Origin of the sequence: Paraburkholderia sp. GAS448, from assembly GCF_050435685.1 — a bacterium.
GTDB lineage: Bacteria > Pseudomonadota > Gammaproteobacteria > Burkholderiales > Burkholderiaceae > Paraburkholderia.
The window spans coordinates 1-57,671 of the sequence record NZ_JBNDKT010000027.1 but is presented as its reverse complement, the minus strand read 5'-3'; the positions used below and the strand labels follow the sequence as shown (position 1 = coordinate 57,671).

Annotated in this window: 46 protein-coding genes and 4 pseudogenes (1 of these 50 running past the window's edge); 16 read left to right on the top strand and 34 right to left on the bottom strand. The window is 60.4% G+C overall.

The window, feature by feature from the left end; translation table 11 throughout:
- The 6 genes from P3T23_RS34270 to P3T23_RS34245 form a co-directional block, all read right to left on the bottom strand.
- On the bottom strand, window positions 1–2,109 hold the 5' portion of the coding sequence (locus P3T23_RS34270) for an efflux RND transporter permease subunit (RefSeq protein WP_429320506.1). It extends 354 nt beyond the left edge of the window; 2,109 of the gene's 2,463 nt are visible here — the first part of the coding sequence; its start codon is at window positions 2,107–2,109; the stop codon falls past the left edge of the window.
- Complete coding sequence (locus P3T23_RS34265; RefSeq protein WP_429320505.1) at window positions 2,106–3,221, bottom strand: WD40/YVTN/BNR-like repeat-containing protein; 1,116 nt, start codon at window positions 3,219–3,221, stop codon at window positions 2,106–2,108. Before P3T23_RS34265 ends, P3T23_RS34270 begins: the two co-directional genes overlap by 4 nt.
- A gap of 80 nt (window positions 3,222–3,301) precedes the next feature.
- Window positions 3,302–4,675 (bottom strand): DUF1329 domain-containing protein, encoded by a 1,374-nt coding sequence (locus P3T23_RS34260; protein ID WP_429320504.1) that lies wholly within the window; start codon window positions 4,673–4,675, stop codon window positions 3,302–3,304.
- Window positions 4,676–4,987: 312 nt separating this feature from the next.
- Entirely contained in the window at window positions 4,988–5,785 is a 798-nt protein-coding gene (locus P3T23_RS34255; RefSeq protein WP_429320503.1) for a crotonase/enoyl-CoA hydratase family protein, read from the bottom strand.
- A gap of 44 nt (window positions 5,786–5,829) precedes the next feature.
- A complete protein-coding gene (folE, locus tag P3T23_RS34250) occupies window positions 5,830–6,423 on the bottom strand; it encodes a GTP cyclohydrolase I FolE (RefSeq protein WP_429320554.1) in 594 nt (197 codons plus the stop codon).
- Between the two features lie 104 nt (window positions 6,424–6,527).
- Window positions 6,528–8,231, bottom strand: a complete 1,704-nt coding sequence (locus P3T23_RS34245) for a DUF1302 domain-containing protein (protein ID WP_429320502.1) — start codon at window positions 8,229–8,231, stop codon at window positions 6,528–6,530.
- A 770-nt stretch (window positions 8,232–9,001) separates the two neighbouring features.
- Here P3T23_RS34245 and P3T23_RS34240 point away from each other — a divergent pair.
- Together P3T23_RS34240 and P3T23_RS34235 are read left to right on the top strand one after the other, a co-directional pair.
- Entirely contained in the window at window positions 9,002–9,751 is a 750-nt protein-coding gene (locus tag P3T23_RS34240; RefSeq protein WP_429320501.1) for an electron transfer flavoprotein subunit beta/FixA family protein, read from the top strand.
- A 111-nt stretch (window positions 9,752–9,862) separates the two neighbouring features.
- Entirely contained in the window at window positions 9,863–10,798 is a 936-nt protein-coding gene (locus tag P3T23_RS34235) for an electron transfer flavoprotein subunit alpha/FixB family protein (RefSeq protein ID WP_429320500.1), read from the top strand.
- A gap of 690 nt (window positions 10,799–11,488) precedes the next feature.
- On the opposite strand, the gene P3T23_RS34230 is transcribed toward P3T23_RS34235, so the two are convergent.
- From P3T23_RS34230 to P3T23_RS34195, 8 genes and pseudogenes are all read right to left on the bottom strand, one after another.
- Window positions 11,489–12,688 carry a cytochrome P450 gene (locus tag P3T23_RS34230; RefSeq protein WP_429320499.1) on the bottom strand — a complete coding sequence of 400 codons (1,200 nt, stop codon included), beginning with the start codon at window positions 12,686–12,688 and terminating at the stop codon, window positions 11,489–11,491.
- Window positions 12,689–12,923: 235 nt separating this feature from the next.
- Window positions 12,924–13,694 carry an SDR family NAD(P)-dependent oxidoreductase gene (locus tag P3T23_RS34225; protein ID WP_429320498.1) on the bottom strand — a complete coding sequence of 257 codons (771 nt, stop codon included), beginning with the start codon at window positions 13,692–13,694 and terminating at the stop codon, window positions 12,924–12,926.
- Window positions 13,695–13,718: 24 nt separating this feature from the next.
- Window positions 13,719–14,570: an SDR family NAD(P)-dependent oxidoreductase gene (locus P3T23_RS34220; protein WP_429320497.1), complete on the bottom strand. Its 852-nt coding sequence runs from the start codon at window positions 14,568–14,570 to the stop codon at window positions 13,719–13,721.
- Window positions 14,571–14,586: 16 nt separating this feature from the next.
- Window positions 14,587–16,107: an aldehyde dehydrogenase gene (locus tag P3T23_RS34215; protein ID WP_429320496.1), complete on the bottom strand. Its 1,521-nt coding sequence runs from the start codon at window positions 16,105–16,107 to the stop codon at window positions 14,587–14,589.
- A 125-nt stretch (window positions 16,108–16,232) separates the two neighbouring features.
- The gene (locus P3T23_RS34210) at window positions 16,233–17,486 is read right to left on the bottom strand and encodes a cytochrome P450 (RefSeq protein ID WP_429320495.1); all 1,254 of its coding nucleotides are present in this window, start codon (window positions 17,484–17,486) and stop codon (window positions 16,233–16,235) included.
- 517 nt (window positions 17,487–18,003) lie between these two features.
- Window positions 18,004–18,339 (bottom strand): hypothetical protein, encoded by a 336-nt coding sequence (locus tag P3T23_RS34205; RefSeq protein ID WP_429320494.1) that lies wholly within the window; start codon window positions 18,337–18,339, stop codon window positions 18,004–18,006.
- Window positions 18,336–18,644, bottom strand: a complete 309-nt coding sequence (locus P3T23_RS34200) for a hypothetical protein (protein WP_429320558.1) — start codon at window positions 18,642–18,644, stop codon at window positions 18,336–18,338. The genes P3T23_RS34205 and P3T23_RS34200 overlap by 4 nt, the downstream gene beginning before the upstream one ends.
- Before the next feature lie 291 nt (window positions 18,645–18,935).
- A pseudogene (locus P3T23_RS34195) lies at window positions 18,936–19,167 on the bottom strand (IS110 family transposase); the annotation flags it as partial.
- Between the two features lie 75 nt (window positions 19,168–19,242).
- Here P3T23_RS34195 and P3T23_RS34190 point away from each other — a divergent pair.
- A pseudogene (locus P3T23_RS34190) lies at window positions 19,243–19,503 on the top strand (DDE-type integrase/transposase/recombinase); the annotation flags it as partial.
- An 84-nt stretch (window positions 19,504–19,587) separates the two neighbouring features.
- On the opposite strand, the gene P3T23_RS34185 reads toward P3T23_RS34190, so the two are convergent.
- The 3 genes from P3T23_RS34185 to P3T23_RS34175 are packed head-to-tail and all read right to left on the bottom strand — an operon-like array spanning window position 19,588 to window position 24,285.
- Window positions 19,588–20,547, bottom strand: coding sequence for a dimethyl sulfoxide reductase anchor subunit family protein (locus P3T23_RS34185; RefSeq protein WP_429320493.1), 960 nt, complete (start codon window positions 20,545–20,547; stop codon window positions 19,588–19,590).
- Window positions 20,544–21,350, bottom strand: coding sequence for a 4Fe-4S dicluster domain-containing protein (locus P3T23_RS34180; RefSeq protein ID WP_429320492.1), 807 nt, complete (start codon window positions 21,348–21,350; stop codon window positions 20,544–20,546). Before P3T23_RS34180 ends, P3T23_RS34185 begins: the two co-directional genes overlap by 4 nt.
- 10 nt (window positions 21,351–21,360) lie before the next feature.
- Window positions 21,361–24,285 carry a molybdopterin oxidoreductase family protein gene (locus tag P3T23_RS34175; protein WP_429320491.1) on the bottom strand — a complete coding sequence of 975 codons (2,925 nt, stop codon included), beginning with the start codon at window positions 24,283–24,285 and terminating at the stop codon, window positions 21,361–21,363.
- Between the two features lie 238 nt (window positions 24,286–24,523).
- On the opposite strand from P3T23_RS34175, the gene P3T23_RS34170 reads away from it, so the two are divergent.
- Window positions 24,524–25,441, top strand: a complete 918-nt coding sequence (locus tag P3T23_RS34170) for an NAD(P)-dependent oxidoreductase (protein WP_429320490.1) — start codon at window positions 24,524–24,526, stop codon at window positions 25,439–25,441.
- Between the two features lie 41 nt (window positions 25,442–25,482).
- On the opposite strand, the gene P3T23_RS34165 is transcribed toward P3T23_RS34170, so the two are convergent.
- The 3 genes from P3T23_RS34165 to sauS form a co-directional block, all read right to left on the bottom strand.
- Window positions 25,483–26,865, bottom strand: a complete 1,383-nt coding sequence (locus P3T23_RS34165) for an MFS transporter (protein WP_429320489.1) — start codon at window positions 26,863–26,865, stop codon at window positions 25,483–25,485.
- 167 nt (window positions 26,866–27,032) lie between these two features.
- Window positions 27,033–28,694, bottom strand: a complete 1,662-nt coding sequence (locus P3T23_RS34160; RefSeq protein ID WP_429320488.1) for an AMP-binding protein — start codon at window positions 28,692–28,694, stop codon at window positions 27,033–27,035.
- The gene (gene sauS, locus P3T23_RS34155) at window positions 28,691–30,136 is read right to left on the bottom strand and encodes an acylating sulfoacetaldehyde dehydrogenase (protein WP_429320487.1); all 1,446 of its coding nucleotides are present in this window, start codon (window positions 30,134–30,136) and stop codon (window positions 28,691–28,693) included. The genes P3T23_RS34160 and sauS overlap by 4 nt, the downstream gene beginning before the upstream one ends.
- Before the next feature lie 201 nt (window positions 30,137–30,337).
- On the opposite strand from sauS, the gene P3T23_RS34150 reads away from it, so the two are divergent.
- On the top strand, window positions 30,338–31,102 hold the full coding sequence (locus P3T23_RS34150; protein WP_429320486.1) for an IclR family transcriptional regulator: 765 nt from the start codon (window positions 30,338–30,340) through the stop codon (window positions 31,100–31,102).
- A gap of 179 nt (window positions 31,103–31,281) precedes the next feature.
- Window positions 31,282–32,034: an IclR family transcriptional regulator gene (locus P3T23_RS34145; RefSeq protein WP_429320485.1), complete on the top strand. Its 753-nt coding sequence runs from the start codon at window positions 31,282–31,284 to the stop codon at window positions 32,032–32,034.
- Window positions 32,035–32,038: 4 nt separating this feature from the next.
- On the opposite strand, the gene P3T23_RS34140 is transcribed toward P3T23_RS34145, so the two are convergent.
- On the bottom strand, window positions 32,039–33,565 hold the full coding sequence (locus P3T23_RS34140) for a PLP-dependent aminotransferase family protein (RefSeq protein WP_429320484.1): 1,527 nt from the start codon (window positions 33,563–33,565) through the stop codon (window positions 32,039–32,041).
- 294 nt (window positions 33,566–33,859) lie between these two features.
- On the opposite strand from P3T23_RS34140, the gene tauA reads away from it, so the two are divergent.
- The 8 genes and pseudogenes from tauA (at window position 33,860) to P3T23_RS34100 (ending at window position 42,705) form a co-directional block, all read left to right on the top strand.
- Window positions 33,860–34,918, top strand: a complete 1,059-nt coding sequence (gene tauA, locus P3T23_RS34135) for a taurine ABC transporter substrate-binding protein (RefSeq protein WP_429320483.1) — start codon at window positions 33,860–33,862, stop codon at window positions 34,916–34,918.
- Between the two features lie 32 nt (window positions 34,919–34,950).
- Window positions 34,951–35,766, top strand: coding sequence for a taurine ABC transporter ATP-binding protein (locus P3T23_RS34130; RefSeq protein ID WP_429320482.1), 816 nt, complete (start codon window positions 34,951–34,953; stop codon window positions 35,764–35,766).
- A gap of 55 nt (window positions 35,767–35,821) precedes the next feature.
- Entirely contained in the window at window positions 35,822–36,679 is an 858-nt protein-coding gene (locus tag P3T23_RS34125; RefSeq protein WP_429320481.1) for an ABC transporter permease subunit, read from the top strand.
- A 52-nt stretch (window positions 36,680–36,731) separates the two neighbouring features.
- Window positions 36,732–37,067, top strand: coding sequence for a GNAT family N-acetyltransferase (locus P3T23_RS34120; RefSeq protein WP_429320480.1), 336 nt, complete (start codon window positions 36,732–36,734; stop codon window positions 37,065–37,067).
- A 296-nt stretch (window positions 37,068–37,363) separates the two neighbouring features.
- Window positions 37,364–38,821, top strand: a pseudogene (gene phnY / locus P3T23_RS34115) (phosphonoacetaldehyde dehydrogenase).
- 151 nt (window positions 38,822–38,972) lie between these two features.
- Window positions 38,973–40,775: a sulfoacetaldehyde acetyltransferase gene (xsc, locus tag P3T23_RS34110; protein WP_429320479.1), complete on the top strand. Its 1,803-nt coding sequence runs from the start codon at window positions 38,973–38,975 to the stop codon at window positions 40,773–40,775.
- Between the two features lie 134 nt (window positions 40,776–40,909).
- Window positions 40,910–41,944, top strand: a complete 1,035-nt coding sequence (pta, locus tag P3T23_RS34105) for a phosphate acetyltransferase (protein WP_429320478.1) — start codon at window positions 40,910–40,912, stop codon at window positions 41,942–41,944.
- Entirely contained in the window at window positions 41,944–42,705 is a 762-nt protein-coding gene (locus P3T23_RS34100; RefSeq protein WP_429320477.1) for a TSUP family transporter, read from the top strand. Before pta ends, P3T23_RS34100 begins: the two co-directional genes overlap by 1 nt.
- Here P3T23_RS34100 and P3T23_RS34095 read toward each other — a convergent pair.
- The 4 genes from P3T23_RS34095 to P3T23_RS34080 all read right to left on the bottom strand — a co-directional run bounded on the left by P3T23_RS34095 (window position 42,697) and on the right by P3T23_RS34080 (window position 48,677).
- A complete protein-coding gene (locus tag P3T23_RS34095; protein ID WP_429320476.1) occupies window positions 42,697–44,463 on the bottom strand; it encodes a cobaltochelatase CobT-related protein in 1,767 nt (588 codons plus the stop codon). The genes P3T23_RS34100 and P3T23_RS34095 overlap by 9 nt on opposite strands.
- Window positions 44,460–45,452, bottom strand: coding sequence for an AAA family ATPase (locus tag P3T23_RS34090; protein WP_429320475.1), 993 nt, complete (start codon window positions 45,450–45,452; stop codon window positions 44,460–44,462). Before P3T23_RS34090 ends, P3T23_RS34095 begins: the two co-directional genes overlap by 4 nt.
- A 62-nt stretch (window positions 45,453–45,514) precedes the next feature.
- Window positions 45,515–46,819, bottom strand: coding sequence for an MFS transporter (locus tag P3T23_RS34085; protein WP_429320474.1), 1,305 nt, complete (start codon window positions 46,817–46,819; stop codon window positions 45,515–45,517).
- Window positions 46,820–47,015: 196 nt separating this feature from the next.
- Window positions 47,016–48,677 (bottom strand): GMC family oxidoreductase, encoded by a 1,662-nt coding sequence (locus tag P3T23_RS34080; RefSeq protein ID WP_429320473.1) that lies wholly within the window; start codon window positions 48,675–48,677, stop codon window positions 47,016–47,018.
- Between the two features lie 222 nt (window positions 48,678–48,899).
- Between P3T23_RS34080 and P3T23_RS34075 the strand changes: the two genes are divergently transcribed.
- The gene (locus P3T23_RS34075) at window positions 48,900–49,727 is read left to right on the top strand and encodes an IclR family transcriptional regulator (RefSeq protein WP_429320472.1); all 828 of its coding nucleotides are present in this window, start codon (window positions 48,900–48,902) and stop codon (window positions 49,725–49,727) included.
- A gap of 100 nt (window positions 49,728–49,827) precedes the next feature.
- Here P3T23_RS34075 and P3T23_RS34070 read toward each other — a convergent pair whose 3' ends face one another.
- The 4 genes from P3T23_RS34070 to P3T23_RS34055 form a co-directional block, all read right to left on the bottom strand.
- A complete protein-coding gene (locus P3T23_RS34070; RefSeq protein WP_429320471.1) occupies window positions 49,828–51,258 on the bottom strand; it encodes an amino acid permease in 1,431 nt (476 codons plus the stop codon).
- A gap of 232 nt (window positions 51,259–51,490) precedes the next feature.
- The gene (locus P3T23_RS34065) at window positions 51,491–52,906 is read right to left on the bottom strand and encodes an NAD(P)/FAD-dependent oxidoreductase (RefSeq protein ID WP_429320470.1); all 1,416 of its coding nucleotides are present in this window, start codon (window positions 52,904–52,906) and stop codon (window positions 51,491–51,493) included.
- Window positions 52,907–52,925: 19 nt separating this feature from the next.
- Entirely contained in the window at window positions 52,926–53,330 is a 405-nt protein-coding gene (locus P3T23_RS34060) for a nuclear transport factor 2 family protein (RefSeq protein ID WP_429320469.1), read from the bottom strand.
- Between the two features lie 186 nt (window positions 53,331–53,516).
- A complete protein-coding gene (locus tag P3T23_RS34055) occupies window positions 53,517–53,873 on the bottom strand; it encodes a GTP-binding protein (protein ID WP_429320468.1) in 357 nt (118 codons plus the stop codon).
- A gap of 2 nt (window positions 53,874–53,875) precedes the next feature.
- On the opposite strand from P3T23_RS34055, the pseudogene P3T23_RS34050 reads away from it, so the two are divergent.
- Window positions 53,876–53,992, top strand: a pseudogene (locus P3T23_RS34050) (IS66 family transposase); the annotation flags it as partial.
- 24 nt (window positions 53,993–54,016) lie between these two features.
- Here P3T23_RS34050 and P3T23_RS34045 read toward each other — a convergent pair.
- The 5 genes from P3T23_RS34045 to P3T23_RS34025 form a co-directional block, all read right to left on the bottom strand.
- Window positions 54,017–54,607, bottom strand: a complete 591-nt coding sequence (locus P3T23_RS34045; protein WP_429320467.1) for a DUF3050 domain-containing protein — start codon at window positions 54,605–54,607, stop codon at window positions 54,017–54,019.
- Between the two features lie 71 nt (window positions 54,608–54,678).
- Window positions 54,679–55,185: a hypothetical protein gene (locus P3T23_RS34040; protein WP_429320466.1), complete on the bottom strand. Its 507-nt coding sequence runs from the start codon at window positions 55,183–55,185 to the stop codon at window positions 54,679–54,681.
- 406 nt (window positions 55,186–55,591) lie between these two features.
- Entirely contained in the window at window positions 55,592–55,732 is a 141-nt protein-coding gene (locus tag P3T23_RS34035; protein WP_172163275.1) for a hypothetical protein, read from the bottom strand.
- 476 nt (window positions 55,733–56,208) lie between these two features.
- Window positions 56,209–56,526, bottom strand: coding sequence for a DUF4148 domain-containing protein (locus P3T23_RS34030; RefSeq protein ID WP_429320465.1), 318 nt, complete (start codon window positions 56,524–56,526; stop codon window positions 56,209–56,211).
- A 180-nt stretch (window positions 56,527–56,706) separates the two neighbouring features.
- Window positions 56,707–57,318 carry a putative quinol monooxygenase gene (locus P3T23_RS34025; protein ID WP_429320464.1) on the bottom strand — a complete coding sequence of 204 codons (612 nt, stop codon included), beginning with the start codon at window positions 57,316–57,318 and terminating at the stop codon, window positions 56,707–56,709.
- Between the last annotated feature and the right edge of the window lie 353 nt (window positions 57,319–57,671).

Genomic DNA, 57,671 nt, shown 5'->3' with positions numbered 1-57,671 from the left:
CAGCGCGACGACTGGCAATGTGGCAACCTTGACGCCAATCCCAAGTATTACCATCAGTGCCTGACACAGAACCGACGTCACGACAAGGGGTATGACCGCGACAATGGTGGCGCGCCAGCTACGAAAGGTAATCAGGCAGAGCAGGATGACTGCTGCATACACGAACGCCAGCATGCGCTCATTAGCCTGCAGGACTGCGATGTTGGTTGCCGCCTCGATGCCGGCGCTGCCGGCGGCAAGCAGGAACTGACGGTCGCCGTTGCTATGCGATCTGGCGAATGAGTCGGTAACCTTCACCACCTGATCCAAGGTAGTCGCCCTGTGATCCGCCAGATATGCAATCACAGTTCCCGCCGTACTGTCAGCATTCATCAGTCCCGGATCGTTCGTCTTCAGGTCGAACGTTGCCTGGGACGACAACGAAGCCTGACGGCTCAAGGTGAACCACTTCGGGCTACCTTCATTGATGCCAGACGTCCCATAACGCGCCATGTCGGCCGCGGACATCGTACCCTGCACAAAGGGTAGCGCGCGGAGCTGCTGTTCAAGGCGATCTTCCTCTGTCAGCGTGGGAAAGCTGCTCATGCCGTCGGGCTTCGTCTTGACGATTACCGCAAAGACGTCGCTTGACAAGCCGAACTTACGCGAAATGAAAGCGTTGTCCCGGTTATAGCGTGAGTCCGTACGCAGTTCAGGAGCGCCGGGATCAAGATCACCAGTTTGCAGGTTCAGACCAACTACAAATCCGGCTATGGTCAATCCAGCAGCAACGATGAGTGCTCCCGCCGCCCAGCGGCGCGTCGTGAACCGATCGAGGAAGCTCCAAAGGCGATCCGGGAAGACCGGATTTTCGACAGACAGTTGCTGAGCGCGCAGACTACGATTCGCTGCGGCACGACTTACTCCCGTGAAGGACAGAACCACCGGTAGAAGAACGAGGTTGGTAAAAATCAGCAGGCCGACACCGATGCTTGCCGTCATGGCGAGATCGCGAATCACCGGAATATCGATGATCGTCAGAATCCCAAATCCGACCGCATCCGCCAATAGCGCAGTGAGCCCCGCGAGAAACAACCGTCGGAACGTATAGCGCGCGGCCACATATTTGTGCATTCCACGGCCAACATCCTGCATGATCCCGTTCATCTTCTGCGCGCCATGCGAAACGCCAATGGCAAACACCAGGAAGGGAACCAGCACCGAATAGGGATCCAGTGAGAAGCCAAGCAGATTGACGATTCCGAGCTGCCAGACGACCGCGGTCAGTGAACAGACCAGCACGAGCACCGTGCTGCGCACACAGCGCGTATAGAAAAGGATCGCAGCAGCCGCAACCATCGCCGCAACGACAAAGTACCGGCTCATCTTGCCGATGCCGTCTATCAGGTCGCCGACCAGCCTCGCGAATCCAGTAATATGAATGCCAATCCGGTCCGACTGATGGGAGAGCACCTGTCTATCCAGATCCCTCGAAAGGGCTTCATAATCCAGCGGCTCGCCGGTCACCGCGTTCTTTTCTATCAGCGGCACCACGATCATGCTCGAGTGCTGATCGTTCGACACCACACTGCCGACAATCCCAGCCAGCAACACGTTACGCTTGAGCTGCTCCAGCGATGCGGGCGAACCGGTGTAGTCCTGCGGCATGACCGCACCGCCGCGATAGCCCTCCTCCGTAATCTGCGTCCACCGCACCGATGGTGTCCAGAGAGACTTCATGAACAGCCGGTCCACCCCCGGCATCAGAAACACCGCGTCGTTGATTTCACGCAGCGTACGCAGGTACTCCGGGTCGTATATGTCGCCCTTCCTGTTCTCGACCACGATGCGCACGGTGTTACCGAGTCCGCGAGCAATGTTCCTGTTGTCGAGATAGTTCCGGATGAAGGGTTGCGATTGGGCCAGCGTCTTCTCGAAGCTCGCGTTGACCTTCAGGCGTATCGCCTGCGAACCCAGCAAGGCGGTTAGCAACAGGCAAATCAGAACAATGGCGAGGCGATTGTTGAAGATCAGGCGTTCAAGGACATTGCCGGAGCGCGAATCAAACTCTTCGAGCCGCCTCGTGACCGTTTGCTCGGCCGATGCTTCCGTCCGATCGGATTGATTCATTGCGAAACCTCATTAGACGTCGCTGTGCGTTCTATGCCTACCTGCTCCACATCGATGCCTTGCAAACCTGCGAGGACCAGGGATCGAGGACCGAGCGCATCGATGGCTGTAAAAAACATGGGATGTGAGACTGCCTGCGTCTGGAACGTCAGCCCCTGATCCCGGCTTACCAGCAAGCTACCCGCAGAGCTGCCCAGAACAGTCATGCCGTCGACTATCGCTGCGGTCGTGAAGCTGTCCTTCACGGGTGTGTCGACATGCTGCCAGGTGGCGCCCCGGTCGACGCTTCGATAGACCGTTCCGCGCAATCCGGCTGCCACCATGAAGCCGTCCGTTCCAGCGACATCGAAGAAGCTCCCCTTGTACCGCGCCGACACCGCAATGAACGATTGCCGCTCCTCGTCGTAGCGGTACACGCCGCCCTGCTCACCGGCAATGACAAGATCGTTGCCTATCTTCCTGATCACGTTTAGATTCAGAAAGTCCTTGTTATCTATGCGATCCAGCCACGGCAGCCAATGCTTGCCGCCATCATCCGTGGCCACGATCATGCCAAAGGATCCGACCGCGATCCCGTGCCGGGGATCGGCAAAGTAGACACTTAGAAACGGCAACGAAGTATCGCCTTGGGTATTGAGTTGCACTTCCTTGAGAAACGGCGCTGCGGAAGTATCGCCCGAAGCAATTCTCTTTCTGTAGTACGCAGGAAACGTGACAACTGCCACGCGGTTGTCGAACTGCTTCGTCCACGTTTGGCCGCCGTCTTCCGTGTGCAGAATGACGGCATCGTGACCCGTCGCCCATCCCTGATCTGGATTCACGAACTGCACGGCTACCAGATCGGTCTGCACTGGAACTCGGGCCTGGTGCCACGATCGGCCTTTATCGTCTGAAAAGATGATCAGGCCACGCAACCCGACAGCCACGACCCTGGTGCCCGTATTCGTGATTGCCATCAAAGGCTGGCTCGTTATTCCACGGAAGCCGAACTGCTGGACCGCAGGGACATCCAGTGGGTCCTGGAACGCTTTTTTATCTGCTTGCGCGTATACCAGAATCGAGAGAAGGACGGCCACTGTCGAAGCGGCAAAGTACGACCATAATTTTTTCATCAGGTACTCCGGAGTGCCGGTGCCAGCGTCGACGTTGCGTGCTGCCGCCCCTAAACATGAATAGCTCGCGCTTCACACTCCTAGCGCACGCCCGCGTTCATAAGACCGGACGGCGTAAAGCGCGACGTATCAGGCAACTTTGGGCCACTCTTCTCATACCCAGTGCCAAATTCACCGCCGAAAAAGTACGACCCCTTGGTTAAATCCACAAAGGCGTATCGGGCATCAGTGAGATACGATGCGGCGGGGTCGTAGATTACGGATGGGAAATCGATGCCGATCCGGTACAACTGCCCGGCGTGGTCGTACTCATCAACTTCGTCGAGAATCCACGAATCTTCATCGACGTAGAAGGTCCTGCGCGACATGATGTGCCGTTGCCCCGACTTCAGCGTAGCCTCCACCACCCAGACGCGGTGCTTCTCGAAGCGAACCATATCCGGGTTCGGAAATTTTCCGGTGAGAAAGCCTTGTACAGGAGTAGATGGCATGTACGGCTTATAGACGTTGTAGGGAATATAGATCTCCTTCTTGCCGATGAGCTTGAAGTCGAACCGGTCCATGCGCCCGGAGAACATGCCCACTTCGTCGTAGGTCAGGGCGCCATCGAAGTTCGCCGCAGGCGTGTCATACGTAAATTCCGGCGCTGTACGCACACGACGCTGACCGGGCGTGTAGAGCCAGTTCAGGATATCGGCCTGGCTATAGTTGAGCGAATAGGAGAGGATGAGGTTATAGCCTACCTGTGAGGACGGCGCATTTCCTACCTCCAACTGCTTGAGGTAGTACAGGTCGGGGACACTCGTTGCGCTCGGGTCGTAATACTGATTGCAATACGTGCCCGTGAAAGTGCCCAGCAGAGTACGACCCCCGTCTGGTTCCACAAGATATGATTCGTTGCGCACAATGCGGCCAGCTGACATCCAGTGAAGATAAAAATTCCACATTACCTCGTAGCCATTCTTCGGTATCGGAAATGGAATGCCGCCGTAGGCACCACTTACGCCATCCCCCTCAATCGAGCCGACGAGATGCGCCTTGGTGGCGTTCGCCGACGAGTTCTTCAGCACCCAATCCGGATAGGGTGCGGTGCGATGTGTCGGATACACTTCCATCCGATAGTCCGGATATTTCTTGAACATCGCGATCTGACCCGCGCTGAGGTTGGACTCATGCTCCGCCATGTTCTTTGCGTCGATCGTGAAGATCGGCTTTTCGCTGGCGAATGGATCGGGATAAACGGTGCTGCCGGCCTTGTACCCTGGACCGGGCTCCGTCAGCCCCCCGCTGTAGGCCGGGATTGACCCGTCGGCGTTGCCCGCTTTCTCTGCACCGAAATCCGTCAACGTTGTACCAAGACTCTTCGCTGCGTCAGCGTCGACGGCCGCGAACGCCGTGCCGCCGCCCTGCAGGCCAGCGAAAAGTGCGACCAAAAACCATATCTTCCGTTTCATTGCCTGCTCCTCCATGGATTTGCTACCGGGTAGTGACAGCCGTAGCCGACACTCCTCTTTTTTCGTCTCCGACTCTCGATTCCGCTCACGCACTCCGCCCACCGGGAGTGCGCGGACAACCCCAAGGTCGCCGCCTCCTTCCGGCGACCGAATCCGGCCTCTACTAAACTGACTATACGTCATTTATTTGAAAATATCGACTAGCAATCTCCCTAAATTAATGCCTCAGTAATTTTTAAGTGATGATCCGTCATCTTTCAGTCGATGTGCCAAATGCCGATTCCCGCACGCTTCCGCCATGTGCGCGAGAGACTACTTTCCGCGAAAAGTAGGAGCCCGCTTTTCGATCAGCGCACTCACCCCCTCGATGTGATCATCGGTCAGGTGACACAATGCCTGCGCCGTTGCGGACATTTCCATTACCGCTTCATACGAAGCGGCGCGGCCGTGGCGCATCAAACTCTTGGCGACGCGCAACGCGTGTGGCGGCTGCGCCGCGATGTGCTGTGCAAGTTGGAACGCCGCATCCAGCAGTTCTGCGCCCGGAGCGACCTGCGAAACAAGGCCCCACTCCGAGGCGGTTGCCGCATCGATCAGCTTTCCGGTATAGAGCATCTCGGCAGCCCGGCTGTATCCGACGACACGTTGAAGCAGCCAGCTTCCGCCATCGCCTGGGATCAAGCCAACTTTTAGAAACGTCACCCCAAAGCGCGCGTCATCCGAAGCAATGCGAATATCAGCGAGACACGCGAGGTCACAGCCGAGGCCAACAGCAGCGCCATTGACAGCAGCAATCAACGGCATCTCAAGACCGTAAATCGCACTGCTCAGCGCGTGAAACTCTCGTCGGTACCCTTCTCGAATATCGACCCCATTACCCGCGAATGCCCCCTTCTTTTCAAGCATGGACTTTACGTCGCCGCCAGCGGAAAAGGAGCGCCCCGCACCAGTTAATACGGCGCAGCGAATATCGCGGTCACGATTGATTTCGTCACAAACCCCACGAATGGCCTCCCCGTCTCCAATCGCACCCAGCGCGTTCATGGACTCGGGACGATTTAACGTAAGTAGCGCAACGTGGCCACGCTTTTCAACCAGCAGCAGACTCATGAAAACCTCATCAATGGGCCTCACTTCTTAAATGAAGCGGTAATCTATTCCTTGCGGACTATCGAAAGGAATTCGCGGCGCGTGGAAGGATCCGTACGGAACGCACCAAGCATGCGGGAAGTGACCATGTCCGTGCCTGCCTTTTGGACCCCTCGCGTCGACATGCACTGGTGCGCCGCTTCGAGCATCACCGCAACGCCCTTCGGTTGCAGAACCTCGTTCAGAGTATCGGCAATCTGCACCGTCATCTTTTCCTGGATCTGCAATCGCTTCGCAAAAGCATCGACAAGTCGCGCGAGTTTGGAAATGCCGACCACGCGGTGCTCAGGAAGGTATGCCACATGCGCGCAGCCGATGATTGGCACCATGTGGTGCTCACAATAGCTCTCAAACCGGATGTTCTTCAGGACAATCATCTCGTCGTAACCGTCGACTTCGGAAAACGTACGCATCAGCAATTCACGCGGATCTGCCTGATATCCTGCGAAAAACTCCTTATACGAGCGAACCACCCGTGCCGGAGTATCGAGCAAACCCTCCCGCGCAAGGTTGTCTCCCGCCCACCTGATCAAGACACGGACGGCCTCTTCGGCCTCCTGCATGGATGGTCTGGCGCGCAAGTCCACCATCTCCCGCATCACATCACTAATATTCTCTAAGTTCATATACGTACGTTTGGGCTGGTGCACTTTGATTGACGCCACCTGCCACCGCATATAACCGGCGGGGTAGCACTAGCCATCTAGAATGCCGCCTGAAATGTGAGTGATACCCATCCCCTGTCGTTGTAGAAATAGGTCCCATTGCCGCTCGTATAGAAGGACGCAGCTCCTCCATTAACCGAAGTGGTGCCGCCATTTGTGTGAGCGTGATAGCCGTTATACTGAAGCGTGACGTTGTATTTGTTTTTTATTAACGCATGAATACCTGCTGTATAGATAATTGCACCCTGATTCACCGAATTCCCGAGGCTAGCGGTGTTCCCGTAGATGCCATATTCCACAAATAGGGGCATGTCGATATCGACGTTAGGGAATACTTGCAGCCAGGTAGGGTCGAACAGGGCTGCGACCGAAACCGAGTTTCGCGTGGAACATCCATCCCACTTGTTTCCGGTCGGGCATCCCAGCGGGTTGCCTGTTCCGTTGTACAAAGCGCCGTTACTGGTAATCGATGTCAGATGCGTTGCTGCGATTTCCGCAGTTACGGAGCCAGTCTGCCAAAGCGGCGTCCGCGTAAGCCCGGCAATGACATTCGCAATTACGTTGATCGTATCGCCCCGGGCACCCGCAGAGCCGGCGAGGTCGCCCGGAAGGGGCCCAGTTGCGCTGTTGAGTGCCGTGTGCTGACGATACGAGACCTCAAAGCCCGTACTATAGTTTCCGATCTGCTTTTCGAGACTCAGTCCGTAAAGATGTACGTCGGTCGCGTAGGCGAGGTGATAGTTCGTTGCCCCGGTTGCGGGATTCTCGCCGAACAGCGGCGCCCAAGGTTGCACCTCATCAAAGCGACGATAGTACGCGTCAAGCGTGCCGCGTAACCAGTCGGGACTCCAGGAAGCCTTGAAACCATAGTTGGGATTGGTGTTACTCGGCGCAAAGTCCGAACCGCGAGGAATGGAGCCGCCTAGAAACTGGGGTCCATTGAACAGAAACCCAGCGGTGCCCAGATAGGTTCCACCTTCCGGGTTCAGGTTGTGAACCCGCTCGAACAGGTACTGACCTTCTAACGTGAACGTCGGCGTGACCTGGGTACTTACCAGAAGTTGCGGTCGTGGAAGCGCCAGTTCTTTGGCGAGCGAACCGGGTTGACTCGATCCCTTGATATTGTCAGCGGCATTCTGCGAATAGGAGATACCCTGAGCGCCGAAGAACAGTGCGTTTCCCCAGAATTCCGTCAACTGACCAACCTTGACGGTCGTGCTGTGTCCTCCAATGTCAAAACGGCCAAATGCGAACGCGTCGAGCAACTGTATTCCCTGCTCGTAGTACCGGGTGGTGTAACTCGTATACCGGTTGTTTGCATACGAAAACAACGACGAGTATGGAACGCCGGGTGCGAAGTTGCCGGGGTTCGTGTTGACATTATTGTCGTACGCAAAATCCTTGAATATCGACGCGCTTACCCGAAAGCCGTATTTGTCGTTGTAAACCGCATCGAACTCGGAGAGGTCACTGACACGGTTCGTGACGATATCGCCGGCATGCGCAAACTTGTAATCGGACTCCGCAAAAACCGGATTGTTGCCGATCCCCGGATTGATGCCGTGAGCACGCACCCCGAGGTTGTATGTCACCGTGTTGTCCCAATTGACAACCCAGTCGGGATCGAGCGGTAACTCGACCGCCTGCACGGAACGAAGTCCACCGGTCAGTGCCAGACAGACGACTGCGGTCGAACACGGGATTCGTAACGATGTGCGCCTACTTGCCTGCCAAGGTTTCATTCCTGTCTCCTGATTTAGTTTATTTGTTCGCCATTTCCGTGCCGGTTCGCAACGATCGGGCGGCGGCAAATCGGGTAAATGGCGTACTGCAGCGCTCCAGGCAACTAACCATTACTTCGCAGTCGCAGCCTGATCGCACACCCGGGCGCCCTCGGGACTCCGGTTCTTAGCCCGCTGGATACGCGGCGAAGTACCTGCGTCATCGCTGACCACTCGCTGCCTTTTCCCACGTCTGACACCCACCACGACAGACAATACAATCTGCCACCCGCAGCCGCCATAATTTCATGACACATCGTCAGTTTATTTTGCGTTTTTGTGGGGTGTCAATAGGAGATTTCTCACCGATCAATCTGCAGACCTATACTGAAACGCGACGTATCACATTGTTTTTATGGTATTTTTTATGTATTACACAGCAAATTCGAGTCTAACGAATCGGTATAGGGGATACCCGTAAGATGATCATTTTCAGGGCACAGTCGTTGCATAACTGATCCTCAATCAGCTATATTCAGGCTCATGAGTGGGGAGGCTGTCCGGGGCCCACTATCGAATACGCTCATGAAGACTCGTGCGAGCTCCGGCACTCTCGCAGTCAAATAAGGCAGTTTTGATTTAGCGAGCCAGGCGCCCGAGCGGATCCTCGCGAAAATGTCGGCGGCCGTTCATATGTCGATCGGCTGAGCTCGCATGGCCCATGGGACCGACCAGCAAGGCGCAAGAATCGGCACAGAACCTGGTAGTCATCGTACGTAAGGAGAGAAAACGTGAAGATCTTCGTGGCAGTGAAGAGAGTCGTCGATGCGAATGTGAAGGTCACTGTGAAGTCGGACAACACGGGCGTCGACATTGCCAATGTGAAGATGTCGATGAACCCGTTCGACGAGATCGCGGTGGAGGAAGCCGTGCGTCTGAAGGAAGCGGGCGTGGCGACTGAAGTGATCGCCGTGTCCTGTGGTATCACGCAGTCGCAGGAAACGCTGCGCACGGCGCTGGCGATCGGCGCAGACCGCGCGGTCCTGATCGAGTCGAACGAAGACCTGCAGCCGCTGGCGGTGGCCAAGCTGCTGAAGGCGCTGGTCGACAAGGAACAGCCTTCGCTCGTGATTCTCGGCAAGCAGGCCATCGACGACGACTCGAACCAGACCGGCCAGATGCTCGCCGCGCTGGCGAACCTGCCGCAGGCGACGTTCGCGTCGAAAGTGGTGGTGGCGGATGGCAAGGCCACGGTGTCGCGTGAAGTGGATGGCGGCGCGGAAACGCTGTCGCTGACGCTGCCGGCGGTGATCACCACCGACCTGCGCCTCAATGAGCCGCGCTACGTGACGCTGCCCAACATCATGAAGGCGAAGAAAAAGCCGCTGGAGACGCTCAAGCCCGAGGACCTCGGTGTCGATGTGACGCCGCGTCTGAAGACGCTGAAGGTGGTGGAGCCGCCGAAGCGCAGCGCCGGCGTGAAGGTGCCGGATGTGAAGACGCTGGTCGAGAAGCTGAAGACCGAAGCCAAGGTGCTTTAAGGACATGGGACCAGAGTAAGTGCTCTGCATGGGACCAAAGTAGGCGCTAAAGCGCCAACTCTGGTCGACACGCTAAAGCGCTAACTCTGGTCGACACAGGAGACGGAAGAAATGACGAATCTGGTAATAGCGGAACACGACAGTGCGTCGATCAAGGCGGCGACGCTGAACACGGTTGCAGCGGCGCAAAAGATCGGCGGCGACATCCACGTGCTGGTCGCGGGTCACAACGCGCAGGGCGCGGCTGAAGCGGCAGCGAAAATCGCAGGCGTATCGAAAGTGCTGCTGGCCGATGCGCCGCAACTGGAAGCAGGTCTGGCGGAAAACGTCGAAGCGACGGTGCTGAACATCGCGAAAAACTACTCACACATCCTCGCGCCGGCCACGGCTTCGGGCAAGAACATCGCGCCGCGTATCGCGGCGAAGCTGGATGTCGCGCAGATCAGCGACATCACCGCCGTGGATTCCGCGGACACGTTCGAACGCCCGATCTACGCGGGCAACGCGATCGCCACGGTGCAGTCCGCAGACCCGATCAAGGTCATCACAGTGCGCACGACCGGTTTCGACCCGGTGGCAGCCGAAGGCGGCAGCGCAGCGGTCGAGAAGATCGAAGCGGCGGCCGACAGCGGCCTGTCGCAGTTCGTGAGCCGCGAAGTGACGAAGCTGGACCGTCCGGAGCTGACTGCAGCGCACATCATCGTGTCGGGTGGCCGGGGTCTGGGCAGCGGCGAGAACTACACGAAGGTGCTCGAGCCGCTGGCGGACAAGCTGAACGCAGCGCTGGGCGCATCGCGTGCCGCAGTGGACGCCGGCTTCGTGCCGAACGACTACCAGGTGGGCCAGACCGGCAAGATCGTCGCGCCGCAGCTGTATGTGGCGGTCGGCATCTCGGGCGCAATCCAGCATCTGGCGGGGATGAAGGACTCGAAGGTGATCGTGGCGATCAACAAGGACCCGGAAGCGCCGATTTTCAGCGTCGCCGACTACGGTCTGGTGGGCGATCTGTTCACCATCGTGCCTGAACTGCGGGCGAACCTCGAATAGCAGGGTAACCCCAAACATCGGGAAGAAGGTATGACTGAAGGCGCTCATTTCGATGCGAACGCGCGCAAGGAGGCCGCGGCGTGTGCAAACGCCGAAGACGCCGCAGTGTGGCGGTGGTTTTCTAACCTCTATGATCAAGGTCTGATACGCTGGTGCAGAACGAATCGAGGCTGGCTCATAAGCGTTGCCCATCGACACGTAGCGACCACGGCGACTTTCGACGAAGGGATTCGGGAAGCCATGGCACGAACACAGGACGCCGGTCGACAACGAAACAGGAAGAATCGTACCCGCATAGGCGAGGAGGAACTACGGTAAAGCCTGCTGTGTACGCTATGCTCTGATCCGAATCGATTCCCTCGAACGCGTACCCAACCACCGCGCCTATATCACCTGTTGCATGTCTGCCGGGATACCGCTCGTTTTGCGGCGAACCGACCAGGGAGAGGGCTCTATGATTTCACCCGTGCCGGTCTCGTCGGTCATAATGACGCGCACTAGGATCTCCCTCTGGCTCGCTGCGCTCGGCGTCCAACGAATGCCAGTGCTGTGCAGCGTAAACCCCGTGAACTGAGTAACGAAACAGGAACTCACGCCGCTGGCAGCCGGACAACCAACCCGAACTGGTCCAGTTACACCCAATGCATCACAGGTATAAATCGCGTTGAAATCTCCTCAATTGTCGCGCATCTATTTGCGCACTTCCCACCGCAGTGGCAACTGTTTGATCGCATTGATGCGACCCGATTTGACGACCACCTGTGAGTCACCCGAAATCTCGAAATGCGGGATCCGCTGCAGCCATTCCTGCAGAAGAACACGCAGTTCGACGCGGGCGAGTTGCGCCCCCAGGCATCGATGGATACCCGTCCCGAAGCCGCCGTGAACTTTGTTTTGCCGGCGAAAGTTGACCGTCATGGGGTCCTGAAAACGGTGCTCGTCAAGGTTGTAAAGCGCAGCCGGCAGTAGCACCAGGTCGCCTTTGCGCATTGGAAGACCCTTGTATTCGAAGTCCTTGGTGACCATACGCCCGAAGTTGGCAATGCCGTGTCGCCGCAACAGTTCCTCCACCGCGTCCGGAATCAAGGCGGGCTCCGCGACGAGTTGCCTGCAATGTTCCGGATTGCGTGCCAGAAAATTCATGAAGAATCCCATTGACGAAACCACGGTATCGAGGCCACCAAACATCACGTTGGCCGTCATGCTCAGCACCTCGACTTGCGTCAGCTGACGATCATCAATGCGCGCTCCCAGAAGATAACTGATGAAATCGTCACCCGTCTGCCCCTCACGCTCGGCAATGCGGTCCTGGAGATAGGCCATCATCGTGTGCACGGCGCGCATGAACGACTCAGGATCGGGATCCCGGCTAAGCCAGTCCGCAGCGGGTAGCAACAGCTCGGCGTGTTCCAGCGGCAGTTGCATCATCGTAAGGAACGTATAGATTGGCATCCGCTGCGCAAACTGGGTCTGGAACTCGCACCCGCCCTGCTCGATAAATCCATCAATCAACTGTCGACTCAGGCCACGCATCTTTTCTTCAAGCTGCTGCACAGATTTCGGCGAAAAGAACGGCTGCAGCAACCCCCGATAGTCGGCATGCTCCGGCAGATCCGCCTCCCCCGGAAAGAACCTCATATCCCGCTCCTCACGAGACATGGCAACACCCTTATTCGAAAAGTGCTCGGTATCACGCCAGCCCTCGGCTATATCTTCAGCCCGCGTGAACACCCAATGCCCCTCATTGCGCGGTGTATAAAAAATTTCCGGCCCCTCGTGCAACCGCTTCCAACCCAAGTGAATATCGTCATTCACAGGTTCGACAGCAAAATAGTCAAAATCCGTGATCAGATTCGCTGGAATATCCGGGACAACCTGTTGGCTATGCATTTGAGAGATCCTTAAGCAGATTCATACTGAACCACGGGTTCGATCATCGGAGCCGTCTGGATGTACTGTACGGCGACCCCGATTGGACACGTCGCATGACGCGCATCCTCGGGCCCGGGTACCCGCACACATGCCGCGGGATAGTGGCCGGGCCGACAGACAGCGCAGAAAATTCCTTCGCATCAACGCGGGGCGGCCGCGGGTCATTGCGCATATGACGAAAGCTGCAACAACATCAGGCCAGAAACCGTGGATGGCCCAACAGCGAATTGCCACCGCTATAGTTGAAGATCTGCCCCGTCTCGAAGAATTCATCACGCACCAGCATATAGGTCATTGCAGCGATGTCGTCCGGGCGGGTAATCCTGCCCAGCGGCGTCAGATCGACGAAACTTTTCTCGAAAGCGTCCGGGTCCATCCCGAAATCGCGCACCCCTTTGCGCGAAAGTTCCGTCGGCACCAGCGACGGGATAATCCCATTGATTCGCAAGCGTTTGTGGCGATATTCCACCGCGGCGCCCTGGACGACGCGATCGCCGGCCCGCTTCGACGCTGCGTAACCGACGATTCCTGACAATGGATCATAGGCCGACAGAGAGGAGATATTGACGATGGCCCCACCATCGACGATAACCTCAGCGACATGCTTGATGAACATGGCCGGCCCGATGAAATGCATCTTCGCCATATGCATCAAATGCTCTTCCGTCAGGTCCTTGAACGGGATGCGAGGCGCGAACCCGGCCGCATTGACTGCGATGTCAAGACGACCGTAGGTATCCTTTGTGTGCGCAACCAGATCCGCAATCCTTCGCTGGTCAGTAATATCCGCTTCAAGCGCCAAGCCGCCGATTTCCCCTGCCAGAAGGTGCAGGTGTTCGGCACCTAACCCCGAAACAACGACCTTTGCACCTGATGCAGTCAGGCGCCGCGCCATGGCTTCACCCATTCCACCTGGCGTCGATGCGCCGAGCACGATAGCAACCTTCTTCTCGAGATCCTTCACCTGAATTCCTTTCTGCGATGTGTTTCAGACCTTTCCCGGCGTGCGCTTATGCATCGGAAGCGGCCCATCCGGCCATTGTCGCTGGATCGAGTCGCGTCCCTCGCGGTAGCGCTTTTCGATCAGCTCCATCGAATAAGGGTGTGTCCAGATGAAAAACTCCTCCGTCTGGATCCCCTTGACCACAAGTTTTCCGACGGTCTCCGGGCTCATCCCATAAGCCTCGAGTGCTGCATGGTTCTGATCGCTGCCCTCGAATGCGCTGCCGAGTTCCGCCGGACGATTACGCCCGGCGTCCCACAAATCCGTGTTGATGATGCCCGGACACAACACGCTGAAGCCAATGCTCTCGCCGTATTCCAGGCGAAATGCGTCGGCGAAGCCGAGTACCGCATGCTTCGTGGCGACATAGGTCGCGACACCTTTGGTCGGCGTACCCACCGCGTGATGCGAGGCCGTATTGCAGATCCAGGCTTTCGTGCCGCTGGCCAGGAAGCGCCTGCCGAACGCGCGACAACCGTTGAATACGCCATACACATTCACCTCGAACTGCCAACGCAAATCGTCGTCGGTCGCATCAAATCCAGCGCCTGTCGCGATAACGCCTGCATTGTTGCAGAGGATTTCAACGTGTCCCAACTCGCGCCACGCCATCTCGGCCAACTGCTCAACCGATTCGGAGCGGCGCACATCGCAGAGAAAGGGACGGGCCATCGTCCCCTTCGCTTCAAGTTCGGAGCAAACCGCTTCGGCCCGATCGAGTTGCACGTCAGCGACCACGACACCACGAGCACCGGCATCGGCAAGCGCCAAAGCAATTCCTCGACCGATTCCGCTGCCTGCGCCTGTCACAACGCATCCCTTCTGCCTGATTTCCATGCTATCCCCGATTGGCTCAGTGCCGCATGACGAACGGCTGATTGGTATCCGGCTTTCCGCAAATCCAGACGGTTTTGGTTTGCAGCCATTCCTTGACCGCCTCGATGCCGCCTTCCCGGCCAACGCCACTGTGTTTATAGCCACCAAAAGGCGTAGCGTAGCTGCCGACCCGATACGTATTAACCCAGACCGTGCCGGCCTGAAGGCGCTCCGCTGCACGCATTGCCTTTCCCATATCGGAGGTCCAAACGCCAGCAGCAAGGCCGTAGGGTGTATCGTTGGCAATCTGGTACGCCTCCTCCTCAGTGTCGAAAGGAATGATCGAGAGCACGGGGCCGAACACTTCCTCACGAGCGATGCGCATGCCGTTATGAACATCGGTGAAGATCGTCGGCTCCACGAAGCGCCCTCCTTCTGCGCCAGGACCACAATACGGTCCGCCACCAAGCACGCAAGTCGCTCCCTCCTGCCTCGCGATGTCGATATAGTGGAGTACCTTTTCGTATTGCTGGGGCGTCGCGATGGGACCGACGTGAGTCCCTGCCAGCATCGGATCGCCGATACGCGCCGCCCCTGCCAGCTGGACGAGACGATCGACAAAACGATCATGAATCGAACGTTGAAGCAACAACCGCGAACCTGCGATACAGGTCTGGCCGCTGGCTGCGAAAATGCCGGCGATGGCGCCGACCACTGCGGCGTCGAAATCGGCGTCGTCGAACACGATATTGGGCGACTTGCCACCCAACTCGAGCGCGACATGTTTGAAATCGCGCGCGGCGGTCTCGTTAATGACCCGCCCCCCGGCCTCCGAGCCGGTCATGGCGATTTTTGCAACGTCCGGGTGCTCGACCAGCGCCGCTCCGGCTTCATTCCCGTACCCCGTGATGACGTTGACCACCCCGGGCGGAAATCCGGCTTGTCCAAATAGTTCGGCAAACTGAATAGTTGAAGCAGATGTAAATTCGGATGGCTTGATGACGGCAACGTTCCCAGCCGCCAATGCAGTGGCAAGTTTGTGTGTCAGCAACAAGAGCGGAGAATTCCACGGGGTAATCAGCCCGACCACGCCCAGAGGCTCGTGGCGTGTGTAGGCGAGCATATTCGGCTTTCCTGTGGGGATGACCGATCCTTCGATCTTGTCGCACAGTCCCGCATAGTAGCGATACCAGTCTGACATGAGCTGCATTTGCGGTAGCATCTCGCTATATAGCTTTCCGTTGTCGCGGACCTCCGCCGCGGCGAGCGACTCGGCATGAGACTCAATCAAGTCAGACAACCGGACAAGGGCACGGCCACGCTCCGACGCTTTCAGCGTGTTCCATACCGGTAGCGCTGCCTTAGCCGCGGCGACGGCCTGACCCACGTCTGCCTTCGTGCCTCGGGCAATCTCGCCCCAGACTTTACCGGTATACGGGTTGTCCGTCGGAATGTATTGTCCGGATGCTGGCGTATGCGTGCTGCCCGCGATATACATGTCGTATCGTTGCACGTCGCCTGACACTTCTGCGTCCGAAGATGTGGGGTTGTGGATCATCGCTCTCTCAGTTCACGACAATAGAAAAGTTGCAACGGAGCGCTGTCAGAAACGATGCGCCGATGATGCGAGATGCACATCAGGCGAGTCGACTGAAGGCCGCCGTGTTCGAGGAATTCGACAACCTATGGATTAGGCTTAACCGGGCTCCAGCACAGAGGAAGCGTTGTGAGCACCAACGCTTCGCTGGCGATCGCCTGGACCTTCGCCCCCGGCAGAATGCGGAAGTCTGGAATCCGCTTTAGCCATTCCTCGTAGGTGATGCGCAATTGTTGACGAGCGATGTTCGAACCGATACAACGATGCGGGCCCGCTCCGAATGCAATATGCGTATTCGGCGCGCGGTCGATGTCGACGTCCAAAGGATGCTCGAATGCGCGCTCGTCCAGGTTACTCAGCGGCATCGACAGGATGACATTGTCACCCTTGCGAAACAGCACGCCATTTACTTCGATGTCTCGAGTAACAAATCGGTTTGTCGCGATCTGGCTGTAGCGACGCAACAACTCTTCGATCGCGTTGTGGATCGCGGAAGGCTCGCTCACCAGCCGCCGACGCAATGGCTCATCAATCGCGAGATGCCGGAAGTGAAGACTGGTTGCACCGGCAATGGTATCCAGACCCGCCAGAAGAAAGAAAAAGAAAAGCCCAAAAATCTCTTTCTCGGTGAGCGGGCGTCCGTCAATACGTGCATCCAGCACGATACTGATAAGATCGTCGCCACGCTCTTTCGCGCGACGAGCGATCAATTCCCGCTCGAACGACATCAACCAGTCAATTCCCGCCTTGCGCGTCTCTGCATCATATCCGCTATGCAGAATCTTCCTGACGTTTCCCATCACTTCAAGGGTTTCTTCAACCGAGATGCCGAGAAAATGGCTGAAAATTCCGGCCGGCAGCTTGCGAGCGAGCTGCACGAAGTCCACTCGTCCGTCGTTCAGGACTTCTTCGATCACACGAATTGTGTGACTACGCATATGCAATTCCTGCGTCTTCACCCGGGCTGGCGAAAACAAAGGATTGAGCAGCGAACGGAACTTGGCATGGTCCGGCGGGTCTGCCTCCACTGGGTAAGCAAACCATTCCTTCCCACCCAGCGCGCGATCGAAACCCGAGATCCGCTGACTCGAGAACGTCTCAGGATCCTGCATGATGGCCTGAATGTCCTTGCGGCGCGTTACCACCCAGTTGCCCCACTGTGGGTCCTTTGCAGTGTGGGTAATGTAGAAAATATCGGGCTCGTCGTGGAATCGATCGGCGTAGTCCCGCTGTGGGTCCTCGCCGACTGCAATCTGATAGAAATCCACATCCCGCACCAGATGGGCAGGAACATGCGGGGGGACCCGCGGGGTCGAATTAAGATCAAGTTGATCTGACATGATACGTTCCGTCTCTCTCATCTATTCCAAGATGCACAGGGTCACACCTCAGATGTATGGATAGGGTACTTTTTGGTAGCTTGCGTAGTTCTCCGCATCACGCGAAAAGAAAAGCTCCGCGTCGTATTTCTCACCCAGGTCCTTCAGACGTTACATCGACGCCGATGCCTGCGGCTCGTCGGGGTTTTTAGCCTGAATGCACATCATGTCAAGATTCTTCTTTGTATAAGACGCATCAGCGGCGAAAAGCATCGGCCGGCGATGTGCCAGCTTGACCATCAGACTGTAACGTCCAGCGGTATGGCCTAACGTTTCAAACAGTTACACGCCCCTGGCAATTTCCTGGTCACCGTCAACGTCTCAAAGCGCACGGACGGATATCAAATTTGCCCCTTCCCATCACGTCTTCCTCCTGTCGATCACGATGATGTGGCGCGAAGGTCGTGTCAGAGTAGCCAATTTTTTCTGCCTCTCTGTGGAAGCGGAATGCTTTGAACCTACATTTGCGACAGATTGTTTAAGCATGCGAACAATGTTTGTTGCCGCCGCAATGATCCATACTGCAGTGAGAGTTGATCACACGCGTAATTTCCGAACGGCGCTTCTTCAACAAGTCGCGTTGGACGGGCATGCTTTGAAGCGCCGATTGGACTGGTTTTGTGAATGGCACAGTCTTGCAGGTATGGTCACAATCAAAACCAGCGTCAAAAATAAACCGACCGTCTGCGTGGCCTATCGGCACGCCGTATACAGGAAAGCCCTCGTCGCCCGTCACACCGGCGTTGAGATAGAGACAGAAGCGATCCAGAACCATGCCACCACCATCAAGAAGATAAATCTTCGTCTCTTTCACGCCAAACTTCCGCCTTGAAATGTCACCTTATTGGGTTGATTCACGTTGCCGATACAATAATAACTGACGCATCGCCAGTTTTCCTCGGTACATACCCTGACAATCGCCGCCGAAGGTCCGACAGGCGGAACGACTCCCGATGCGCTCCTGATGGGTGATCCGCATTCAGCTCGCGTATTGTCGCGCGGCGCTTGATGTCGGGGCCGCCAGTTGAACAAATCCAGATCAAATAGAGAGGCTATGCTGGCGCCGCGCCATTCAAGCATCTGCTGCGTGGACAATTTCAATTCGTCCATCAGCGCCATGCAGTCGAATACGCCTGCATCCCCGAGCAGCGTCGTCGTACCGGTAGCGCACCCACGCCCGCAATATGCGAGCGGGATCGGAATTCCCTTTGCCTGAAAAAGGTCTGCTACGGCCCTCCCGTCCCCGTTCGCAGATTGCAGGTTCAAGGGTACTGTCACGTTGTTGGCATGTTGCCAGAAATGCAGCGACAATTCGGGGGATGAAACGATTGATTTGGCGCGGGAATCGAAGCTAACGTTATCTCCAAATTTCCCTCTGTCGACTCCAGCGGATGTCCTGCTGCTCGACGGTTGGGGACCGATCAGCCGGACTTCTGTTCCCAGTGACTGGAAACGGCGGGCCCAGTGGTGAGCCGTGCTGCAGGCTTCCATAACGACCAGCCCCGGCTAGAGCGTACGCACGGATTCAGGCAGCGAGCCGCGCGAGACCCTCGCCCGAAGTACGGCCCGTCTGCGCCGATCGGCCCCGTGGAGCTGGAAAACCTGTTTTGGCAATATTGATGCCGAGAATGTCGATTTCCATGATGAACCTCCACACGTCAGATTGACGTCCGTCAGTGTCTCCCGGAGGGAGGCATCTGGTTCATCTCAGTAGAACCAGGCCGAGGGCCTGCTGCCTGAAGACACAAAGGTTCGATCATCGAAATGTCTCAATGACATGATCGAGCTGGACCATCGCAACGCCGAGTCCAGAACGAAAGCGATGCTCGATTTCAAACGATTCAGGAGCGCGGCGACCACCGTTGCGGGCATTGAGCTGATGCACCACATTCGTAAGGGGCAATTTTACCTGGGCAGCTTGCGCCTCAAAGATACCACCAAGCCTGCCATCTGGAATGCGGCGCTCGCTTCACAATAAGGTATCCTGATCTGTTGGCATCAGCTCGCCGAAACTATCTATTTGCCCCAAAGCCCGCTGTCGAAAATCAACATGACAAGCGCCTCAGGAAACCTGCCGGTAGTACAGATTCTGCGGATGTCGGGCTTCCGCGAAAAAGAACCAGCGTTCCGCGACGAGCCCCGCATACTGGACAGCGCACGCCGCAAACAGCAGCCAGGCTGACGTGGCGAACGAAGACGAACCGGCACCCAGCGCAATCAGCACAAACGGCACGGCGAACGCGGCGACAAGGAACGTCCACTTGATGTGGCGCAGTGTTCGCGGTGTCTGCCCGTGAAAAAACTCGCGCAGATTGAATGCACCTGCTGTGAACCCCCGCGACTTTTGCACGACCTTCGCCGACTTGATGCCCGTTGCGCTCTGCACCGTCGATTTCGGCCGCAACCGCGCATTGCGCACCAGCGACGCAACACGGGTCGCACACCCGCCAAGCGTCAGCGCACAGGCACAGACCGCGAGCGCGACAACGAGCGACGGTGCGAGCCACGCAGCGCAAGTCGTAGCGAGCGTGAAACCCGATGCGCAGCCGAGCAGCATGAAGTTCACCATCGTGAGCGGCGTGGCCCACTCCTGCAGGAAGCGCAGGCACGCATAAATCATCGCGGTGCACACGAACAACGCGACGCTCGCAAGCACACCCGACGCACCGATCGCCAGCGACCACGGGGAGCCAAACCAATGCGCGACGCCGTACGCAAATGCGCAAGCAAGGAACACGGGGAGCGCCAGACATTCGCGAGAAAGCCACGACGTGCGCCACATCGCGATCGCTCGCCAGGCGCGCTCCGGATGTCCGAGATGGAAGAACGAGGCCAACAGACCCAGCCCACCAAGGACGACGGCCAATGCCGCACCCAGTACAAAGAACATCTGCGGCGGTGCTGAGCTTGCGGCAATCAGCCCAAGGTGCATGGCGAGTTCGACACCGAACAGCGCGATCAACAAGCCCTGCCCTGCACCGCTCAGCGTGGTCAGGAACACGACCGAAAATGCAGGCTTCATGCGTGCCTCCCAAGACCCAGAATATTGAACACGCGTCCCATCATCCCTGACGCCGATTGCCGCTCGTCAGCGTGTAGTCGCTCTTGCTCCAGTTTGGTACCGAGGGTGGCCGCGGTACTCAGTCCTTCTGCGAATGCAGCCTCTGTGCTGCCAGACTTGCACGAGCACGACTCGCTGCCGCATGAACCTGTTTTCTGACGCGGCAGATAGTGATTTGCCGGCTTGGTGTCCCACTCTGGCATCAGTTGATACCCGCCGCGTTCACGAATCGCCTGCGAAACCACCGAATCCGGGTCATGAATATCGCCGAAGATCCGCGCAGAGGTCGGGCATGCCAGCACGCAGGCAGGCTTGCGGTCACGTTCGGGCAGTGCCTCGTTGTTGATGCGGTCGGCACACAGCGTGCACTTGGTCATCTCCTTGCGTTCTTCATCGAGCTCGCGAGCGCCGTAAGGACACGCCCACGCGCAGTACTTGCAGCCGATGCATTTGTCGAAATCGACCAATACCAAGCCGTCCTCTTTGCGCTTGTAGCTCGCCCCGGTCGGACACACCGGCACGCACGGCGGGTCTTCGCAGTGCAGACACGACTTCGGAAAGTGAATCGTGTCGGTGAGCGGATACTCGCCGGCTTCGAAGGTCTGCACGCGGTTGAAAAACGTGCCCGACGGATCGGCGTCGTAAGGACGAAAGTCGGCCAGACTGCCTGCCTCGCCCGACGTATTCCATTCCTTGCAACTCGTCACGCACGCATGGCATCCCACGCAGACGTTAAGGTCGATTACCAGCGCCATCTGTGTCATGAGAGGCTCCTCATCCGTTACGCCTGGAGATACCGCGCAGGCGCGCCGCGAACTCGCCGCGCCCGGCAAAATACGTTTGCACAATGCGCTGCACTACACCGGTCGAACCCGGCAGCGCCTGCATCGGCGCGAACTGCGGCAACGTGTGGTCCGCGTCGGCCTCGGCCGGATAGATCCGCACGCGCACGTCGTACCAGGCCGCCTGTCCGGTGATCGGATCGGAATTCGACATACGCCCCGCGTGCTGCGCCGTGCCTGGCAGTTCGTCGGTGATCAGGTGATTCAGCAAAAAGCCACGTTGCGATTCATTGGCATTGGGGCCGAGGTTCCAGGCGCCGGCCGCCTTGCCGATCGCATTCCACGTCCACACCGTGCCCGGCTCCACCGCCTCGCTATAGCGCGCCATGCAACGCACCTTGCCCCACTGCGATTCGACATAAATCCATCCGCCGTCTTCGATACCGTTTGCGCGCGCCATCAGCGGATTCATGAACAGGTAGTTCTCGCCATGAATCTGTCGCAGCCACGCATTCTGCGAATCCCACGAGTGATACATCGCCATAGGCCGCTGCGTGACGGCGGCAAGCGGATAGCGCTCAAGATCGGTGGCGGCGAGTTCGAGCGGTTCGTACCAGAACGGCAACGGATCGAAGTACCGCTCGACACGTGCACGCAGGTGGTCAGGCGGCTGGCGTCCTGTGGTTTTGCCTTGTGCCGCAAGACGGAATTTCTGCATCACATCCGAGTACAGCTGGATCAGGATCGGCGTGTCGAACTTACGGAAGCCGTGTTCCACAGCCCACTTCAGATAGGGTCCGTTGACGCCGCGCATGTACTGCAGCGTCTCGGGCAGCGAATAGTGGAACACGCAGTTGTTTTTCGCGTACTGCTCCCACTGGTTTGGATTCGGCTCGCCCACCAGTGCCTTGTCGCCATTCTTGCCACGCCAGCCGATCAGGAAACCCACTCCCGAGTCCGGCGCGGTCTGAAAATTGACGATGAAGTCGGGATAGTCGCGAAACCTGCGCGTGCCCTGGGCGGTGGTGAACGCCGGCAACTTCAGACGGCTCGCCAGTTCGATCAGCACTTCCTGAAACGGCTTGCATTCCCCGGTCGGCGGCACGACCGGTATACGTACCGAATCCACCGGACCGTCGAACTCCGAGATCGGCCGGTCGAGCACCGACATCGCGTCATGCCGCTCCAGGTAGGTGGTGTCGGGCAGGATCAGGTCGGCGAACGCGGTCATCTCCGACTGGAACGCGTCGCAAACGACGAGGAACGGGATCTTGTATTCGCCGTCATCGCGCTTGTCCACGAGCATCTTGCGGACTTCCACCGTATTCATCGACGAGTTCCACGCCATGTTGGCCATGAAGATCAGCAGCGTATCGATCGGATAGGGATCGCCCCGCCATGCATTGGTGATCACGCCGTGCATCAGGCCGTGCACGGCGAGCGGATATTCCCACGAGAAGGCTTTGTCGATGCGCACCGGTTCGCCGGCGGCGTCGATGAAAAGGTCTTCGGGCGCAGCCGGCCAGCCGAGCGGCCCTGTCGCCAGCGGCGTATTCGGCTGCACGGCGTCGGGACTGTTCGGCGGTTTGGCTGACGGCGGCACCGCACGCGGGTACGGCGACTTGTGCCGGAAGCCGCCCGGTGTGTCGATCGTGCCCATCAGCGACATCAGCACGGCCAGCGCGCGAATCGATTGAAAGCCGTTCGAATGCGCCGCAAGTCCGCGCATTGCGTGAAAGGCGATCGGGCTGCCGGTGACCGTCTCGTGGGATTCGCCCCACGCGTCAGTCCAGTTGATCGGCAACGTAATCTTGTGATCGCGCGCTGCTTCCGCCATCTCGCGTGCGAGCCGCCGGATGGTGTCGGCGGGAATACCGGTGATGTTCGCGGCCCACTCCGGCGTGCAATCGGCCACGCGCTCGCGCAGCAACGCAAACGACGGCGTCACCGGCGTGCCATCTTCGAGCGCGTATTTCCCCGACATCGCCGGCACTGCGCCGCGCGTGTGATGCAGCACCGGGCGCTGGGTATTGAGGTCCCACCACAGGTGGTTTTGCGGAAACAGCGGATTGCCTTCGGGTGCTTCGGGGTCGCGCACGAACAGGCCAAACGTATCGGCATCCGCGTTCATGTCGAGCAGTTCGCCGGCATTCGTGTAGCGTGAGACGAACTCATGGTCGTAGGCGTCGCTCTCGATCAGCTCACGGATCAACGCCATGAACAGCGCACCGTCAGTGCCGGGACGGATCGGCACCCATTCGTCGGCAATCGCGGCGTACCCGGTGCGAATCGGATTGATCGCGATGAACCGGCCGCCGGCGCGCTTGAACTTCGACAGCGCGATTTTCAGCGGATTCGAATGGTGATCCTCCGCGGTACCGATCATGAAGAACAGCTTCGCGCTGTCGAGGTCCGGGCCGCCGAACTCCCAGAACGAACCGCCGATCGTGTAAATCATGCCGGCGGCCATATTGGCCGAACAGAAGCCGCCGTGCGCCGCGTAATTTGGAGTGCCGAACTGCTTGGCGAACAGACCTGTCAACGCCTGCATCTGGTCGCGCCCGGTGAAGAGCGCGAACTTCTTCGGATCGGTGGCGCGCAGATGGGCAAGGCGCTTTTCGAGCGTAGCGAACGCGACGTCCCACGACACGGGTTCGAACTGGGCGCTGCCGCGCTCAGCACCGGCTTTACGCATCAGCGGCTGGGTCAGCCGCGCTGGTGAATACTGCTTCATGATCCCCGAGGAACCCTTCGCGCAGATCACCCCTTGATTCAGCGGATGGTCGGGGTTGCCGTCGATATAACGCACCTCGCCGTCGCGCAGGTGCACGCGGATGCCGCACCGGCACGCGCACATGTAACACGTCGTCGTTTTCACCTCGAGCTTTTCATTCTGTGTGCGCGCGTGGTGTTCCATGTGTGCCTCCGTTAAAAATCCCCATGACGGCCGCGTTGGACGCAGGCAACCGCTGTCACCAGCCTATGAGCGATAGATAAAAAAGAGAAATCGCTATTTCATATCAAATCCATCGTCCCGGCTGATAGTTGCGTTTTGCGGGCGCCAGCCGGCCTGCGACCGCGCAGGGTCGCGCGGGGTCGATATCGCTGACATAATGGATTTCCCCCAATCTCGCCCCCGCACTGAAGGAGCCCCAGTGAACAATCCAGCCGCCCCCTCTTCGAGCGACGCAGTGCGTCGCGTCACCTTTCTCGGCCTCGGCGTCATGGGTCATCCGATGGCCGGGCATCTGGCGAAAGCCGGCCTCGAGGTGACGGTGTACAACCGTACCTGGCCGAAAGCCGAGCAATGGGTTTCCGAATACGGTGGACGCGCGGCGCGCACACCGCGCGAAGCCGTCGACGGCGCTGATCTTGTACTCGCGTGCGTGGGCAACGACGACGACCTGCGCAGCATCACGCTCGGCGACCAGGGCGCGTTCCCGGGCATGGCGCGTGGCACGGTGTTCGTCGACCATACGACGGCATCGGCCAACGTCGCACGCGAACTCGCGGAGATCGCCGCCACGCAGGGCCTGCATTTCATCGACGCGCCGGTCTCCGGCGGCCAGGCCGGCGCGCAGAAAGGCACGCTGACCATCATGTGCGGCGGCGATGCCACGGCGTTCGAACGTGCCGCAGCGACGCTTGACCACTATGCGGCGGCCGTCACGCTGATCGGCCCGGCAGGCGCAGGTCAACTGGCGAAAATGGTCAATCAGATCTGTATTGCCGGCATGGTGCAGGGCCTTTCCGAGGCCATCAATTTCGGCGAGCACGCAAACCTCGACATGCGGCTCGTGCTGGAGGTGATCGGCAAAGGCGCGGCCGCCAGCTGGCAAATGGAAAACCGCGGCACGACGATGATCGAAGGGAAGTTCGACTACGGTTTCGCGGTCGACTGGATGCGCAAGGACCTCGGCTTCTGCCTCGACGAAGCGAAGCGAAACGGCGCGTCGCTACCGGTCACCGCCCTCGTCGACCAGTTCTATGGCGACGTGCAGGGCCTGGGCGGCAACCGCTACGATACGTCCAGCCTCATCTGGCGCCTGCGCAAGCTCAACCCCGCCGGCTGACGCTTGCCGGGCGCCTGCAGAATGCGCCGCCTGCCAGCGCCTCATTTGCGCCACCGCAACGGGCGGCGCAGGTGGTGCCGCTCCAGCCTGACGGCCGGGCCCGCGTGAAGAAACGCGGGCATGCCGCCCAGCGCGACCCCTTCCTGCCGCTCGCGCTCTTCGTCGGCCTCGACCGTCTTGCCCGTATCGATGAAGAGCGCCGCGACGATACCCACGGCCAGCAGGCACGCGGAAATCGTGAACGGCACGTCGAAGCTGCCGGTCGTCTCGATCAGGTAACCGAACACGACCGGCGAGACCATGCCCGCCACGCCGAAGCCCGTGTTCATGATGCCGCCCGCGGTACCCGCGTATTTGCCGGCGATGTCGAGCGGCAGGGTCCACAAGACGGGATTCGTGATCTCGAGGAAAAAGAACGACGCGGACAGGAACAGCACCGCCATCAGCGGGTTGGTCGCGGATATCATCGGCAGAAGGAAGATCAGCGAGCCACCCATCCCCACCACCAGCACGGCACACCGCGCAAAGCGCAGGCGGCCTGTGAGCCTGTAAAGCCGGTCCGACACCACGCCGCCCAGGGTATCGCCGATCACCCCCGCGAGCAGCGGCAGTGCGGTGAAAAGCGCCAGTTGTTTGAGATCGAAGCCGCGTGACTCCTTCAGATACGAAGGCAGCCAGGTCAGATAGACCCAAAGCAGCCAGCCGTAGCAGAAGTCGACGAAAGTGACGAGCCACATCCGGCGGATCAGCTTGCGCCACGGCGTGGCCGTATGTTTTGCGCGGTCGCAATCGCCGGCGCGATAGCCGATCTCCGCGGTTTCCTCGGGCGTGATGCGCCGGTTCTGCTCGGGCGAGTTCGTGAAAACGCAGAGGTACAGCACCGTCCATGCGAGACTGGCCACGCCGAGCAGAATGAACGCATCGCGCCAGCCGCCCGCCACGACCACCGCGAGCACGAGTGGCGGCGTCACGGCGCCGCCGAGACGCGCGAAACTGTGCGTGATGCCCTGGGCGAAGCCACGCTCCGCAACCGGCATCCAGTAGGTAAATGCCCGCGTGGCGCTCGGAAATGCACCGCCTTCACCGATCCCGAGCGCGAACCTCAGCGCAACGAGCATCACCACACTGCCGGCGAACCCGGTGGCGAGCGTCGCCACGCCCCAGATCAACGACAGCACCGTCAGCACCAGTTTCGGCCCGTACTTGTCCGACAGCCATCCGCCGATGATCTGCATAAACGCGTACGGATACGCAAAAGCCGAGAACACGAGACCGAGCTGGACCGTCGTCAGCCCCATTTCGTGGCGAATCAGGGGGCCGGCCACGGCGATGTTCACACGATCAATGTACGAGATGAAGTACATCAGGCACATGACGGCCAGGATGATGTGGCGCGTCTTCACACGCCGCTTGTGCGTTTCCATGCTGTCTCCTGTCTCTCTTATGTGACGACTGTGACGACTTTGACGGCTCTTATGCCTGCGACGTCCAGGGTCGTTCGATCAGTACGGCGGACTGGGTCCGCTCTCTCGCTCTCATACGTTTCTTCCCGCACTTGCCGGCGCTGCCGCGGCCGGCCCGTTCGCAGCCGTCAGGAGGGCGGCGCCAGCTTGAGGCGCTGAACCTTGCCCGAAGGCCCGCGAGGCAGTTCCGCGATGAAGTGGAACGCCTTCGGCGTCTTGTAGCGGCCCAGTTCGCGCAGGCAGTGCGCATGCAGATCCGCTACGTCGAGCGCGTCTTGTCCCTCCCCCACGCGTGGCACGACGAAAGCAACGATCTCCTGGCCGTATGCCGTATCCGGCACGCCGACCGCCGCCGCATCCAGCACGCCGGGGTGTCTGAGCAATGCTTCGTCGATTTCGCGCGGCGCGATGTTTTCGCCGCCCTTGATGATCAGTTCCTTCGCCCGGCCGTTGATGTAGAAGTAGCCGTCGTCGTCGCGATACCCGAGGTCGCCGGTGCGCAGCCAGCCGTCGTCGGTGAAAGCTGCACGCGTTTCCTCGGGCCGCTTGTAGTAACCGCCCATGACCTGCTCGCCGCGCAGTACGAGTTCGCCGCACTCGCGGGATGCGCACTCGTGGCCGTCCCTCCCTATCACCTTCGCTTCGCCGCCCGAAGGCAGACCAATACTGCCGATTCTTCGCGACGCCGCATCATAGGGATTGCTGAATACCGGTGCGGCCGTTTCGGTCATGCCCATGGTTTCGATGATGCCGACGCCGAAGCGCGCCTCGAACGCACGGTGATGATCGACCGGCAGCGCCGCCGAAGCACTGCGGCAGAACTTCAACGCCGACAGATCGAACTCGAACCGTTCGTCGTTGTTGAGCAGATAGGCGACGATGGTCGGCACCACGTTGATCCATGTGCAGCCGTGGCGCGAGACGTCGCGCCAGAAGGTGCGCGCGGAAAAGCGCGACGTCATGACCACCGAGCCGCCGTGAAAGAGCGGCGCGATCAGCGTCACGACCAGGCCATTGATGTGATAAAGCGGTAACGCAGCGAGAACCCGGTCGTCGTTGCCGAGCCGGTGTTCGGCGGTGATGTTCCGCGCGTTGGCCAGCAGGTTTCGGTGCGTCAGCAAGACGCCCTTCGGTGCGCCTGTGGTGCCGGATGTGTACATCAGCAGCGCGACTTCGTCCGCGTCCGGTTCGAACGCGGACGACAGGGCCGTATTGCGCCGGAGCCCAGGGACGCGCGGCGCCGATGCCGGCTGCGCGGCGGCGCCTACGGTCGCTTCCGCCAGAGCCGGCTCGGTTTGCAGCGATGCGGGCGGCTCCAGGGCATCCGGTTCCGTTTGCACCAGCGCGATGTCATGGGCAAGAGCTTGTTCGTGCAAGCCGGCGATGGCCACTTCGGCAGCGCCGCGCGTCTCGCGCCCGGCAAAGATCATGAGCGTGTCCGAATGCTCGACGATGTAGCGAAGCTGCGAAGGCTGGCACAGCAGATTGAGCGGGTTGGCGACGAGTCCGCTATACATCGCGGCAAGCAACAGCCGCGCGGTCTGGATACCGTTGCCCATGAACACCGAGACGACATCGCCTGGCCGCAGGCCGGCTTCCCGAAAACGTGCTTCCAGCGCGCGGCAGTCGTCCCTCAGTTCGCCGAACGTCAATGTGTTCGCGCGTGCACCGGCGACACTGTTGGAGGCACCGCTTTCCTCACCTTCGGGCGCCGCCAGCAGGAACGGCTTATCCGGAAACTGCGCAGCACGCGCGTCGATCAGCGTGCGGATCGTCAGAGGCTGGTTCATCGACCGTATCTCCTGAAGAACTCGCCGAGCAGGTCTTCGACCTCGGGCACGCGCTCCTCGATCGGGTACGCGACGCGCGTAATATTCAGGTACTGGCGAAAGTTCAGATTGCCGGAGAAATTGTTGCGGCCCCACGTCCCGCACCCCATCGACAGCGAGAACGGCAAGCCGTTATCGAAGTTGCCGCCGGTCGCGAAGCAATGCGCCTGATTCACGATCACACGCGCGACCGGCAAGGTCGAACCCAGTAGCACAGCCTGCTCTGGATCGGTGGAATGCAGCCCGACCGAATGCCCGGCTCCCATGTAGGCGTAAATGCTGCGCACGATGTCGGAAGCGGCGTCGAAAGTGTCTGCGCGATAAACGGTCAGAACCGGCGCGAGCTTCTCACCAGAAAATGGGTAGTCCGTACCGAAGCCTGTTTCCTCCACCATCAGAAAGGAGGGGTCACGTCCGGCAATGTCATCGAGGCCCGCCGCGCGTGCAATCGACGCAGCAGATCTCGCGGTGCATTGCTCGGACAGCTTGCCGTTCACCCACATGGCGGCCTGCAGCCGTGCCTTTTGCAGGCCGTCCAGCAGCACGCCGCCACACGCGGCCAGTTCGCGCAACATGGGCGGGTACACCGCATCCTCGATCACGATGCTGTTCTCGGATGAACAGCTCGTCGCGTTATCGAAGGTTTTCGAACTGGCAATCTTGTGCGCTGCATCGTGCAGATCGGCAGACGCTGTCACGATCGACGCGACGTTCCCCGCTCCTACACCGAACGCAGGCGTCCCGCTTGCGTAGGCCATCCGAACGTTCGCCTGCGATCCAGTCGCGACGACCAGATCGGCCTGACGCATCAACTCAGCCGTGGCCGCCTTGCTAATCGGCGCAGGCAGCATCTGGACGAGGTCCGCGGGCAGGCCGGCTTTGGCGAATTGTTCATGGATGAACCCGATCAGCAGCGCGCAGGACGAATAGCCCTTTGGAGAAGGCGCGACGATGACGGCGTTGCCGCATTTGAGGGCGTTGACGATCTTGTTGACCGGCGTCGCCGCGGGATTGGTCGATGGCGTGACCGCCGCGACCACGCCGACAGCGCGCGCTATCTCGACGATGCCGGTTGCCGTATCGCGCGCGATCACACCACTGGTCTTCTGTCCGTGCAGATCGCGTAGCAACCCGAGCGTCTTGCGATAGTTCTTGCGAAATTTGTCGTCCGCGTTGCCGAGACCGGTGTCGTGCACCGCCAGTTCGGCAAGCCGCCGGTTGCGCGCTGGCTCCATGATGGCCCACGCTGCGGCGTCGGCGGCGGTATCGAGCACGTCTTGTCCCGCGAACTCGAATACACGCTGCGCGGCACGGGCGCGCCCGACCCGTTCCGCGACGCTGCGCCCGACTTCGCTGTCCACGCGCTCACGCGCTGCTTCGGCTTCTGTAGCCCTGACGTTCATAAGGTTCACTCCGGATGGCAAAGATTGGCACTAGAACCAATCTAGCCAGCCATGCCTGCTTCGGAGTCCCGTTTTTTTAACTATCCCCTGCACTACGCTCGCGAGAATCGAAAAGTGCGAAATTCGGGACTTTCCACAGTCCCGAAAACCAATCAGGTCGATGCACAATCCAACTTACAAATACGACGGTGAGGAGACGAAGTGTCGACTTCGAATCAATCGAATGCGGCGGCCGTGCGCGCGTTTCGCGTACTCGAAACGTTGGCGGAAGCAGGCGGTCCGCTTTCGATGATGGATCTCGTGCATGCGCTCGAGTTGCCGAAGCAGACCGTGCATCGCATCCTCGTGCAGTTGATGGACGCATGGCTCGTCACGCGCAGCGCGGGCGACCGACTCTATGAATGCTCACCGCGCGTGCGCATGCTCGCCGTCAACGTGCTGATGCATGCGGGCCCGGCGGCCGCCCGCCATGTGTTGCTTGAACAGCTGGTGGCGAAAATCGGCGAGACATGCAATCTGACGATGCTCTCCGGCAACGATGTGGTCTACGTGGACCGGGTGGAAACCGAGTGGCCGCTACGCATGCACCTTCAGCCGGGCTCGCACGTTCCGCTGCATTGCTCGGCAAGCGGCAAATTGCTGCTCAGCTTTCTGCCGAAGGACCGGCGGGAACGGGTTATCGAGACCTTGCCGCTGCGCGCCTATTCGGAACGGACGATCACGGACCGCGAGGCGTTACGGAAGGAACTGCTCACGACGCGGCGGCGCCAGCTCGCGATCAACAATCAGGAACATCTGCAGGGACTCATCGCCATCGCCGTGCCCGTCATGCTGGACCGCAATCGTGCGTGTGCGGCCATTGCCGTTCAGGCACCGGTCGGGCGGGTCGCGCTCGACGATCTGCTGGCCTTTCTGCCCGATCTGCGTCTCGCTGCCGAGGAAACCGCGAAAACCTTCCGGATGTAACCCCGTTCAACGGGGTTGAATACACTGTCATGCACCGTCCCGCAGCGGTTCGCCTCATTCCGGAAAACGGGACGATGCAAGCCGGGCACCTACGCCTCGAACACCGTAGATCCGCGAAAACCCGCTTCCGCAAAGGCGCGCGGTACAATGATGCCGATCCATATTCCGGAACGGCAGACATGACTAAAGCGGATACTCCTACCCTACGCGCGTTCGCGCTGCTCGAGCATCTCGTCAACGCCGAAGGTCCGGTGTCGCTCGCCGACATCGCACAGGACGTCGATCTGCCGAAGGCTTCGCTGCACCGCATGCTGGCTTCGCTGGAGGCAGGCGGCCTCGTGATCCGCGAGCCGGGCCAAAAGAACGCCTATGTGATCGGGCCGCGCCTTGCGCAACTCGGTCTTGGCGTCATGATGCACTCGGGTGCGCGCCGGCTGCGGCATGCGATCCTGGCGCACCTCGTCGCCGATCTCGGCGAGACCTGCAATCTCACGATGCTTCACGAAACCGAGGTACTCTATCTCGACCGGATGGAGGCGCCGTGGCCGTTGCGGCTCGATCTCAAGCCTGGCTCGCACGTGCCCGCGCATTGCAGCGCGAGCGGCAAGCTGCTGCTGGCGATGCTGCCGCGCGAGCAACGCAGCGCGATCGTGCACACGCTGAAGCTCGAACGCTTCACACCGAATACCATCACCGATCCCGAACTGCTCGAAGCGGAACTCGATCGCACCGCACACAAGCGCATTGCGATCGACAACGAGGAGTTTGTGGCCGGCATCGCGTGCGTGGCCGCGCCGGTGATGGGTGAGAACAACACGTGCATCGCCGCGATCGCTGTCCATGCGCCGGTTTCACGTGCGCCGCTTTCACGCGCGCTCGAATTCGTTCCGCGCCTGCAGGACGCGGCGCAGGAACTCGCAAAAACGTTCTAGTCGCTTACGCCTCGGGCCGCTGCGCGCGCACGAGCTCCGCGAGCAGGCGTACACCGGCATCGATCTTTTCGAGCTTGATGGCCGAAAAGCCCATCCGGAAGCAGTGGTTCTGCTCCAGTCCATCCATGAAAAAGACGTGACCCAGCTCGATCAGGATACCGTGGGCTTGCGCATCCTCGGCGAGCCTGGTCGCGTCGAGCCAGGGCGGCCCCTCGACCCAGCACGACGCGCCGCCGCCAATTGGCACATAGCGCGCTTCGGGCAGCCAGGTGTCGAGCGCCGCCATCAGCGCCTGCGCCCGCTCCCGATACGCATAGGCGAGCCGTCGCAATAGCGCGTCGTGATGGCCAAGTGCCAGGAAGGTGGCAAAGGCACGCTGTATATAGGCAGCCGGGTGGCGCACCATCAGGCGCCGCAGTGCGCGCAGTTCGCGCACGAGCTCGCGCGGTCCGACGATATAGCCGAGCCGCAACCCAGGCGCAAAGGTCTTCGACAGGCTGCCGATGTAGATCACGCGATCCGCCGTATCCAGGCTCTTCAATGCGGGGTGCGGTGCGCCGGAGAAGTTGTTCTCGCTCTCGTAGTCGTCTTCGATCAGGACGAAGTCATGCTCCTGCGCCAGTTCGAGGAGCGCATGCCGACGCTCGATGGGCATGGTCGCCGTCGTTGGGCACTGGTGGCTTGGCGTGACATAGACGTAGTCGCATTGCGCGAGCAGATCGGCGTCCTCGACCGGCCGCACACCGCCGCCATCGACAGGCAGAGGCTGCAGCCGCGCATTGCGGTTCTCAAAGATATTGCGGGCATCCGGATAGCCGGGATTTTCAAAGCCGATCGTGGTCCGCTCGCTCGCCAGCAGGTCCGCAATCAGATACAGCGCCTGTTGGCAGCCAATCGTGACAACGATCTCATCCGGCATCGCAAACACGCCCCGCCGCGGCAGCACGCGCGTGCGGATCTGCTGAATCAGCGTATCGTCGTCGCGCTCGATCAGGTCCGGCGCCCAGCTGCGGATCTCCATGACCGACAGCGCTTTCATACAGCATTCGCGCCAGTCATTCGTCGGAAACAGCGACTGATCGAACTGCCCGTAGATAAACGGGTACTCGTAGCTCAGCCAGTTGCCCGGCTTGACGATGTTGCGCTGCGCGGACGGGCGCCTGCGCACGCGCTGGTCCCAGTCCGGCCGCGCGAGCGCTTCGTTGGCCGCCTGGCTCGGGGTTGTCTGCAGCGGGGAGAATCCGTGGCGCCCCTCGAGTATGGCCGGATTGACGAAGTGCCCGCTGCGCTCGCGTGAGATCAGATAACCCTCTTCGACGAGTTGCTGGTATGCCAGCACGACCGTGTTGCGGGCAACACTCAACTGGTCGGCCAGTTCCCGGCTGGATGGCAAGGCGTGATCGGGCGGCAGTTGGCCGTCGAGAATCGCGGCCACCAGCATCTGGCGAATCTGGCCCTGCAGGCTCATATTCGACTCGGGTGAACGCTGGAACCGCTGGGTCCATAAGGCCACCGAGGTACGACTAGACATGCTTTCTCCTGAGTTTTGAGGGCGGCAACCGCCCGCACCAAGACGAGCACCCGCATGGTGAACACGCCCAGCGGGAGGGCTTCCCCGCACAAAGACCACGATTCGGGGATACCGGCGGACCGGTCCGTTTCAGAGCAGCCAATGTGGACTCAACGATCAGCCTCGTCTGGCCCTAACCGCCTCTATTTTTTAATGACGATACTCGCATCAACCCTTTCCCGGCGATTGGGACAAGCCCCCGTCGGCACGCGTGAGATTCGCGTGTATCCCGCAAGGCTATCTTGGAGACCTACGATGAAAAGCGATCTACACCCGAAGTTGCCGCAATGGTTCAGCCGACTGACGCGTTGCCTCACGGGCGCGGCGCTGGCTGCGCTCACGTGCCTTGCGGCGCAACCCAGCTACGCTCAGGACAAGGAGGTCACGATCGCCTACCAGCAGATTGTCGACCCATGGGTCGTCGCGATCGCCAACGGCTCGATCGAGAAAGAGACTGGCTACAAGATCAACTGGCGGCAGTTCGAATCCGGTGCGAAAGTCGCGACCGCGATGGCCTCCGGGGACGTGAAGGTCGGGGTGATAGGCTCAAGCCCGCTCGCGGCGGCGGTGAGCCAGGGCGTCGATCTGCAACTCTTCTGGATTCTCGACAACATTAACCAGGCTGAAGCGATGGTCGTGCGCAACGGCTCCGGCATCACCAAACCGGCCGAGCTGAAGGGCAAGACGATCGGTGTGCCCTTCGTGTCGACGACGCACTATCACACCATGTTCGCGTTGCAGCATTGGGGCATCAATCCGTCCGAGGTGAAGATCCTCAACATGCAGCCCAACCAGCTGGTCGCAGCGTGGGAACGCGGCGATATCGATGCCGCCTACGTGTGGGATCCGGCACTCGCTCAGTTGAAGAAAAACGGCAAGGTACTGATTACTTCCGGCGACCTGTCGAAACTCGGCAAACCCACGTTTGACGGGATTGCAGTCGATCGCAAATGGGGCGAGGATCATAAGGACTTCATGGCAAAACTGGTGAAGGCGATCTCCGATGCAGACGATCAATACCGGAAGAACGCCGCGCAATGGAATGCAACGTCGCCGCAGGCAGCGTCTATCGCGAAGATGATCGGCGGCTCGCCGGCCGATGTCCCGGAATCTCTGTCGCTCTACGCGTTTCCGACCATCCAGGAGCAGGCATCCGCGCAATGGCTGGGCGGCGGCAGTGCGGGTCGCGCTACATTCGCGCTGAAGGATACGGCGAATTTTCTTAAGGACCAGAAACAGATCAGCGCGGTGTTGCCGGATTACTCGAAATTTGTGACCCCGGCTTATGCCGAGGCCGCGATGAAGCTCAAATGACGTAGGCCGGTTCCGTCGAATCAGGAGGCAGTATGGAAAGCATGAGAGTCAAGAATGTGAGCGTGGTCTTTCCCGGGCGCAGTGCGGGCCAGACTGTGCACGCGCTCGACAACATCAATCTGACAATCAATTCGGGGGACTTCGTCGTCGCATTGGGTGCATCGGGCTGTGGCAAGACCACGCTGCTGTCGCTCATGGCTGGCTTCATCGCGCCGACCAGTGGGGAGTTGCTGCTGGGCGGCACGCCGATTGCGGGACCGGGCGCCGACCGTGGCGTGGTGTTCCAGAAGCACGCGCTGCTGCCGTGGCTCAACGTGATCGATAACGCCGAATTCGGCCTGAAACTTCAGGGGGTGCCGAAAACGCAGCGACGCGAGATTGCGGTGCGCAATCTCGCGCTGGTGGGCTTGCAGGACTTCCACAAGCACATGATCTATCAGCTCTCCGGCGGGATGCAGCAGCGTGTCGGCATCGCCCGCGCGCTGACCTGCGACCCGGCCATGCTGCTGATGGACGAACCGATGGCCGCGCTCGATGCGCTAACCCGCGAAACGATTCAGGAACTGCTGCTCGACGTCTGGACCAAGACCAGCAAGATGTTCTTCTTCATCACCCACAGCGTCGAGGAAGCGCTATTCCTGGCAAGCCACCTGATCGTGATGTCGCCCCGTCCCGGACGCATCACCCACACTTACGAGCTCGATTTCAATCGACGTTTTCTTGAGACACGCGACGCGCGTGCGATCAAGTCGAGTCCCGATTTCATCGAAATGCGCGAGCGTGTGCTCAGCATTATTTACGGCGACGAAAAAATGCACGCTGCCGAAGCCGAGGTGACGCATGTTTAGTTCAAAACGGTCTCATGTACTTGCACACGGCCATCACGCGCCGCTGGGATCCGACATGCCAATCGAGCCGCCGCGCACGCCGGGTCGTCGTCCACGGCTTCTCGCCAAGAAGCCCGCCAAGCCAGGCGACACATTCGGCGTGCCCGGCCAGGGCAGCAGCATCGTCACGAGCCTTGTGACGGTCGCCGCGTTCCTCGGGCTGTGGTTTGCCGCAACCAACCTTCACTGGATCAAGCCGCTCTTTCTGCCATCGCCTCAAGCCGTGTATGCGAAGTTTATCTATGTCGCCACGGAAGGCTTCGCCAATTCGACGCTCGCGCAGCATACTGGCATCAGTTTGCTGCGCGTCTTCGGCGCCTTCGCGCTCGCCTGCGTGACCGCAATTCCGATCGGGGTCATGATGGGGGTGTCGCGCTTTGCGCGTGGCGTATTCGATCCGCCGATCGAATTCTATCGGCCCCTTCCGCCGCTCGCCTATTTGCCGCTCATCATCATCTGGTTCGGCATCGGCGAATTTTCCAAGGTCTTTCTGATCTATCTGGCCATCTTCGCGCCACTGGCCATCGCCGCGCGATCCGGCGTACGTTCCGTGTCGATCGAGCAGATTCACGCGGCCTATTCGATGGGCGCCTCGCGCACGCAGGTGGTCCTTTATGTGATCCTGAAGTCTGCGTTGCCGGAGATCTTCACCGGCATGCGGATCGGCATCGGCGTCGGCTGGACGACACTCGTGGCCGCGGAAATGGTGGCATCGACGAGCGGCCTCGGCTTCATGGTACTCAATGCTGCCGAGTTCCTTGCCAGCGACGTGGTGATCATGGGCATTATCGTCATCGGCTTCTTTGCTTTATGCTTTGACCTGTTGATGCGTCACCTCGAGCGAGTGCTAGTCCCCTGGAAGGGCAGAGTTTGATCGCAAAGGATCACCAATCCATATCGCCTACCGTCATCGGGAGAAGAGAGTCATGCGCGTGATCGTGTTCAAGGATCGATGTGATCGCGTTATTCAGATTGTGTTTGACGAAGATTGCACACGCGCAGTGGCATATCACCACGATGAACCTGTCGGTGAGTTACGTATCGGCATTGACGACGATTCCGTGAATGCGGTTGCAACGTTGCTGAATGTCCACGTGGAACTTGCCTATCGCCGTAGCGGTATCGCGCACACCCTGCTCGCCTACGCCAGCAGGGAAATCGGTCAGCCAATCAGGGTTGATCTGCCTGCGTCGCCAGATTCATTTGCATTTGAAACACTTTTTCGCTGTCTTTCCAGTGAAGGGATTCTCGTCTCAGCGTGACGCGCCCGCGCTCCGTACTGACGGCGTTTTCTGCGTTCGCCAGTTGAGCAGCGTCAATCATTTTTCGGGTGCGGAGGAACCTGATCAGCAGGGACTACATCCGCGCCAGGCGCAACGAGGGAGCCGGCATAAGTCCGGGCCCTAAACACGTTGAGGTATCGCGTGGCTCGCGCCTCCATCTACCGCCGTACACCGCCCTGGGAGAAACGTGGACTCAGCGATTGACGCAAGCTGGCACTACTCGTTTGTCTGTTCCGTCGGCAATACTTCAGCTGTCTGTTATCGCTGGAGACAGTATGAACCCCATCGTGGAAATACGGCCGTCGTTGCAGGTTCGTCATGAATCCCTGCGCATCGGCGGAGAAAGGATCCGGCGCGCGGAGCTCATCGAGGTTTTAAATCCCTACAACGGCGAACTGGTCGGCACGGTGCCAAAGGCGACGCTCGCCGACGTGCAGCACGCCTTCGCCTGGGCGCACGGATATCGTGCGCAGCTTACGCGTTACGAGCGCTCGCAGATTCTGCGGCGCGCGGCGGAAATCGTCCGTGAGCGCACCGCAGAAATCTCCGATCTGATCACTGCCGAGTCAGGCCTTTGCAAAAAGGACTCGCTGTACGAAGCAGGCCGCGTCAGCGACGTGATGACCTTCGGCGCAAATGAAGCGCTTTAGGACGACGGCCAGGTGTTTTCCTGCGATCTCACCCCACACGGCAAGAAACGTCGGGTTTATACGCAGCGCGATCCTCTGCTGGGTGTTATCTCCGCGATCACCCCGTTCAACCATCCGATGAATCAGGTCGCGCACAAGATCGTGCCGTCGATCGCGACCAACAACCGTATCGTCGTCAAACCGTCTGAAAAGGTGCCGCTGTCCACGTACCTGCTCGCGGACATTCTTTACGCGGCCGGCCTGCCGCCGCAAATGCTTCAGGTCATCACGGGCGACCCGAAGGAGATCGCCGACGAGCTGATTACCAATGTGCACGTGGATCTGATTACATTTACGGGCGGCGTGCCGATCGGCAAATACATCGCCAGCAAGATGGGTTATCGACGCGCCGTACTCGAACTCGGCGGCAACGATCCGATCATCGTGATGGAAGACGCTGATCTGGAAGAGGCCAGCACACTCGCCGTCTCGGGCTCTTACAAAAACTCCGGGCAGCGCTGCACGGCGATCAAGCGGATGCTCGTGCATGAGGCGGTGGCCGACCGTTTTGTCGAACTGCTCGTGGAAAAGACCCGCGCAATACGTTACGACGATCCCGCCGATCCGGACACGGACATGGGCACCGTCATCGACGAGCCCGCGGCAGCGTTCTTCGAAGCGCAGGTCAACGATGCGGTGAGCCGCGGCGCGAAACTGCTGTACGGCAACATCCGCGACGGTGCGCTGTACTCGCCGACCGTCGTCGATCACGTCACGCCCGACATGCCACTCGTCAAGTACGAAACCTTCGGACCGGTGTCGCCGGTGATCCGCTTTCGCGATATTGATGACGCGATTCGTATTTCTAATTCGACCGACTATGGTTTGTCTTCGTCGGTGTGTACGAACCGGGTTGACTACATCACACGGTTTATTGCCGAGCTGGAGGTCGGCAGTGTGAATGTGCGCGAGGTGCCCGGTTACCGGCTCGAATTGACGCCGTTCGGCGGGATCAAGGATTCCGGGCTTGGCTACAAGGAAGGCGTGCAGGAAGCGATCAAAAGTTTCACCAACGTGAAGACGTATTCGTTGCCGTGGAGCTGACCCGGTCGGAGATTTCATTTAAGGTACAAAACATACCGTTTTCTGAATTATATCTCTTGACCATCACAGCATGATTGCCCTACATTTCAGACAGACACTCATTTTTCGGAACCATTCGTTCCGTTTTTATTAGAGACCGGAGACAGCCCTCATGAGCGATCACACCCCCATCAGCGGCCCGCAGGCCATGACCCCCTCGGAAGCTTTTGTCGAAACCCTTGCCGCCAACGGCGTGACCGACATGTTCGGCATCATGGGCTCCGCGTTCATGGACGCCATGGACATCTTCGCCCCCGCCGGCATCCGCCTCATCCCCGTGGTGCACGAACAGGGCGCCGGCCACATGGCCGACGGCTACGCTCGCGTGTCAGGCCGGCACGGCGTGGTCATCGGCCAGAACGGCCCGGGCATCAGCAACTGCGTGACCGCCATCGCCGCGGCTTACTGGGCGCACAGCCCCGTGGTCATCATCACGCCCGAGGCGGGTACCATGGGCATCGGCCTGGGCGGCTTCCAGGAAGCGAAGCAGCTCCCCATGTTCCAGGAGTTCACCAAGTACCAGGGCCACGTCACTCACCCCGCACGCATGGCCGAGTTCACCGGCCGTTGCTTTGACCGTGCCCAGGCCGAGATGGGCCCCACCCAGCTCAATATCCCGCGCGACTACTTCTACGGCCAGATCAAGGCTGAGATTCCGCAGCCGCAACGTCTGGACCGTGGCCCGGGCGGCGATCAACGCCTGAACGAAGCCGCCGAACTGCTCGCGCAGGCGAAATTCCCCGTCATCATTTCGGGCGGCGGCGTCGTCATGGCCGATGCGATTGAGGAGTGCAAGGCGCTCGCCGAGCGCCTGGGTGCCCCTGTCGTCAACAGCTACCTGCATAACGACTCCTTCCCCGCCAACCATCCGCTGTGGTGCGGACCGCTCGGCTACCAGGGGTCCAAGGCCGCCATGAAGCTGATCGCCCGCGCCGACGTCGTCATCGCCCTCGGCTCGCGGCTGGGACCATTCGGCACGCTGCCTCAGCATGGCATGGACTACTGGCCCCAGAACGCCAGGATCATCCAGATCGATGCCGACCACAAGATGCTCGGTCTGGTGAAGAAGATCTCCGTGGGCATCTGTGGCGACGCGAAAGCCGCCGCCGTCGCCCTCACCCAGCGCCTCGCCGGGCGTACCCTCGCCTGCGACGCGTCACGCGAGGAGCGCGCCGGCCAGATCGCCGCCGAAAAGGCCGCCTGGGAGAAGGAGCTCGTCGGCTGGACCCATGAGCGCGACCCCTACAGTCTCGACATGATCGAAGAGCAGAGTCACGAGCGCACGCCCGGCGGCGGCCGCTACCTGCATCCCCGCCAGGTACTGCGCGAGCTGGAAAAGGCCATGCCCGAAGACGTGATGGTCTCCACTGACATCGGCAACATCAACTCCGTGGCAAACAGCTACCTGCGGTTTAACAAGCCGCGCAGCTTCTTCGCCGCGATGAGCTGGGGCAACTGTGGCTACGCATTCCCGACCATCATCGGCGCCAAGGTCGCCGCGCCCCATCGTCCGGCCGTTTCCTACGCTGGCGACGGTGCATGGGGCATGAGTCTGATGGAAACCATGACCTGCGTGCGTCACAACATTCCGGTCACCGCCGTGGTCTTCCACAACCGCCAGTGGGGCGCGGAAAAGAAGAACCAGGTGGATTTCTACAACCGCCGCTTCGTTGCCGGCGAGCTCGATAACCAGAGTTTTGCGGAGATCGCGCGCGCGATGGGGGCGGAAGGCATCGTCGTGGACAATCTGGAAGATGTGGGCCCGGCACTCAAGCGCGCTATCGACCTGCAGATGAACCACGGCAAGACCACCATCATCGAGATCATGTGCACCCGCGAACTCGGCGACCCGTTCCGCCGCGATGCGCTGGCCAAGCCGGTACGTCTGCTCGACAAGTACAAGGACTACGTCTGATTCACCTGTTGTCTGGGTGTCCGGGCTCAGGAGGGAAGACCGCCTGAGCCCGGCAGGCCGGAAACGGGGCTTCCCCGCCGTTTCCGGCCTTTTTATTCGCTGCGTCGTTCGGCAACAGTGGCTGCCCCCATCCCATGAAAGCAATCAACCGTATCATCGAACGCGCCCGCACCTCGCCGAGGCGCATCGTGCTGAGCGAGGCAGAAGAGCCGCGCATGCTGCAAGCGGCCCAGCGGGCCACCCGCGAAGGCATTGCCCGGATCGTGCTGGTGGGCGCCGCTGCAGGCATCCATGAAGCCGCCGCGCGCGAGGGCGTCGACCTCTCCGGCATCGAGGTAGTGGACCCGGCAACCTCACCGCTTGCCGCATCCTTTGCCGAGGCGCTCTTTGCGCTTCGCAGCAAGAAAGGCATGACGCTGGACGAAGCGAAACTCGAAATCCTCAAGCCCCTGTGCTTCGCCAATCTAATGGTGAGACTCGGTCACGCCGACGGCTCAGTGGCCGGCTCGGTCTATACGACCGCCGACGTGGTCCGCACCGCGATCCAGATCATCGGCATCCATCCGTCGTTCAAGCTGGTGTCCAGCTTCTTTCTGATGATGCTGTGCGAACCCTTCCACACGCTCAAGGGTGGTTTGATCTTTTCCGACTGTGGGCTCGTCGTGGATCCCGATGCCGGCGAACTGGCCGAGATCGCGATGGCGGCGGCCGATAGCGCGCAAAGCCTGCTGATGGACGAGCCGCGCGTGGCCATGTTGTCGTTCTCGACCAGCGGCAGCGCTCGGCACGCGGCGGTCGACAAGGTCGTGGAAGCGACGCGCCAGGTAAGGGCATCGCGTCCGCACCTCGCGATCGATGGTGACGTACAACTCGACGCAGCGATCGTTTCCGAAATCGCCATGCGCAAGATCGAGCATTCGCAGGTGCAAGGTCACGCGAACGTGCTGATCTTCCCCAGCCTGGAAGCCGGCAATATCGGCTACAAGCTGGCTGAGCGCATCGGCGGCGCAAAGGCCATCGGCCCCTTGCTGCAAGGCCTGAAAAAGCCGGCCAACGATCTCTCGCGCGGCTGCAGCGCCGACGACGTCTACTATGTGATCGCGGTGACCTGCGTACAGGCACAAACGGCAGCCGAACTCGTGAAAACGCAAACGGCTCCGCACGCGTGATGCCCATGGAGAAAGTGTTGCCCCTGCTCGCCTTGATGGGGACCGCGAGTTATTTCCAGACCGTCACCGGCTTCGGTCTCGGCATGATCGTAATGGGGGCGGCCAGCGGCATGAACCTGGCACCCGTGGCCAGCGTTGCCGCGCTGGTGAGCCTCGTATCGCTGGCCAACAGCGCGGTCGCGCTGCCCGGCAAGCTGCATCACATCGACTGGCGCGCGGTTGGCGCCGCAACCCTGGGTATTCTGCCCTCCGTGGTCGCGGGCGTGCTGCTGCTCAACTACCTGAGCGGCGCGGCCTCCGGTCTTCTGCAATTGCTGTTGGGCGCGGTGGTCCTCTATAGAGGCTTGAGCGCCGCATTGCGCCCGGCCCCACTGCGGGAACGCTCGGGTGACCGCAGCTTCTTCGTGAGCGGCATGTTCGGCGGCCTGCTCAGCGGCATGTTCGGCGTGTCCGGACCGCCCCTGATTTTCCAGTTCTACCGCCAGCCGTTATCGGTGGTACAGATCCGATATGCGCTGATTCTCGTCTTCACGGTGACCTCGACGACTCGCACGCTGTTCAGCGCCTGCAACGGACAACTCGGCGCCGATACATGGATGCAGGCCACGCTGGCCGTACCGGTGGTAGCGCTGGCAACGATCGCGGCACGCCACTACCCGCCGCCGCTTTCGGCCGTGGCAACGCGACGCGTCGCGTTCGGCGTGCTGGTGGTGATCGGTTGCTGTCTCATTCTGTCTTCCCTGCACCAGCTATCACAGTGAGGCCGCGCGGGATCCGCTACCGGACGGCGGCCTGCCGGCGCGCGCGCCAATCCATCCGACGAACTCGGCGAATAGCTTCATATCCGGCGGCACCGACAGGTCCACGGCCAGGCAGCGGCGGTAATACGAACTGAGATCGAGGCCGACACCGAGGCCCAGTACTTCCACGTCCCGCGAGGCTTCGTGACGCGCCACCACTTCCTTCAGATGATTGTCGAGATAGTAGGCGTCGTTGGCCTGGGCGGTCGCGCTATCCACGGGACTGCCGTCCGAGATCACGATCAGTATCCGCCTGGCCTGCGCACGAGCGAGCATTCGTGCGCAGGCCCAGTCGACCGCCTCGCCGTCCACGCCTTCACGAAACAGGTCAGCCTTGAAGAGCGCGGCAATATCCGCGCGGGCGCTTCGCCAGCTCGTCGCCGCGTCCTTGAACACGAGGTGAGACGTTTCATTGAGCCGCCCCGGATGACGCGGCCTGCCCTGCGCCAGCCAGTCGAGCCGGGCCCGCCCGCCGTTCCAGGCGCCGGTGGTAAAACCCAGTACCTCGGTGGTCACGCCGGCCTGATCGAGCGCGCGCGTGAGGACATCCACCATGATGGCAACCGGCTCGATATGCGCTTTCATCGACCCCGAGCAGTCGATCAGAAAGCTCACCGCGCAGTCGGCCAACGGCGTGTGCCGTTCCAGCCGGAACAGGCGCCGCTCGGCCGGCGAACTGACCAGTTGCGCGAGGCGCCGCCCGTCGATGCGGCCGTGCTCTTCGCCGAACGACCAGCCGTCGCGTTGGGTAATCGCAAGCGCCGCCTTCAGCGCATGTGCCAGCCGGGCCACATTGACGCCCAGCGCGGCGATGCGCTCGTCGAGGCGCTCACGAAACTCACTGAGCAACGCCTTGCGGACCAGCGAACCGGGACAGATTTCGCGGTCATAGCGCGTGGTATAGGCACGATAGCCCTGGTCCGATGCGCCAGTCACGCGGTTGTCGCCGGTGAGCGCAATGGCCATGTCCTCATGTTCGTTGTCCTCGACATCGAACCATAGCGAAAACGCCGTGCGCGCTTTGTCGTCGTCGGTGTCTTGCAGATCATCCTGCGCCTGCACCTGCTCCGCACGGGCGGCACGGACCATCTCGCCCACCAGTCGCGCCAGTTCGAGCGCATGGACCGCGAACGCGCCCTGCTCCGCGCGATGCCGGCGCAAGCCGGCCAGCGACACGCCAAGCGCCGGCACGATGGCCGCGCGCGTGGCTTCGATCAGGTCCTCGGTGTCTTCCAACACAGGCCAGCCCGTGAGGCGCGACCAGGAAATCTGCGCCACCGTGTACAGGAGGATGCCCAGATGGTCCTCAGCAAGCCCGGAGCGATAGAAGTCGCGCGACCAGGCCTCAAACCGGTCGCGCAGATTCTGCATCAGGCCCGGCATGCCAGGTGGCGTCTGCGTTTCGCAACGCACTTGCTCCAGCAGTTCAAACACGAGCCGCTCGACCTGATCCCCGGGGCATAGCTGGCTGTGCAGCTGCGGGTCGGAATGCATGAGGCGCAAGGCCGCGCCGTCGGCGGCGCCGCGCAGGGAAGCGAAGTCGTCCACCTGTGGGTTCGTGCGCAGGTGCGGCGCGTGCAACGGCAGCGGCCGCAGGTCGCGGCACAAACGGCCGTCACGGTAATGCAGCGCGGCGTCGCCTGTGAGCGCGCGCGCAGCCGCCGCGCACAGGGCCTCTCGTTGCTCCGCGCGGCGGAGCGCCTGCCGGTCAGAAGTCATCGGTGGGATCCCGGTGCGAGGTCTTCGCGGCCGGCCACGGCGTCCAGCTCCCGGCCGAAGCAGCGCTGGAAATACTCGGCCACGATCGACCGCTCAGCCTCGTCGCACTTGTTGAGGAAAGTCAGACGAAAGGCCATCGCGGGATCACGGAAGATCAGGCAGTTCTCCGCCCAGTTGATCACCGTGCGCGGCGACATCAGCGTCGACAGGTCTCCGCTCGCGAAGCCCTTGCGCGTCAGTTCGGCCACGCTCACCATCGATTCGATCAGCGCGCGCCCCGCTTCGTCGGCGAGCTCCGGCACGCGCGCGAGCACGATACCGGCTTCTTCCGCACGCGGCAGGTAGTTGAGTGTGGCCACCACATTCCAGCGGTCCATCTGTGCGTGATTCAGCACCTGAGTGCCGTGATACAAACCGTTCAGGTTACCCAGACCCACCGTGTTGGTGGTCGCGAACATGCGGAAGTACGGGTGCGGGTGGATCACGCGGTTCTGATCGAGCAGCGTGAACTTCCCGTCGCGCTCCAGGATGCGCTGGATCACGAACATCACATCCGGGCGGCCCGCATCGTATTCGTCGAAGATCAGCGCGACCGGGCGTTGCAATGCCCATGGCACGATCCCCTCCTGGAACTCGGTCACCTGCAGGTCGTCGCGCACGACGATAGCGTCCTTGCCGACCAGGTCGAGACGGCTGATATGGCCATCGAGATTAACGCGCACGCACGGCCAGTTGAGCCGGGCTGCGACCTGCTCGACGTGAGTCGACTTCCCGGTACCGTGCATGCCCTGTACCATGACCCGGCGGTCGCGGCTAAAGCCGGCCAAAATCGCCAGTGTCACCTCCGGATTGAAGCGGTAGACCTCGTCGATCTCCGGCACATGATCGTCACGCTCGCTGAAGGCGGGCACCATCAGGCTCGAATCGATGCCAAAAGCGCTGCGTACCGCGACCATTCTGTCGGGTTTGCCAGTCACGATATCAGTCACTTTGTTCTCCTCCGCGCTTCAGTGTGTTTGCTCTGCATTTGCGGTAATGACGGCCCACACCGTCAACGAGCGGTCGCCACCGCATCGAAGGTTTTCGCACGCCGTTCCATCGCCCAGGCTGACCATGCCGACAGCAGTGCCGAGAACACCACATAGGCGCACACGAGCCAGGGCTTGCCGCCGTTCATACGCAGGAGCGCCGTCGCGATGATCGGCGTGAGGCCACTCGCGAAGATGCCCGAGAACTGGTACACGAACGAGATGCCGGTATAGCGCACCTCAGGGTCAAAGAGTTCGGCGAAAAGCGCCGCTTCCGGCCCATAGACCATCGCGTAGAAGACGCCGAACGGAATCACGATCCCGAGCCAGACCGCCACCGTATTGCCGGCCTGACTCTCCATCAGCCAGAACGCCGGCAACACCGAGAGGCCGCAGATAAGCGAACCCCAGCGGAACACCCGCGCGCGTCCCATCAGATCCGACATTCTCCCGAAGAGCGGAATGAAGAAGCACATCACCATGGCCGCGATCATGACGCCAGTGAGTGCTTCGGTACGGCTCATCGAAAGACGTTGCGTGAGGTAGCCAATCATGAACACGGCGAAGATATTGAAAAACACGCCGTCGATCCAGCGCGCGCCCATGCCGAGCAGTACTGAACTGCGATAGCGCGTGATCATGTCGAAGAACGGAATTTTCACCTCGCGACGATTTCGCTTGAGCGCGAGAAACTCAGGCGTCTCCATGACCTTGAGGCGGATGTAGAGTCCGATGACCACGAGCAGGAGCGAAACGGCGAACGCGACCCGCCAGCCCCACGAGAGGAAAGCCGCTTCCGGCAGCAAATGTGAAATGCTCGCGACGACACCTGAGGCAAGGCACAAGCCAATCGACAAACCGATCTGAGGCAGGCTCGCGTACAGGCCGCGGCGCTCTGGCGGTGCGTATTCGTAAGCCATCAGCACCGCGCCGCCCCATTCGCCGCCCAACCCAATGCCCTGCAGCACGCGCAGCGTGAGCAGCAGGATCGGCGCCCAGACGCCAATCTGATTGAACGTCGGAACGAAGGCCACCCCTGCCGTTGATATCCCCATGATGATGAGCGTACAGATCAGTGCGGACTTGCGTCCGACCTTGTCGCCAAAGTGACCGAAGATCACACCGCCAAGCGGCCGCGTGACGAAGCCCACGGCGAACGTGCCGTAGGCGAGCATCGTCGAGACCAGGGGGTCGTGGGCGGGAAAATACAGCTTGTTGAACACAATGCCTGCAACGACACCGTATAGAAAAAAGTCGTACCACTCGACCGTCGCACCGATCACGCTCGCAAACGCAACGCGACGCACAATCCGCTTATCGATTGCCATGACGCTTCCTCCGATAGTGGCCGTGGGCCGTCCTCACGACGCCGCACGTACCGAAGCCCCTTTCTGTCTCCTCCGGGGCGCGAACTCCGCTACCTGCACGCTGCTTTTATGGACCTCGAATGCAGCCACGCAGGCACCGCTCGTTTTACCTCTTGCTTTGATTTCCCTTCATTGCTTCTGCTTCATTGCCGACGCTTCAGTGGTGGGCCGCCACGCTCAGCGGCTGTACTTCTTCGACTTGTCGAGCGTCGACGCGCGCGTCCTCGAGCATCATGTCGGACGCCTTCTCGGCGACCATCACGATCGGCACATTGGTATTACCCGAGACCAGCGTCGGCATGATCGAGCAATCGACCACGCGTAACCCCTGCGTGCCGTACACGCGCAATCGTTCATCGACCACCGCGCCCGGATCGCTCGCTACGCCCATCTTCGCGGTGCCCGACGGATGAAAGATCGTCTGGCCGTATTCGCGGCAAAAGTGCAGCAGTTCGTCGTCGGTTTGCGACTGGGGGCCCGGGAGCACCTCGCGTTTCATCAGCGATGCCATCGGCTCGGTGGCGGCCACCCGGCGCGCGAAACGCACCCCCGCGACTGTCGTGCGGCGATCGAGATCGGTGTCGAGATAATTCGGCTGGATGGACGGCGCATCGCGCATGTCGTTCGAGCGGATCCGTACCACGCCGCGCGACTCCGGCCGCAACTGGCAGATCGAATAGGTGCAGCCGGGAAACGAGTGGACGTCACCGCCGGCGGTGTCGGCCGAAAGCGTCGAGAAGTGGAACTGGATGTCAGGCGTTTTCGCTTCGTCCGGCAATGCGCGGCAGAACATGCCGCCCTGATTGATGCCGACCGAAAGCGGCCCTTCACGAAAGAGCGCCCATTGCAGGCCCATCTTCGCGCGCCCCGTCCAGGAGTGCAGCAGATCGTTCGTCGTGATAGGCCGGGTCACTTCGTAGGTCAGGCGCACTTGCAGATGGTCCTGCAGGTTCTCGCCGACGCCCGCCCGATTGGCGACCACCGGAATACCGAAATCGTTGAGCAGCTTCGCCGACCCGACCCCCGAGACCTGAAGCAATTGCGGCGACTGCAGCGCGCCTGCCGTCAGCACGACCTCGCGATTCGCGCGTATCTCCATCACCTTGCCGTGCCGCACGTATCGAACCCCCGTCGCACGCGTGCCTTCGAAGAGGATTTTGGACGCCAGCGCATCGGTCTCGATATGCAGGTTCGGACGGCTGCGTGCGGGCTTCAGGTAAGCCACCGCAGTCGAACAACGCCAGCCGTGCCGCGTTGTCAGCTGATAGTAGCCGACGCCTTCCTGATCGCCCTGATTGAAGTCGTCGACCGTTGGGATGCCCAGGCGATTCGATGCCGCGATGAACGCATCCACGAGCTCGTGGCGTTGCTTGATCGTGGATGCCCACAACGGCCCGTCGACGCCGCGTGTCGGCGACGGGCCCAGTTCGTTGTGTTCGAGCCGCCGGAAGTAAGGCAAACACTCCTTCCAGCTCCAGCCGCGATTTCCAAGCGCCGCCCAGTGGTCGTAATCCTCTTTCTGGCCGCGAATGTAGATCAGTCCGTTGATCGAACTGCTGCCTCCCAGCGTGCGGCCGCGCGGCCAATACAGCTTGCGATCGAGCATGTTCGGGTCCGGGTCGGTGTAAAAGCCCCAGTTGTAGACCGGATGAAACATGGTCTTGCCGTAACCGATCGGGATATGGATCCACAGAAAGCGGTCAGGCGGACCGGCCTCGAGCAGGCACACCGAGTAGCGGCCGCTTTCCGAAAGGCGGTTGGCCAGTACACAGCCGGCCGATCCCGCGCCGACGACGACGTAGTCGAAACTGCGTGTCATGGATGATGTCTCCGTCCTCATGTCTTGCTTATAAAAATCGGTAGATTTCATACCAATTTATTTGATGACTGTTTCTAACTCAAGAGAATACGGTTACGATTGAGTAATCCGATACACAAACCGACTTTTTTGTTTCACTTTTCATGCCGTTCGAATGCGCCCATCCGGGTTGTCACTGATCCGTTCGGGCTGCCTTCACCTTCATCCGCCTCGGGAAGGCAAATGAGAGACATCGCGCGTCCCCCCTCCCCTCCTCACGAACCCGCCGACGACACCCGCGTGCTGCGTGCCCTCAACGTGCTGGAGCAGCTCGCGGCTGCGGGACATCCGTTTTCGCTCTCTCAGCTATCCTCACGTCTGCTGATTCCGAAGGCGACGCTGATGCGCCTGATCGACGCGCTCGAAGCACGGAGTTACGTCACACACATGCCCGACTCGCGCGGCGCCGACCGCGCCATCGCACTCGGTCCACGCGCCGCCCAGCTCGCGCTGACCACGCTCGCGAACAGCACGTTTACCCGCGCTTGCCGCTCGTTGCTGCGCACGCTCGTGGATGCGCTCGGTGAGACCTGCAATCTCACCGTCCTCGACGGCGATACCGTGCTCTACGTGGAGCGCGTCGAGACGACTGAGCCCTTGCGGCTGCACATGCAACCGGGCACGCGCGTGCCGTTGCACTGCACCGCGAGCGGCAAGCTGTTTTTGTCACAGATGGCGCCGGCCGAGCGCGGGCTCGCTATCCGGCGTTTGCAACTCAAACAGATGACCTATCGCACCCTGACCGATGCAGACCTGCTTGAAGCGGAACTCGACCGGCTCGCTGTGCGTGGCATCGGAGTCGACAACGAGGAATTCGTGCGCGGCATGGTGGCGATCGCGGTGCCGGTCCGCAACGTCGAGGATGGCCGTGTGCTCGCGGCCCTGGCGGTGCATGCACCCACGGCACGTGCGAGTCTCGAAGATCTTCTGAAAGCGGTACCGAAATTAAAGGAAACCGCCGTGCGCATTGGACCGCTACTGCAGCCTGCGGCGACGGCGACGCCAAAGTAGAAAAGGACACAGCGGCGCGCGCCTCCCGCCTGACGTTGATGCGCAGCGATTGTCACGGGCGACAACCGCCGCGCTGCAAACACCACGTGTGACCCAGGCTTCAATGGTGGTGCGGACGATAGTCCACGAATTCCGGTTCAGCGGAGGTGGCCTTGCTTGTTCGGGCTCGCCACACATACGCCACGAGCAGCACGCCGAGACTCACGACCCCAAGCCACAGCGGAGTACGCTGATCCGGTATGAACGCCATCGCTACCAGAATGCCGATCATGCCGATGATCGCGAACCAGGTCAGGTACGGGTAGCACCACATCCTCACCCGCAGCGTTTGTGGCGCCTCACGTTCGAGCCGGGCGCGCAGCTTCAGTTGTGACAACGCGATCAGCACATAGACGAAGATGGCCACCGTGCCATATGAATTGACGAGGAAGGCGAAAACCGTGTCGGGGGAGACATACGACATGACGACCGACACGTAGCCAAACAAGGTGCCGATGAGGATCGCGCGAACGGGCACGCCGCGGCGGTTCACTTTCGCGAGGGCGGCAGGCGCGTCGCCATGACGGGTCAGCGCAAAAATCATCCGCGACGCGGCATAGAGGCCGGAATTGAGGGCTGACAGCACCGCGGTCAACACGATCGCATTCATGACGTTCGCAGCGGCTGGGATACCCATCGCTTCGAGCGCGCTGACATACGGCGTGGCCATTTTCGGAGAATCCCAGGGCACCAGCGCAACCACGAGAAGGATTGAACCGACATAGAAAAACAGGACGCGCGTAATCACCGAGTTAGTGGCTTTGGCCACCGCCTTGACCGGTTCATGGGCTTCGGCAGCCGCGATGGTGACGATCTCGGCACCGAAGTAAAAGCCCGTCGCAGCGACTGCACCGCTCAATACCGGGCCAATCCCCTTCGGCATTAGCCCACCGTGCGACAGCAGCGTGGGCATCACAGCGGTCGTGTGCATCGACGCAGGCCACAGCCCCAGCACATACAGGCCCCCAAGGAACAGAAACACGATGATCGCGGCGACCTTGATGGACGCAAACCAGAACTCGAACTCCCCGTAGCTGCCAACCGAGATCAGGTTGGTCGCGGTCAACACCACCAGCAACACAAGACTGATCGCCCACGCGGGCGTATCCGGTAGCCAGAATTGCACGAGTTTCGCACCGGCCACCGCCTCGACTGCAACGACGATCACCCAGAAATACCAGTACATCCAGCCGGTCAAGAAGCCGGCAAGCTCGCCGGGCCCGCGCTTACCGGCGAAGGCCAGGCGCGCGTATTCGTAAAACGAGCCGACCGCCGGCATCGCGCACGCCATTTCTCCGAGCATGCGCATGACCAGCACAATCAGGCCGCCGGTGATCAAAAACGATAGCACGGCAGCCGGGCCGGCCTGCTGAATCACGACGCCACTGCCGACAAAGAGTCCCGCGCCGATCACACCACCAAGCGCGATCATCGTCATGTGGCGCTGCTTGAGCCCAGTCTTCAATTCAGTTCTATTCATCGATGGTTGCATGTCACCTCCACATCCTGTTTATTTCGGCGCCGGCGGTACGATTCTGCGTATGCAGTGCCTGCACTCGGGTGCCGTCAATTCCGGATCGAGCGAAGGCGCTTGCGCGCCTCGCTGCATGTTGTTTTCTCTGATGACTGAACCTGCAGATTAGCCCGTCTGCACCGTGCCTGGTGCATGGAGCACATTCAGTGGTGAGTGGCGTACCGCGTGTGGCGCGGTACGCAGGCCGCGCTCAAGGCTTCTCGTCGCGCCGGAAATACAACTGATAGAGCATCCGTTGTCCGATTCGACGGAATGGTGCGAATGGATGGCCAGGCAACGGTGAAGTAAAAATCGGCAGCGTCTGCTTCGCGCCTTTGCCGGCGATCCGTTCGGCGAGCCGGCGGCCCGCCTGCTGCGAATACGACACGCCGTTGCCGCCGTAGCCCAGTGCGTAATAGACCGACTGCTTCGGATCCGGCTGACAGACGCGCGGCATCATGTCGTGACTCACATCCACCCAGCCCCACCACGAGTAGTCGATCGCAACACCACGCAATGCGGGGAACTTGCGGCCCATCCCTTCGACGAGCAGATCGTAATGGCGGGAGTTCGGCGCATCGGCACCGGTAATCGCGCTACGGCTGCCGATCTGCAACCGGTTATCCGGCAGGAAGCGATAGTAGAAACGCAAGGTGCGGGTGTCGGTGAGAACCTGCGTCGTGCGAAAATTGCATGCGGCGATTTCCTGCTGCGTGAGCGGACGCGTCACCATCGAATTGGACAGGATCGGCATTACGCGGCTAGTCAGCGAAGGATGGAGGTTCTGTGCCGTATACGCGCCGGTCGCGATACCGACAGCTCGCGCCCGCACGATGCCACCCGGTGTGCGCAGATGATGAACGCCGTTGATGGTTTCCCACCCGATCACCGGGCTCGCGGGGTGCACCCTGGCTCCCGCTTCGCGCGCCAGCCGCAGATAGCCAAACGCGAGCTTCAACGCATGGATGCCGATACCCTCAGGTTCATGCAGCGCGCCAGCCGCTTCGGAATCGTTGACGAACTCGCGGCGAAACGTTGCCTGATCGAAAAGCTCGGACGGGTAACCGAATACGTCCTTCCAGACTTTTGCTTCGGCGGCGAGTTTCGCCATCATGCGCGGCCGGTGCGCAATCAGAAAGTGCCCGCCTGGCTGCGGATCGCAATCGATTTCGGTCACCAGTGACTTGAAATTGTCGAAGCCCTCCTGGATCTCGTCGTGCATTTTCAACGCGACGTCTTTACCCCATCGCTCGATCCATTGGGAGCGCGACAACCGTCCCGAAGCATTCTGGCCTTGTCCGCCATTGCGACTGCTGCAACCCCAACTTGTCCTGTTGGCCTCGAGAACCACGGCCTTGATGCCATGCTCGCGGGCCAGACAAAGCGCGGTTGCAAGCCCGGTATAGCCCCCACCGATGATCGCAACGTCCACGTCGATATCTTTCGTGATCGGCCCATCATCGGGCGGCGGCGTACCGGCGGTCGCGACCCAGTAGGTCGGTGCGTATTGTTTGCCTTGCCCCGGTCCTGGCGACACCAGCGGGTCGTAGGTCGGATCATATTGCGTGGCGCTGTCCCGTCCCGCAGACAAGCCCTCGCCGGCCCGTGTGATAACACTGTGTTCCATGCGAAGCTCCTCGTCGGTATCAAACGTTCTGCTTCGGACGTTCCTTGCGGAAGGCACGCTTGACCGCGATCAGTCCATCACGAAACTCGAAGAGGTCGCAACCTTCTGCTTCGATCCGCCAGCCTTCCGCATGCGTGCCGGAGAACACCCATTCGGACACACCGCGTTCACCGATGACATAGTGACGACCCTTTCCCCAATGTGCATCCGGGAAGGTTTTGAAGACCGCTTCGAATGCTGCGCGTACAGCGTCGCGGCCGACGAAACGCGCACCATATACTTCGCTTCCGCCCGCTGCGTCGAACACGCAGTCTTCGGTCATGAAAGTCATCAGCGCGTTCGCGTCGTGACGGTTGAACGCGTCGGAAAATGCAGCGAGCGTTTCCGCGGTAACCATAGGGGCGGACGCTTGTGTAGTGGCCATGCATGTCTCCTGCTCAATGATTTTGGGTCAGTCTCGTGATGTCGCCTAAGCGGCGACCTCTCGTGAAAAGTGTAGGTTTTGCCGGGGCTTGACGGTAGGGCCAGTGCACTGGTTTCGCCTGGTGCAGCGGCCCTGGTTTGGATGGAGTGCGTGAGTGGCTGTGCCTCGTCGAGAGGCTGCGGCACGCTAGCGCGGGTTCACCGCTAGCGTACTATCGAGGCAACGCTTCACCGCGTACTCGTCTTCATCGGTAAAACGTCCGATCAGGACGATCGTCGATCCGGCTGCTGCGTTGCCTGAAAATGGCGTGATCAGAATGCGGCCGCCGACCACGTGGAGTTCCTGCGGTGAGGACTCGTGGTCCAGCCAGACGATTCCCTTGGCTCTCAATAGCGGGACCGACAGGCTGCGAAAGGCAGCCTTGAGTTTCTTCCTGTCAAGGCGCGAGTCCGATCGAAAGGAAAAGCTGCAGATGTCCAGATGATTGCTGAGGTTCGCGCCGGGTGTCAGGTTGAGGCTGCCGGTGGGGTGGCGAGGCGCCACACATCAAGGCGTGGCTGGACACCACGCTGCCCACGGTCCCGCCGAAGACGGCGCTGGGCGAGGCACTGGCATACCTGAACAGGTACTGGTCGCGGCTGGTGCGCTACACCGGGCGCGGCGATTTGCCCATCGGTCACACTAGATTACCTCCTGGGCGCCGCCAGCGAAAGTTCTATACCCGAGAACAATTTAATGCGTGCTTCGATAGCCGATACCGCGTACTTGATTGCTCGCTCTTGACGGCCTCGATCATTTCCAACCTGCTTCAGCAGGATGTTGAGGGCTGCAGGTCCATGCTCGCCGCCATCCAGTTCGATATGCCGGTTGAGGTAATGCTTAAAGTACGTGATCTCAGTTTGCCCGTCCAGGGCGGCTTTCAGACGCTCGAACGTTCCTGGAACGACATCTTCTCGTCCGAAAAAGAAGTACGCAGCTACCTCTTCCAGACTTCCTGTCAGCGCAACGCGCAAAGAAGTCAGAACGAAATCCTGGACGTGTTTAGGAACATCACATTCGCGCATAGCTTGGGTCGGCGAAACGCCCTGAAACATTAGCCCGCAGAATGTCTCGAATTGTTTCGTGTCCGCACCTACTTCTTTCATGGCGGCGATAGATAGCTCAAGATGACTTATCAGGGAGCAATCCGGGCCAATGTCACTTTTTTCAGCGAGACTTATCTCATTTATCAGGCGCGCACCTTCTCGATCCTGTGGAGGCATCCAGGGTAATGACACACCCTGCTTGATGTAGCCGGCGTCACCCGGCGCGGGCGTAAGGGGATGAGCCGCGAGTATGAGGCCATGGGCTAACGGTGCCCCCCGCCGCCCCCATGAAAACCGCCTCCCCCATGGAAGACGCCCCCTCCGTGAAAGCCGCCCCCTCCGTGAAAGCCGCCGCGGAAGCCGCCACGCGGTCCGAAGTGGACATGATCCATATGATGGAAGTGATGAAAACGATCGACGAAGACGAACGACCCGCCGAAGCCGAACGCCACAGGCGGCCCATACAACCACGAGTCGTAGTATGGGTAGTACGGATACGGGGGCGGCGGGTAAGCGTCGCTCATATCGACGCCCGTGTCCTGCTGCTGGATCTGCCAGGTGCCGTCGGGCTGTTTGCACGCAAGGCCCGATAGGTTCTGTGTGACGCCATCGATATCCGCCGCGCCGTTGACCATGCGGCACGTGTGCGACACGGCCGACGTGGTCGTCGTGTCGTTCAGCGGAACAGCCGGAACGGGCTGCGACGCCACCGGCGTCGTGCACGCGACACAGCTGCAAAGCACCATTCCGAGTCCAATAATGTTACGCATGAATCCATCCTGCTCGACGGTCCGGTACCACGACGCGGACCGCCGCGTCGACACCGTGAAGGCCCCATCGGTTCGCCTCGCAGAGCGCGTTGCCGGAGAGTGAATTCGCATGTGAAGATGTGCACGACGACGCGGACCTGCTGAAGATAAGACGCGCCGCCGGCCGACGTTATTCCGCTTGCGGGCCCCAGTTTCCGCATCGGATTGTTACGCTGTGTTTCCTTACGAAATGCCGCCGCGCTGCCGAAGCCCGAGCAGGCCATCGGCGCGGCGTCAGCGCAATCTGTCGCCCGCGTGTTCACATTTCGTAAAGAGAACGTGGAACACAGGGCGACTATGCGCATCGCGTCCCCAGTCGTTAACGGCGGCCCGCAGCTCGAAGCACGCCCGCCGCGCAGGCAACCGGTCAGTAGCCGCCTGCGCTTCCTCCGCTGCTGCCCGCGTTGGACATACCTGCGCCACTTTCCGACGAGCAGCCGGATGCCAAAGACGAAAGTGCAAGCGCGAAGACGATGAATAAAGTGGAAAGGATGCGAGACTTGTTCATTCTGAACTCCTACAGGTTTGAGCGTTCTGTTTGGTGACACCGACAGTGGCTGATGCGCTGTACGTTCCGTCGCCAGACTTGGGTCAGGGTTAAAGTCGAGATGGCAAATGCGGCACCGATAGCGCCGCCATCAAACATAACTCCTGCGAGCCGTGATTTATTCCGCGTGTCGCACTCTTATATGTTCCGTGGTTCGGCGCGAACGACTTGTTCGCCATTCAACCGCCACTGACGACATATCTGAGCAGGGCCGGGTGAGCCCACCTGCCCCAATGCAACCACGTTCACAAATTGCGTTAGTTTGCCGCAATGGCAATTACGCAGAGGATCGCGGCGTGGAAAGCGATGGAAAAAAGTCGTCAAAGCGGACGGCAAAAGAGTCGCGCGTGCGCTGACAGACCTGACTGGCGGCTCGAACTACTGATTCGATCCGCCGGCAACCCCTGAACACCTGCACAACGCCTCATCTATCGCAATCACGGCGCGATTTTCACGTCTGCCTTGTGACCAGCCATTGACGCGCTCTTTTGCGCCTGATGTTTTGCCTCGACGCGTTGTTCCGCCGCCTGGATGTCGCCTGGGTAGTACGGGTTGTTACCCACAGGTTGGTGATAGCCGACCGACGCCAGCTCTTCCAGTTCATGCCTGACTTCAGCGCGCGTAACCTGATGCACACCAGGGTCCGGTGCGGCTTGCGCAAACGTACCGGATGACAGTAGCAGCAGCGCTGCACTCACGATCAGCTGACCCGACACGTTCAGGACTTCACGGCGATTTGACGGACTTGATTTCATGTCTCTACTCCTTGATGGGTGAGCGTTGAAGACCCACCGCCTGGTAGTACCGGCGGCACGACGCTCTACGTGACTAGACCGTCGCACCACACGTCTTACTCCACCAACCGTCTATCGTTTAAGTTCTCATAGGACGCTCACGGATTTCCTATCAGGCCTCGTTCGCCGTCTGCTTACCCTTCACCGCGCCCCCGCAGACTGGTCGGCCCATTTTGTGTCGACCACGTCGTGCATTCCGATATCCGGCACGCTGCCCAGCAATGACAGCGAATGCCTGGCGAGTTCCCGAGGAACATGACCCGTCAGGTGCGCAAACCGACCGCCGTTGTCAGGGAAGACGTCAAAGATGCCGAAGTGACTGTCGTCAAGTCGGATGGCAAACCAGGCAACGGTCTTGGGTTCCTGCTCCACGGGTGCTTGCGCGTCGCGAAGGAACTGCGCGACCTGCGACTCATGGCCCGTCTTTGCCTTGAACGTGAGGTGCAGCGCCTTCGTGACCGGCTCGCCCGATGATGTTGCAGGCAACTTGTCGGCCAGGACGTCGAACTCCTGAATCTGCGGCGCCCCGGCAAACACGCTGCCGCCGGCATCCAACAGCGCTTGTATAACTGGCCCCGCCAGATGCGCCTCGCGGCCGGCATCGTCTGGGAACACGTCGAAGATGCCGTACTCCGATCGCCCCAATCTGATAGCGAACCATGCGGTCGTTGCGGGTTCCGCCCGACCCTTCGCGAGAGCCGAGCGCAGGACGTCTTCCGCCCTGGCGTCGTCGTAGCCGGCCTTGACTTCCAACCTGACGAGCAGACCTTTAGTGTCCATGAGACACCTCCATCCGTGATTGACCGACCGTGAGCGCGTTGAGCGTGCAGTCCTTCGACTCCTAACAAGCCAGCAGCGCCGTGCAGCGCTCCATATTCGCCGGTACCGTCGTCTGGACGGTCATACGTCGTATCCACCCAGCAAACGGCCATTCAATTCGCGAGGGTGAACGTTGCTTCATCGCCCATAGCTGCCTCTCGCTTTTCCTTACTCGCACGACCGCTTGACCAGGAGAACCGGTCATTGCCTGATCGGATGCGCGAGCATGCGCTTTCGATGTAGAGGGATGCGAACTTTCGACCATTGCGGCCGGTCGAGCCGCCAGC

Coding starts and splice junctions, on each gene's coding strand:
- P3T23_RS34075 (WP_429320472.1), top strand. CDS start 48,900: ATGAGAGACATCGCGCGTCCCCCCTCCCCTCCTCACGAACCCGCCGAC.
- P3T23_RS34230 (WP_429320499.1), bottom strand. CDS start 12,688: ATGCATAGCCAACAGGTTGTCCCGGATATTCCAGCGAATCTGATCACG.
- P3T23_RS34065 (WP_429320470.1), bottom strand. CDS start 52,906: ATGGAACACAGTGTTATCACACGGGCCGGCGAGGGCTTGTCTGCGGGA.
- P3T23_RS34070 (WP_429320471.1), bottom strand. CDS start 51,258: ATGCAACCATCGATGAATAGAACTGAATTGAAGACTGGGCTCAAGCAG.
- P3T23_RS34200 (WP_429320558.1), bottom strand. CDS start 18,644: ATGGCGCTGATGGACGAATTGAAATTGTCCACGCAGCAGATGCTTGAA.
- P3T23_RS34035 (WP_172163275.1), bottom strand. CDS start 55,732: ATGAACAAGTCTCGCATCCTTTCCACTTTATTCATCGTCTTCGCGCTT.
- P3T23_RS34245 (WP_429320502.1), bottom strand. CDS start 8,231: ATGAAACCTTGGCAGGCAAGTAGGCGCACATCGTTACGAATCCCGTGT.
- P3T23_RS34160 (WP_429320488.1), bottom strand. CDS start 28,694: ATGAACCAGCCTCTGACGATCCGCACGCTGATCGACGCGCGTGCTGCG.
- P3T23_RS34255 (WP_429320503.1), bottom strand. CDS start 5,785: ATGAGTCTGCTGCTGGTTGAAAAGCGTGGCCACGTTGCGCTACTTACG.
- P3T23_RS34040 (WP_429320466.1), bottom strand. CDS start 55,185: ATGCGTAACATTATTGGACTCGGAATGGTGCTTTGCAGCTGTGTCGCG.
- P3T23_RS34100 (WP_429320477.1), top strand. CDS start 41,944: ATGCCCATGGAGAAAGTGTTGCCCCTGCTCGCCTTGATGGGGACCGCG.
- P3T23_RS34175 (WP_429320491.1), bottom strand. CDS start 24,285: ATGGAACACCACGCGCGCACACAGAATGAAAAGCTCGAGGTGAAAACG.
- xsc (WP_429320479.1), top strand. CDS start 38,973: ATGAGCGATCACACCCCCATCAGCGGCCCGCAGGCCATGACCCCCTCG.
- P3T23_RS34210 (WP_429320495.1), bottom strand. CDS start 17,486: ATGTCAGATCAACTTGATCTTAATTCGACCCCGCGGGTCCCCCCGCAT.
- P3T23_RS34165 (WP_429320489.1), bottom strand. CDS start 26,865: ATGGAAACGCACAAGCGGCGTGTGAAGACGCGCCACATCATCCTGGCC.
- pta (WP_429320478.1), top strand. CDS start 40,910: ATGAAAGCAATCAACCGTATCATCGAACGCGCCCGCACCTCGCCGAGG.
- P3T23_RS34060 (WP_429320469.1), bottom strand. CDS start 53,330: ATGGCCACTACACAAGCGTCCGCCCCTATGGTTACCGCGGAAACGCTC.
- P3T23_RS34185 (WP_429320493.1), bottom strand. CDS start 20,547: ATGAAGCCTGCATTTTCGGTCGTGTTCCTGACCACGCTGAGCGGTGCA.
- folE (WP_429320554.1), bottom strand. CDS start 6,423: ATGCGGGAGATGGTGGACTTGCGCGCCAGACCATCCATGCAGGAGGCC.
- P3T23_RS34095 (WP_429320476.1), bottom strand. CDS start 44,463: ATGACTTCTGACCGGCAGGCGCTCCGCCGCGCGGAGCAACGAGAGGCC.
- P3T23_RS34030 (WP_429320465.1), bottom strand. CDS start 56,526: ATGAAATCAAGTCCGTCAAATCGCCGTGAAGTCCTGAACGTGTCGGGT.
- P3T23_RS34145 (WP_429320485.1), top strand. CDS start 31,282: ATGACTAAAGCGGATACTCCTACCCTACGCGCGTTCGCGCTGCTCGAG.
- P3T23_RS34080 (WP_429320473.1), bottom strand. CDS start 48,677: ATGACACGCAGTTTCGACTACGTCGTCGTCGGCGCGGGATCGGCCGGC.
- P3T23_RS34220 (WP_429320497.1), bottom strand. CDS start 14,570: ATGGAAATCAGGCAGAAGGGATGCGTTGTGACAGGCGCAGGCAGCGGA.
- sauS (WP_429320487.1), bottom strand. CDS start 30,136: ATGAACGTCAGGGCTACAGAAGCCGAAGCAGCGCGTGAGCGCGTGGAC.
- P3T23_RS34125 (WP_429320481.1), top strand. CDS start 35,822: ATGCCAATCGAGCCGCCGCGCACGCCGGGTCGTCGTCCACGGCTTCTC.
- P3T23_RS34085 (WP_429320474.1), bottom strand. CDS start 46,819: ATGGCAATCGATAAGCGGATTGTGCGTCGCGTTGCGTTTGCGAGCGTG.
- P3T23_RS34265 (WP_429320505.1), bottom strand. CDS start 3,221: ATGAAAAAATTATGGTCGTACTTTGCCGCTTCGACAGTGGCCGTCCTT.
- P3T23_RS34215 (WP_429320496.1), bottom strand. CDS start 16,107: ATGATCCACAACCCCACATCTTCGGACGCAGAAGTGTCAGGCGACGTG.
- tauA (WP_429320483.1), top strand. CDS start 33,860: ATGAAAAGCGATCTACACCCGAAGTTGCCGCAATGGTTCAGCCGACTG.
- P3T23_RS34120 (WP_429320480.1), top strand. CDS start 36,732: ATGCGCGTGATCGTGTTCAAGGATCGATGTGATCGCGTTATTCAGATT.
- P3T23_RS34140 (WP_429320484.1), bottom strand. CDS start 33,565: ATGTCTAGTCGTACCTCGGTGGCCTTATGGACCCAGCGGTTCCAGCGT.
- P3T23_RS34130 (WP_429320482.1), top strand. CDS start 34,951: ATGGAAAGCATGAGAGTCAAGAATGTGAGCGTGGTCTTTCCCGGGCGC.
- P3T23_RS34235 (WP_429320500.1), top strand. CDS start 9,863: ATGACGAATCTGGTAATAGCGGAACACGACAGTGCGTCGATCAAGGCG.
- P3T23_RS34180 (WP_429320492.1), bottom strand. CDS start 21,350: ATGACACAGATGGCGCTGGTAATCGACCTTAACGTCTGCGTGGGATGC.
- P3T23_RS34260 (WP_429320504.1), bottom strand. CDS start 4,675: ATGAAACGGAAGATATGGTTTTTGGTCGCACTTTTCGCTGGCCTGCAG.